This window comes from Frigoribacterium sp. PhB24 (assembly GCF_003755185.1).
Classification (GTDB): Bacteria; Actinomycetota; Actinomycetes; order Actinomycetales; family Microbacteriaceae; genus Frigoribacterium.
Genome location: NZ_RKIC01000015.1, coordinates 34,957 through 92,627, shown reverse-complemented (window position 1 = coordinate 92,627; position 57,671 = coordinate 34,957). Strand labels below are relative to the sequence as shown.

At 70.4% G+C, this 57,671-nt stretch carries 49 protein-coding genes and 3 tRNA genes (1 of these 52 running past the window's edge); 24 read left to right on the top strand and 28 right to left on the bottom strand.

All coding sequences use genetic code 11. The features are described 5' to 3' along the window. The 6 genes in view from EDF50_RS14680 to EDF50_RS14655 are tightly spaced (each overlapping or abutting the next) and all read left to right on the top strand, a layout consistent with a single transcriptional unit that may run on beyond the window. Positions 1-262, top strand: partial view of an ABC transporter ATP-binding protein gene (locus EDF50_RS14680; RefSeq protein WP_233570662.1) — the final stretch only. The gene continues 587 nt to the left of window position 1, outside the view; the window shows 262 of its 849 coding nt (coding positions 588-849); the start codon falls outside the window, past its left edge; it ends in the stop codon at positions 260-262. Further along, positions 255-1,169 carry an ABC transporter permease gene (locus EDF50_RS14675; RefSeq protein ID WP_123520250.1) on the top strand — a complete coding sequence of 305 codons (915 nt, stop codon included), beginning with the start codon at positions 255-257 and terminating at the stop codon, positions 1,167-1,169. Before EDF50_RS14680 ends, EDF50_RS14675 begins: the two co-directional genes overlap by 8 nt. Continuing rightward, positions 1,169-2,065, top strand: a complete 897-nt coding sequence (locus EDF50_RS14670; RefSeq protein WP_123520249.1) for an ABC transporter permease — start codon at positions 1,169-1,171, stop codon at positions 2,063-2,065. The genes EDF50_RS14675 and EDF50_RS14670 overlap by 1 nt, the downstream gene beginning before the upstream one ends. Then, positions 2,062-3,066, top strand: a complete 1,005-nt coding sequence (locus tag EDF50_RS14665; RefSeq protein ID WP_158612740.1) for a nucleoside hydrolase — start codon at positions 2,062-2,064, stop codon at positions 3,064-3,066. Before EDF50_RS14670 ends, EDF50_RS14665 begins: the two co-directional genes overlap by 4 nt. After that, positions 3,063-4,112, top strand: coding sequence for an adenosine deaminase (add, locus tag EDF50_RS14660; RefSeq protein WP_199738818.1), 1,050 nt, complete (start codon positions 3,063-3,065; stop codon positions 4,110-4,112). Before EDF50_RS14665 ends, add begins: the two co-directional genes overlap by 4 nt. Then, positions 4,109-5,557: an 8-oxoguanine deaminase gene (locus tag EDF50_RS14655; protein WP_123520366.1), complete on the top strand. Its 1,449-nt coding sequence runs from the start codon at positions 4,109-4,111 to the stop codon at positions 5,555-5,557. The genes add and EDF50_RS14655 overlap by 4 nt, the downstream gene beginning before the upstream one ends. 158 nt (positions 5,558-5,715) lie before the next feature. Here the strand turns inward: EDF50_RS14655 and EDF50_RS14650 are convergent. From EDF50_RS14650 to rplU, 10 genes are all read right to left on the bottom strand, one after another. Beyond that, positions 5,716-5,791 (bottom strand) — tRNA-Ala (locus EDF50_RS14650). Between the two features lie 213 nt (positions 5,792-6,004). Beyond that, a complete protein-coding gene (gene rsfS / locus EDF50_RS14645) occupies positions 6,005-6,418 on the bottom strand; it encodes a ribosome silencing factor (RefSeq protein WP_123520247.1) in 414 nt (137 codons plus the stop codon). 62 nt (positions 6,419-6,480) lie between these two features. Then, the gene (locus EDF50_RS14640) at positions 6,481-7,698 is read right to left on the bottom strand and encodes a hypothetical protein (RefSeq protein WP_123520246.1); all 1,218 of its coding nucleotides are present in this window, start codon (positions 7,696-7,698) and stop codon (positions 6,481-6,483) included. After that, on the bottom strand, positions 7,695-8,321 hold the full coding sequence (gene nadD / locus EDF50_RS14635) for a nicotinate-nucleotide adenylyltransferase (RefSeq protein ID WP_082060195.1): 627 nt from the start codon (positions 8,319-8,321) through the stop codon (positions 7,695-7,697). The genes EDF50_RS14640 and nadD overlap by 4 nt, the downstream gene beginning before the upstream one ends. A 17-nt stretch (positions 8,322-8,338) precedes the next feature. Then, on the bottom strand, positions 8,339-8,560 hold the full coding sequence (locus EDF50_RS14630) for a hypothetical protein (protein ID WP_123520245.1): 222 nt from the start codon (positions 8,558-8,560) through the stop codon (positions 8,339-8,341). Between the two features lie 38 nt (positions 8,561-8,598). Then, positions 8,599-9,867: a glutamate-5-semialdehyde dehydrogenase gene (locus EDF50_RS14625; RefSeq protein WP_123520244.1), complete on the bottom strand. Its 1,269-nt coding sequence runs from the start codon at positions 9,865-9,867 to the stop codon at positions 8,599-8,601. 93 nt (positions 9,868-9,960) lie between these two features. Then, positions 9,961-10,806: a glutamate 5-kinase gene (proB, locus tag EDF50_RS14620; RefSeq protein ID WP_123520243.1), complete on the bottom strand. Its 846-nt coding sequence runs from the start codon at positions 10,804-10,806 to the stop codon at positions 9,961-9,963. Then, on the bottom strand, positions 10,803-12,353 hold the full coding sequence (gene obgE, locus EDF50_RS14615) for a GTPase ObgE (RefSeq protein ID WP_123520242.1): 1,551 nt from the start codon (positions 12,351-12,353) through the stop codon (positions 10,803-10,805). The genes proB and obgE overlap by 4 nt, the downstream gene beginning before the upstream one ends. 144 nt (positions 12,354-12,497) lie before the next feature. After that, entirely contained in the window at positions 12,498-12,764 is a 267-nt protein-coding gene (gene rpmA / locus EDF50_RS14610; RefSeq protein ID WP_123520241.1) for a 50S ribosomal protein L27, read from the bottom strand. A gap of 18 nt (positions 12,765-12,782) precedes the next feature. Then, positions 12,783-13,091 (bottom strand): 50S ribosomal protein L21, encoded by a 309-nt coding sequence (rplU, locus tag EDF50_RS14605; RefSeq protein ID WP_123520240.1) that lies wholly within the window; start codon positions 13,089-13,091, stop codon positions 12,783-12,785. 133 nt (positions 13,092-13,224) lie between these two features. On the opposite strand from rplU, the gene EDF50_RS14600 reads away from it, so the two are divergent. Further along, on the top strand, positions 13,225-13,500 hold the full coding sequence (locus EDF50_RS14600; RefSeq protein WP_369794401.1) for a DUF4031 domain-containing protein: 276 nt from the start codon (positions 13,225-13,227) through the stop codon (positions 13,498-13,500). A 36-nt stretch (positions 13,501-13,536) separates the two neighbouring features. On the opposite strand, the gene EDF50_RS14595 is transcribed toward EDF50_RS14600, so the two are convergent. The 5 genes from EDF50_RS14595 to EDF50_RS14575 form a co-directional block, all read right to left on the bottom strand. Next, the gene (locus tag EDF50_RS14595) at positions 13,537-14,916 is read right to left on the bottom strand and encodes a hypothetical protein (protein WP_148076847.1); all 1,380 of its coding nucleotides are present in this window, start codon (positions 14,914-14,916) and stop codon (positions 13,537-13,539) included. A 61-nt stretch (positions 14,917-14,977) separates the two neighbouring features. After that, positions 14,978-15,874 (bottom strand): TIGR03943 family protein, encoded by an 897-nt coding sequence (locus tag EDF50_RS14590; protein ID WP_123520238.1) that lies wholly within the window; start codon positions 15,872-15,874, stop codon positions 14,978-14,980. Continuing rightward, positions 15,864-16,916: a permease gene (locus tag EDF50_RS14585; protein WP_123520237.1), complete on the bottom strand. Its 1,053-nt coding sequence runs from the start codon at positions 16,914-16,916 to the stop codon at positions 15,864-15,866. The genes EDF50_RS14590 and EDF50_RS14585 overlap by 11 nt, the downstream gene beginning before the upstream one ends. Then, complete coding sequence (locus EDF50_RS14580) at positions 16,913-17,668, bottom strand: hypothetical protein (RefSeq protein ID WP_123520236.1); 756 nt, start codon at positions 17,666-17,668, stop codon at positions 16,913-16,915. Before EDF50_RS14580 ends, EDF50_RS14585 begins: the two co-directional genes overlap by 4 nt. Before the next feature lie 69 nt (positions 17,669-17,737). Further along, positions 17,738-20,542 carry an Rne/Rng family ribonuclease gene (locus EDF50_RS14575; protein ID WP_370454002.1) on the bottom strand — a complete coding sequence of 935 codons (2,805 nt, stop codon included), beginning with the start codon at positions 20,540-20,542 and terminating at the stop codon, positions 17,738-17,740. Positions 20,543-21,026: 484 nt separating this feature from the next. On the opposite strand from EDF50_RS14575, the gene EDF50_RS14565 reads away from it, so the two are divergent. Then, positions 21,027-21,656 (top strand): vitamin K epoxide reductase family protein, encoded by a 630-nt coding sequence (locus EDF50_RS14565; RefSeq protein WP_233570661.1) that lies wholly within the window; start codon positions 21,027-21,029, stop codon positions 21,654-21,656. Between the two features lie 124 nt (positions 21,657-21,780). Then, positions 21,781-22,704 carry a thioredoxin domain-containing protein gene (locus EDF50_RS14560; RefSeq protein WP_123520233.1) on the top strand — a complete coding sequence of 308 codons (924 nt, stop codon included), beginning with the start codon at positions 21,781-21,783 and terminating at the stop codon, positions 22,702-22,704. A gap of 94 nt (positions 22,705-22,798) precedes the next feature. Here the strand turns inward: EDF50_RS14560 and ndk are convergent, their stop codons facing one another. From ndk to ileS, 4 genes are all read right to left on the bottom strand, one after another. Next, positions 22,799-23,215 carry a nucleoside-diphosphate kinase gene (gene ndk, locus EDF50_RS14555; RefSeq protein ID WP_123520232.1) on the bottom strand — a complete coding sequence of 139 codons (417 nt, stop codon included), beginning with the start codon at positions 23,213-23,215 and terminating at the stop codon, positions 22,799-22,801. A 70-nt stretch (positions 23,216-23,285) separates the two neighbouring features. Further along, complete coding sequence (locus EDF50_RS14550) at positions 23,286-23,702, bottom strand: DUF4233 domain-containing protein (RefSeq protein ID WP_123520231.1); 417 nt, start codon at positions 23,700-23,702, stop codon at positions 23,286-23,288. Continuing rightward, positions 23,699-25,105: a folylpolyglutamate synthase/dihydrofolate synthase family protein gene (locus EDF50_RS14545; protein WP_123520230.1), complete on the bottom strand. Its 1,407-nt coding sequence runs from the start codon at positions 25,103-25,105 to the stop codon at positions 23,699-23,701. The genes EDF50_RS14550 and EDF50_RS14545 overlap by 4 nt, the downstream gene beginning before the upstream one ends. Further along, positions 25,102-28,395, bottom strand: coding sequence for an isoleucine--tRNA ligase (gene ileS, locus EDF50_RS14540; protein ID WP_123520229.1), 3,294 nt, complete (start codon positions 28,393-28,395; stop codon positions 25,102-25,104). The genes EDF50_RS14545 and ileS overlap by 4 nt, the downstream gene beginning before the upstream one ends. Positions 28,396-28,721: 326 nt before the next feature. Between ileS and EDF50_RS14535 the strand changes: the two genes are divergently transcribed. Beyond that, complete coding sequence (locus EDF50_RS14535) at positions 28,722-29,702, top strand: cation diffusion facilitator family transporter (protein ID WP_123520228.1); 981 nt, start codon at positions 28,722-28,724, stop codon at positions 29,700-29,702. 18 nt (positions 29,703-29,720) lie between these two features. Here EDF50_RS14535 and EDF50_RS14530 read toward each other — a convergent pair whose 3' ends face one another. Further along, positions 29,721-30,896 carry a hypothetical protein gene (locus tag EDF50_RS14530; protein ID WP_123520227.1) on the bottom strand — a complete coding sequence of 392 codons (1,176 nt, stop codon included), beginning with the start codon at positions 30,894-30,896 and terminating at the stop codon, positions 29,721-29,723. Positions 30,897-31,181: 285 nt separating this feature from the next. On the opposite strand from EDF50_RS14530, the gene EDF50_RS14525 reads away from it, so the two are divergent. After that, positions 31,182-31,691: a GtrA family protein gene (locus EDF50_RS14525; RefSeq protein ID WP_199738816.1), complete on the top strand. Its 510-nt coding sequence runs from the start codon at positions 31,182-31,184 to the stop codon at positions 31,689-31,691. Here EDF50_RS14525 and EDF50_RS14520 read toward each other — a convergent pair. Next, on the bottom strand, positions 31,688-32,320 hold the full coding sequence (locus EDF50_RS14520) for a TetR/AcrR family transcriptional regulator (protein WP_158612739.1): 633 nt from the start codon (positions 32,318-32,320) through the stop codon (positions 31,688-31,690). The two genes, EDF50_RS14525 and EDF50_RS14520, sit on opposite strands and share 4 nt — an antisense overlap. Before the next feature lie 124 nt (positions 32,321-32,444). On the opposite strand from EDF50_RS14520, the gene EDF50_RS14515 reads away from it, so the two are divergent. The 9 genes from EDF50_RS14515 (at position 32,445) to EDF50_RS14475 (ending at position 44,864) form a co-directional block, all read left to right on the top strand. Continuing rightward, on the top strand, positions 32,445-34,082 hold the full coding sequence (locus EDF50_RS14515) for an ABC transporter substrate-binding protein (RefSeq protein ID WP_123520225.1): 1,638 nt from the start codon (positions 32,445-32,447) through the stop codon (positions 34,080-34,082). Between the two features lie 4 nt (positions 34,083-34,086). Then, complete coding sequence (locus EDF50_RS14510) at positions 34,087-35,037, top strand: ABC transporter permease (RefSeq protein WP_233570660.1); 951 nt, start codon at positions 34,087-34,089, stop codon at positions 35,035-35,037. After that, positions 35,034-35,930, top strand: coding sequence for an ABC transporter permease (locus tag EDF50_RS14505; protein ID WP_123520223.1), 897 nt, complete (start codon positions 35,034-35,036; stop codon positions 35,928-35,930). The genes EDF50_RS14510 and EDF50_RS14505 overlap by 4 nt, the downstream gene beginning before the upstream one ends. Continuing rightward, positions 35,927-37,657, top strand: a complete 1,731-nt coding sequence (locus tag EDF50_RS14500; RefSeq protein ID WP_123520222.1) for an ABC transporter ATP-binding protein — start codon at positions 35,927-35,929, stop codon at positions 37,655-37,657. Before EDF50_RS14505 ends, EDF50_RS14500 begins: the two co-directional genes overlap by 4 nt. Positions 37,658-38,190: 533 nt before the next feature. Next, a complete protein-coding gene (locus EDF50_RS14495) occupies positions 38,191-38,931 on the top strand; it encodes a DUF5819 family protein (RefSeq protein ID WP_233570659.1) in 741 nt (246 codons plus the stop codon). Continuing rightward, positions 38,928-40,091: an HTTM domain-containing protein gene (locus EDF50_RS14490; protein ID WP_123520221.1), complete on the top strand. Its 1,164-nt coding sequence runs from the start codon at positions 38,928-38,930 to the stop codon at positions 40,089-40,091. Before EDF50_RS14495 ends, EDF50_RS14490 begins: the two co-directional genes overlap by 4 nt. Positions 40,092-40,122: 31 nt before the next feature. Then, positions 40,123-42,696: a DUF11 domain-containing protein gene (locus EDF50_RS14485; RefSeq protein ID WP_123520220.1), complete on the top strand. Its 2,574-nt coding sequence runs from the start codon at positions 40,123-40,125 to the stop codon at positions 42,694-42,696. After that, positions 42,689-43,336 carry a class F sortase gene (locus EDF50_RS14480; RefSeq protein WP_123520219.1) on the top strand — a complete coding sequence of 216 codons (648 nt, stop codon included), beginning with the start codon at positions 42,689-42,691 and terminating at the stop codon, positions 43,334-43,336. Before EDF50_RS14485 ends, EDF50_RS14480 begins: the two co-directional genes overlap by 8 nt. A gap of 85 nt (positions 43,337-43,421) precedes the next feature. After that, the gene (locus EDF50_RS14475; RefSeq protein WP_370454001.1) at positions 43,422-44,864 is read left to right on the top strand and encodes a phytoene desaturase family protein; all 1,443 of its coding nucleotides are present in this window, start codon (positions 43,422-43,424) and stop codon (positions 44,862-44,864) included. A gap of 249 nt (positions 44,865-45,113) precedes the next feature. Here the strand turns inward: EDF50_RS14475 and proP are convergent, their stop codons facing one another. Next, positions 45,114-46,652: a glycine betaine/L-proline transporter ProP gene (gene proP / locus EDF50_RS14470; RefSeq protein ID WP_123520217.1), complete on the bottom strand. Its 1,539-nt coding sequence runs from the start codon at positions 46,650-46,652 to the stop codon at positions 45,114-45,116. A gap of 258 nt (positions 46,653-46,910) precedes the next feature. Between proP and valS the strand changes: the two genes are divergently transcribed. Next, entirely contained in the window at positions 46,911-49,529 is a 2,619-nt protein-coding gene (gene valS, locus EDF50_RS14465; protein WP_123520216.1) for a valine--tRNA ligase, read from the top strand. Next, complete coding sequence (locus tag EDF50_RS14460) at positions 49,529-49,786, top strand: hypothetical protein (RefSeq protein ID WP_123520215.1); 258 nt, start codon at positions 49,529-49,531, stop codon at positions 49,784-49,786. Before valS ends, EDF50_RS14460 begins: the two co-directional genes overlap by 1 nt. Positions 49,787-49,792: 6 nt before the next feature. Here the strand turns inward: EDF50_RS14460 and EDF50_RS14455 are convergent, their stop codons facing one another. Then, a complete protein-coding gene (locus EDF50_RS14455; RefSeq protein ID WP_123520214.1) occupies positions 49,793-50,611 on the bottom strand; it encodes a methyltransferase domain-containing protein in 819 nt (272 codons plus the stop codon). Positions 50,612-50,645: 34 nt separating this feature from the next. Here EDF50_RS14455 and EDF50_RS14450 point away from each other — a divergent pair, with 34 nt between their 5' ends. Then, positions 50,646-52,673 (top strand): M3 family metallopeptidase, encoded by a 2,028-nt coding sequence (locus EDF50_RS14450; protein WP_123520213.1) that lies wholly within the window; start codon positions 50,646-50,648, stop codon positions 52,671-52,673. 147 nt (positions 52,674-52,820) lie between these two features. Here EDF50_RS14450 and clpX read toward each other — a convergent pair whose 3' ends face one another. From clpX to EDF50_RS14425, 5 genes are all read right to left on the bottom strand, one after another. Further along, positions 52,821-54,101 (bottom strand): ATP-dependent Clp protease ATP-binding subunit ClpX, encoded by a 1,281-nt coding sequence (clpX, locus tag EDF50_RS14445; protein WP_123520212.1) that lies wholly within the window; start codon positions 54,099-54,101, stop codon positions 52,821-52,823. 209 nt (positions 54,102-54,310) lie between these two features. After that, positions 54,311-54,976 (bottom strand): ATP-dependent Clp protease proteolytic subunit, encoded by a 666-nt coding sequence (locus EDF50_RS14440; RefSeq protein ID WP_123520211.1) that lies wholly within the window; start codon positions 54,974-54,976, stop codon positions 54,311-54,313. Positions 54,977-55,016: 40 nt separating this feature from the next. Continuing rightward, positions 55,017-55,604, bottom strand: a complete 588-nt coding sequence (locus tag EDF50_RS14435; RefSeq protein WP_043597035.1) for an ATP-dependent Clp protease proteolytic subunit — start codon at positions 55,602-55,604, stop codon at positions 55,017-55,019. A gap of 215 nt (positions 55,605-55,819) precedes the next feature. Then, the gene (tig, locus tag EDF50_RS14430) at positions 55,820-57,142 is read right to left on the bottom strand and encodes a trigger factor (RefSeq protein ID WP_123520210.1); all 1,323 of its coding nucleotides are present in this window, start codon (positions 57,140-57,142) and stop codon (positions 55,820-55,822) included. Positions 57,143-57,204: 62 nt separating this feature from the next. Beyond that, a tRNA-Pro gene (locus EDF50_RS14425) sits at positions 57,205-57,277 on the bottom strand. 152 nt (positions 57,278-57,429) lie between these two features. On the opposite strand from EDF50_RS14425, the gene EDF50_RS14420 reads away from it, so the two are divergent. After that, positions 57,430-57,500: transfer RNA gene (locus tag EDF50_RS14420), tRNA-Gly, on the top strand. The last annotated feature ends 171 nt before the right edge of the window (positions 57,501-57,671 follow it).

Below are 57,671 nucleotides of genomic sequence, written 5' to 3'. Positions count from 1 at the left end.
CATGAACGTCGAGCTGCTGCGCATCTGGGGCGAGAAACCCGCCACGACGCTGATGGTGACGCACGGCATCAGCGAGGCCGTGTTCCTGTCCGACGTCGTCGCCGTGATGAGCGCTCGACCCGGCCGCATCGCCGAGGTGGTCGAGATCGACCTGCCCCGACCACGCCTGCCCGAGTTGACCCGCACCCCCGAGTTCCACGCCTACGTCGACCGCATCTCCGAGATCCTGTTCGGCTCGCACGGGGCGGCCGCCGATGACTGACCTGCACACGTCGCCGCGCGAGACGGCCGAGCGCGAGGTCGAGGCCGAGCTGGGCCAGAGCGTGGCGCTGCAGGTCGAGACCGCCCGGGGTCGCGAGCGACGGTCGGTGCTGGGCTCGCTGGCGGCGGCCCCGCCGTGGGTCGGCGCCCTCGTCGGCATCGTGCTGATCGTGGCGATCTGGCAGGTCGTGGCCGTCACGCTCTTCTCGGTCACCGGGTCGGTGCCCCCACCCGGCCAGGTGCTCGTCCAGCTCGTCACCGACCTCAGCGACCTCGTCTACTGGCGCGCCATCGGCGCGACCGCGGGCAGCGCGGCGTGGGGGTTCCTCTGGGGCAACCTCATCGCGTTCGCGCTGGCCTTCGCCGTGCTGCTCGTGCCGTGGTTCGAGGGCCTCTCGACCCAGCTCGCCGTGGTCTGCTCGTGCATCCCGCTGACCGCGATCGCGCCGATCGTCACGCTCATGTCGCCTGCGGGCGGCCGGACGACGTCGATCTTCCTCGCTGCGCTCAGCGTGATCTTCACCACCGTGATCGGCACGCTGCTCGGGCTGCGGGCCGCGAGCGAGACCCAGCTCGACGTGATCACGGCCTATGGCGGCTCGCGCTGGACGCAGCTGGTCAAGGTCCGCTTCATCGCCGCGCTGCCCAGCATCCTCGCGGCGCTCAAGCTGGCGGCACCCGCCGCGTTCCTCGGCGCGGTCCTCGGCGAGTACTTCCTCATCGGCGTCGACCAGGGCCTCGGCATCCTGCTGCTCGCGGCGCAGGCCACGGCGGCGTCGGTCAAGCTGTGGGCCCTGGCCCTGATCTCGGGCGGCATCGCGGGGATCGCCTACTACGTCATCGGGCGGATCAGCCGACTGGTCACGCCCTGGTCGGCCGGCGACAGCCGTGCCGGAGAGGGATTCTGATGGCCACGATCCTGCCCGCGGGCACCGGCGACCGCGTCACCGCCCCCGCGCTCTCGACCAGCGCCTCCTCGACGGCCCGGTTCGTCCTGCGGCGCATCGGCCGCACCGTGCTGACCATCGCGATCTCGGCGGTCGTCCTCGGCATCCTCTGGAACCTCGCCATCGTCGTGCTGCAGGCCAACGCGTTCATCGCGAAGACCCCGGCCGACGTGTTCCGCTGGTTCTTCGTCGACTCCGAGCTCAGCCGGACCACGGCGGCCGAGAACCGCGCGCACATCGCCGGTCTGCTCGGGGTGACTCTCTGGCACGCCGCGATCGGCTTCGTCTTCGGCGTCGGCGGGTCCCTCGTCGTGGCGGTCGTCTTCACCCTGATCCGGCCGGTCGAGTTCATGTTCATGCCGATCGCCATGCTGCTGCGCACCGTGCCGCTGCTCGCGATGGCCCCCGTGATCTACCTCGTGCTGGGCAACGGCCTGGTCACCGCCGGCTTCATCGGCGGCGTCGTCGTCTTCTTCCCGTTGCTCGTCAACCTGACCCTCGGCTTCCGATCGGTCAGCGCCCAGTCGGTCGACCTCGTCCGGGTCTACGGCGGCAGCCGCTGGACGATCATGCGCAAGGTCGCGTTCCCCACGGCCTTGCCGTACTTCTTCGCCTCGATGCGCATCGCCGTGCCGGGTGCCATCACCGGAGCGATGCTCTACGAGTGGCTGTTCACCTACGAGGGCCTCGGCGCCGCCATCACGGCGGCGAAGTCGCAGTCGCAGTACGGCGAGATCTGGGCGATCGTCGTCCTGATCACGCTCGTGTCGATCGTGCTCTACACGATCACGACGTTCGTCGAGACGGCGGTGCTCGCGAAGTGGGGCCCCAACGCCGGCAAGGCGACCGCCTCGTGACGGGCCACCGCGGGACGCGCCGTGTGCTGGTCGACACCGACACGGGCATCGACGACGCGCTGGCCCTCCTCTGGCTGGCCGCTCAGCCCGACGTCGAGCTCGTGGGCATCACGGCCGTCTACGGCAACTGCGCCGTCGACGACGCCCTGCGCAACGTCGGGCACGTGCTCGGGCTCGTCGGACTCGACGACGTGCCGGTCGCCCGAGGCGCCGAAGGGCCGCTCGAGACGGAGGCGCACATCGCCCACTACGTGCACGGTCACGACGGTCTCGGTGACGTCGTCGGCGACCGGCCGCTCCCCCACGTGCTGCTCGACACCCCGGCGGCAGAACGGCTCGTCGAGGTCGCCCGGGCGTCCCCGGGTGAGGTCGACCTGCTCACCCTGGGGCCGCTCACGAACGTGGCCCTGGCGGTGAGGGCCGAGCCGCGCCTCCTGACCCTCTTCCGGTCGGTGACGATCATGGGCGGCAGCGGGCCCTTCCCGGCCCTCGGCCGCACGGACATGGTCGACGCGAACGTGCAGAACGACGGAGTCGCCGCCCGGGAGGTCTTCGCCGCACCGGCGACCTCGCGCCTCATGGTCGGCGTGAACGCGACGTCCCAGGTGATCACCGACGAGTCGCACGTCGCGGCGCTCCGCGACTCGGGCACCCCGACGGGCACCTTCGCCGCCGACGTCCTGGCGACCTACCTCGACTTCTACCGCAACGCCTGGGGCCGCCGGGTCAGCCCGGTGCACGACGGACTCGCCGCCGCGCTCATGGTGCGCCCCGAGTGGATCGCCGACAGCGTCACCGGCCCCGTCGGCATCACCCACGACGGCTTCGCGACCCGCGGCCGGGTGATGCTCACGGCCGACGGCGCGGCGGCCGACTGGCATCCGGACGGTCCCGTGCCGGCCGACGTCCCGTCCACCGCCACCACGGCGGTCACCGCCGTCCACACCGACCTGTTCCTGCCGTCGTTCGTCGACGCCCTCATCCACGGAGCCCGCACGTGACCACCACCTCCCCCGCCGACGCCACCCGCGCCTCCTCGTCGGCCGCCTCGTCGCCCGCCGACGCCGTGGTGCGCGACCTCCGCACGCTGCCCAAGGGCCACCTGCACCTGCACATGGAGGCCGCGATCCGACCCGACTCGCTGGCCGACATGGCGTCGGCGTCGGGCGTCGTCGTGCCGATGCCGACCAGCTTCGGCGACTTCAGCGAGTTCAGCGCGACCTACCAGGGCATGCTCGTCGTCCTGGCCGAGCGGGAGAACCTCTTCCGCCTGATCGACGAGGCCGTCGAGGACTGCGCGCTCGACGGCGTGGCCTACGTCGAGTTCGGGGCCAGCCCACAGTTCTACGTCGCCACCTTCGGATCGCTCGACGCGTCGCTGCGCGCGATGCTCGCGGCCTGCGCCGAGAGCGGCGAGCGATGGGGGGTCGAGGTCGGCCTCATGATCACGGTCGACCGCACCGAGAACGTCGAGGCCGCGAACGAGCTGGCCCACCTGGCCGCCGCCTACGCCGACCGCGGCGTCGTCTCGCTCGGGCTCGCCAACGACGAGCGCGGCAACCCCGCGGCACGCTACGAGGAGGCGTTCCGCATCGCCAAGCACGCGGGCCTGCTCTCGACGCCGCACGCCGGCGAGCTCGCCGGGCCGGACCAGATCGAGGAGGCGCTGGACGTCCTGGGCGCCGACCGCGTCCTCCACGGCGTGACGGCCGTGCACAGCGAGACGCTCATGGCCCGCCTCGCCGCCGAGGGCGTCTGCCTCGACGTGTGCCTCACCTCGAACGTGCTGCTCTCGGTGATCCCGACGATCGAGGACCACCCGCTCAAGCGGCTCCTCGAGGCCGGCGTGCGGTGTTCGATCAACGCCGACGACCCGATCCTCTTCGGGCCCGGCGTGCTCGCCGAGTACGAGCTGGCCCGGACGACCCTCGGGCTGTCCGACGAGCAGCTCGCCGCGTGCGCGCTCAGCTCGATCGAGTGCTCGGGGGCGTCGGAGGAGCTGAAGGGTCGGGTCGCCGACGAGATCGCGGCGTGGCTGGCGGCGTGACCGCACCCCGCTTCGCTTCGGCCGCGCCCGTCCGGCGGTTCGTCGTCGAGGGCGCCCACGTCGCGACGGTCGACGCCCACGACACCGAACACTCCGGCGGGCACGTCGTCGTCGACGGATCGCGCATCGTCGCCGTCGGCCCCGGGCCCGCCCCGGCGTGGTGCACCGCCGGGCTGACCCCACCCGGGCCGGCCCGTGGTTCGGCGGCGCCGGATGCCGCGCCCATCCCGGTCGAGCGCGTCGACGGCCGGGGCCACCTGCTGACCCCCGGCCTGGTCAACACGCACCACCACCTCTACCAGTGGCTGACCCGCGGCATCGCGCAGGACTCCATCCTGTTCGACTGGCTCGTCGCGCTCTACCCGACCTGGGCGCGCATCGACGAGCCGCTCGTCGAGGCCGGGGCCGCCGCCGCGATCGCCGTGCTCGCCCGGTCGGGTTGCACGACCGTCGGCGACCACCACTACGTGTTCCCTGCCGGAGCCGGCGACCTACTGGGCGGCATCGTCCGGGCCGCCGACACGGTCGGCGTCCGCCTGCACGCCACCCGGGGCTCGATGGACCTCGGTCGGTCGCAGGGCGGCCTGCCCCCGGACTTCGCCGTCGAGACGACGGACGCCGCCTTGCGGGCCGGTCAGGAGGCGGTGGCCCGGTTCCACGACCCGTCCGACGACGCGAGGGTCCAGATCGCGATCGCGCCCTGCTCGCCGTTCTCGGTGACGTCCGACCTGCTGCGCGAGTCCGCCGTGCTCGGACGACAGCTCGGGGTGCGGCTGCACACCCACGGCTCCGAGACCGTCGAGGAGGACGCGTTCTGCCTCGAGCGCTTCGGACGCACGCCGACCCAGTACCTCGAGGACCTCGGCTGGCTCGGAGACGATGTCTGGATGGCGCACTGCGTCCACCTGGACGACCACGCGATCGGACGGTTCGCGGCGACGGGGACGGGTGTGGCGCACTGCCCCTCGTCGAACGGTCGCCTCGCCGCGGGCATCGCCCCGATCGCGTCGCTGCTGAGCGCAGGTGCACCCGTCGGGCTCGGGGTCGACGGTGCCGCGTCGAACGAGTCCGGTCAGCTCGGCACCGAGATCCGGCAGGCGGTGCTGTTCGGACGCCTGCGCTCGGGCGCGGACGCGTTCTCGGTCCGGCAGGGTCTGCGCCTGGCGACGATCGGCGGCGCCCGCGTGCTCGGTCGGGACGCCGACCTCGGCTCGATCGAGGTCGGCAAGCTCGCCGACCTCGCCCTCTGGCGCGTGGACGGCGTCGAGTTCGCGGGAATGGCCGACCCTGTGGCCACGCTCGGGCTTGCCTCGATGCCGCCGCTGGCCCGGCTCTGGGTCGGAGGCGACGCGGTCGTGGCGCACGGCGAACTCGTCCACGCCGATCAGGGTCTGCTCGCCGAGGGCGCGGCCCGCGCGTCCGCCGAACTCCGCTCGCGCGTCTGAGGCGACCCGCGCCTCCTCTGCCCGTCAGCGCGGGTACAGGTCGGGGCATGCGCCCGTCGGCGTGAGGGCACGGCCAGCCATCGCCTTCACCAGACGGCCCACCAAAGACGAAGGCCCCTCTCGAGGAGGGGCCTTCGGTAGTTCTGACGAACCTGTTCTGGTGGATCTGAGGGGACTCGAACCCCTGACCCCCTGCATGCCATGCAGGTGCGCTACCAGCTGCGCCACAGACCCAGAACTGCCACCCCGTGAGGTTTTCACCCCGTCGGAAGCAACTCGTCTACATTACTACATTTTTCGAGGGCGCAAGTTCACCCCGACTCGGGCCCCCGTCGCGGGCCCTCGCCGCGGGCCCTCGAGAAGACGCGACATGCCGCTCACCTGAAGAGGTCAGCGGCATGTCGTGACGACTCGCCGGCGCGGCGGAGCCGAGGAGGCGCGGGGCGACTAGGCCTCGGCCGGTGCGTCGGCTGCGACCTCGGCCGGTGCGGTGTCCGACTCGGACAGCACGTCGAGCGGGATCGTCGGGCAGTCGCTCCAGAGGCGCTCGAGCGCGTAGTACTGGCGGTCCTCGTCATGGAAGACGTGGGCCACGACGTCGCCGAAGTCGAGCAGGACCCATCGGCCCTCGGCACGGCCCTCGCGGCGGAGGGTCTTGACACCCGCCTCGAGCATCTTGTCCTCGATCTCGCCGGCGATGGCGACCACGTTGCGTTCGCTGCGGCCGGTGGCCAGCAGGAACACGTCGGTCAGGGGCAGTGGGCCGGACACGTCGAGGGCGACGAGGTCGTCGGCCTGCTTGTCGTCGGCCGCGCGTGCGGCGATCTGCAGCAGCTCGATGGCACGAGGGGTGGCTGTCACGTGTTCCTTAGGGGGTAGGTGGTGATGCGGGCCGACCGGGGTCGGTTCGGGTGGGTGGGGCCTCAGCCCAACACCCCGGTGGCGAAGCCACCGATGATCAGGCCGATGATACCGAGGCCCACGACTCCGCCCGAGATGCCGAGGATCAGCGGCAGGTGGTTGCCCTTGGGCTGCGATGCGGCGAGCACCACCGCCCGCGTGGACGTGTGCGTGCTGATGGCACGGCTGGCGCGCACGGGTTCGGCGTCGCTCGGCGCCTGCTCGGCGTCGCCCTGCTCGAGGATGCGGTCCATGTCGGAGTTGTCGATGCGGGCCTGCGAGCCGGTCGACGCGAGGCTGCGCGGCAGGTCGATCGAGCCGGTGATGATGATCTCGCCGGTGGCGTTCAACGCCCCGGTCACGTCGGCGACCTGGGCGTCGGTGAGGATGAGCGCATTCTGCTGACCCGTGCTGGTGCCGAGCTGACGACCCGGGACGGACTGCGCGTCGGGCTCGTCGGACTGGGTCGACCAGTGCCCGGACGGCAGGACGGGAACCGCGTCGGACGACTCGCCACGCTGCTCGGGCGACGGACCGACGCCCGAGGGGCGGGGCGACGACACCACCGGACGGGACGGGGCAGGAGGCGCGCTCGGCGAGCCCTGCCCGCCGCGGCCCTGCTCGTCCGACAACGCGAACGGGAAGACCGTGGGCGTCGACGTCGGCGTGGGAGTCGAGGACACCGGAGGGACCGTGGGCGCCGCACCAGTTCGGCGGGGCCCGGGGGCATCGTCCGACGCGTCGTCGTCATGGTCCGGTGCAGCGGACGGCACAGGGGCCGAGGCCGGGCGGACGGCCGCGGGAGCCGGGGCGGACGCGCCGGGCGCCGAGGCAGGACGGTCGGCGGCGGCGGCGGGAGCGATCTCGTCGACGGTGTTGAGCGCGTCGGCCAGCGGACGACGAGGTTCGGGGGCCGGGGCCTGAAGGGGAACGGGCGAGGCGTCGCGGGTCTGGCTGGCGTCGCGCAGGGCACGCATCTGGCGACGGGTGAGGCCCGTCCCCGGGTCGACGACCGAGCCCGGTGCGGGAGGCGGGACGTCGCGTAGCGCGGCCGACGAGGGCACCGGCGTCGGCAGGGGCACGCCGCCGGTCGAGGCTGCCGCGGGGCGCGGTGCGGGGGTGGAGATCGAGGCGGGCACCACCGGCACGGCGCCGGTGATGGCCTGGCCGGCCTCGCGGGCTCGCTCGAGGTCGCGGACCTGTCGCCGGGTGAGGGGCGGCTGACCGTCGGACGTGCTCATGAAACGCTCCGATACAGATGGTGCTTGGAGATGTACTGGACGACGCCGTCGGGGACCAAGTACCACACCGGAAAGTCTCGACCCACCCGGGCGCGGCAATCGGTCGACGAGATGGCCAGTGCGGGGACTTCGAGCAAGCTTACGTCGCTCTCGGGCAAACCGCTAACGCTGAGGTCGTGCCCCGGCCGCGAGACGGCGACGAAGTGGGCGAGGTCCCAGAGCTCTTGGACGTCCTTCCAGTCGAGGATCTGGGCGACGGCGTCGGCGCCGGTGATGAAGAAGAGCTCGGCCGTCGGGCGTAGGCGCCGGATGTCGCGGAGGGTGTCGATCGTGTAGGTCGGCCCCTCGCGGTCGACGTCGACGCGGCTGACCGTGAAGGTCGGGTTCGACGCCGTGGCGATGACCGTCATGAGGTAGCGGTGCTCGGCCTCGCTGACCTCGGGTTTCATCCACGGCTGGCCGGTCGGCACGAAGACGACCTCGTCCAGGTGGAACGACTGCGCGACCTCGCTGGCGGCGACCAGGTGCCCATGATGGATCGGGTCGAACGTGCCACCCATGATGCCGACGCGGGGTCGCCTGACCCCCTCGCCGTCGGGCACGGTCGCGCCCGCAACGACCATCTCGCTGGCCTCGACGGTCAGTGCTTCTCGGGGTGACCGAACTCGTCGATCGGGCCGTCGTGGTGGTCGAGCTTGCTCGCCTTGCGCACCGAGCGGTTGGCGACGTCCCGGTAGCTGAAGACCACGTAGCCGAGGAAGAGGAACACGACGGCGAAGACGCCGGCGATGACCGGGGCCGGCGCGATCAGCGGTGCGAGTTCTTCGTGGGCTTCGGCGAGCAGCAGCGAGGCGTCGAGCATGGGTTCTCCCGTTCAGGCGGTGACGATCGTCGGCCAGTCTACCCGCGCACCTGGCCCTGGCCCCGCATGACCCATTTGGTGCTGGTGAGCTCGGCGAGCCCCATCGGCCCCCGGGCATGGAGTTTCTGGGTCGAGATGCCGACCTCGGCCCCGAAGCCGAACTCGCCGCCGTCGGTGAACCGCGTCGAGGCGTTGACCATGACGACGGCGCTGTCGACCTCGGCGAGGAACCGCTCCGCGGTCGCCAGGTCGTTGGTCACGATCGACTCGGTGTGGTGGGTCGACCACCGCGCGATGTGCGCCATCGCCTCGTCGACGCCCGCCACGACGCGGACGGCGAGGTCGAGCCCCATGTACTCGGCGGCCCAGTCGTCGTCCGTCGCCGGCACCCCGTCGGGGAAGACCTCGAGCGTGCGCTCGTCGCCGTGGATCGTCACCCCGGAGGCGCGCAGGGCACCCAGCACCGGTGGCAGCAGGCGGTCCGCCGCGTCTCGATGTACGAGCAGCGTCTCGAGCGCGTTGCACACGCTCGGTCGCTGCACCTTGGCGTTCCGGACGATGTCGACGGCCCAGCCCTCGTCGGCGCTGGCGTCGAGGAAGACGTGCACGACCCCTGCACCCGTCTCGATGACGGGCACCGTCGACTCCCGCACGACGGTGTCGATCAGCTCGGCGCTGCCCCGGGGGACGAGCACGTCGACCAGCCCGCGGGCCCGCATGAGCTCGCCGGCCCCGTCCCGTCCGAACTCGTCGATCGTCACGACGGCGTCGGCGGGCAGGCCCACCTCGTCCAGGGCCTCGCGCATGACCTCGACGAGCACGCGGTTGGTCTGCTGCGCCGCGGTGCCACCCCGCAGGACGGCCGCGTTGCCGCTCTTCAGCGCGAGCGCGGCGATGTCGACCGTCACGTTGGGACGGGCCTCGTAGATCGCGCCCACCACCCCGAACGGCACACGGATCTGGTCGAGTCGCAGCCCGTTGGGCAACACCTTGCCCTGCACCGACTCGCCGACCGGGTCGACGAGCGAGGCGACCAGCTCGGTGGCCGCCGCGAGACCGGCCAGTCGTCCGGAATCCAAGCGCAGGCGGTCTTGTAACGAGGCGCCGACGCCGTTCTCCCGCGCGGCGGCCAGGTCGAGCTCGTTGGCCACGACGATGCGGTCGACGTTCGCGACGAGGGCGGTGGCGATCGCCCGCAGCCCCTCGTCCTTGCGATCGGCCGTCGCCGTCGCGAGCACACGGGCGGCGGCCTTCGCGGCGGTCAGCTTGTCGGTGAGCGACGGGGCCGGAGCATCGATGAGCGACATGCACGAAGCCTATGCGCCGTTCCCCCGTCCCGCGAGGGCGGGCGGCGGCCGACGCCCGCCCTCGCGGACGGACGAGAACGCGGGAGGCGCGGGTCAGGCCGGTCGCTCGCCCGCGGACCCGGCGCCCGCCGTCGCAGATCCCGACCCCGCGGCTCCCGCCGCCTCGAAGAAGGTGCCGACGTGCTCGCCGGCGAGGGCACGGGCGACGTTGCCGGTGCTCGTCACGAGGACGGGGGTGCCGGCCTCGGCCGCGAACCGGGCGGCCGCGACCTTCGTCCCCGCGCCTCCGGTGCCGACGCCGGCCGCACCGGCGGCACCGAACGTGACCCCGGCGAGGTCGTCGCCGAACGGCACGTCGACGATGGCGACGGCTCCCGGCTCGTGTGGCGGCCGGGTGTAGAGGGCGTCGACGTCACTGAGCAGCACGAGGGCGTCGGCACCGATCAGCTGCGACACCAGCGCCGCGAGCCGGTCGTTGTCACCGAACCGGATCTCGTGGGTGGCGACGGTGTCGTTCTCGTTGACGATCGGCAGGATGCGCAGCTCGAGCAGGCGCTCCATGGCGCGCTGGGCGTTGCTGCGGTGGGTCGGGTTCTGCATGTCGCCGGCGGTCAACAGCACCTGCCCGGCCACGATGCCGTAGCGGCGCAGGCTCTGCTGGTACCGGTAGATCAGGACGTTCTGCCCGACGGCGGCGGCCGCCTGCTGCGTCGCGAGGTCGGTCGGTCGGGAGTCGACCCGCAGGTGCGGCAGGCCCGTGGCGATGGCCCCGGACGACACGAGGACGACCTGGGCGCCTCGACCGTACGTCGCGGCGAGGGCGTCGACCAACGCGTCGATCTGGCCCGCGTTCTCGCCACTGATCGACGACGAGCCGACCTTGACCACGATGCGACGGGCCGTGCCGAGGCCGGCGCGGTCGACGACGCCCCCGGTCACGCCCGCTCGTCGCCGTCGGCGTCGTCGCCCTCTTTCACGAGGAACCCCTCGTCGTCGGTCCACAGACCGGCGGCGCGCTCGCGCTGCAGCTCGGCGCGGGCCTCGGCCTTGGCGTCCATGCGCTCGAAGTACTCCTCACGACGCTGGTTGCGGGTCGGCCGGTCGTTCTGGATCAGACGCGGATCGGTGCCGCGGGCGCTCGTCATGAGCTCGGCCGTCGAGGTCAGGGTGGGCTCCCAGTCGAAGACGATGCCGCCCTCGGGGCCGATGACGACCGTCGAACCGGCCTGCGCGCCGGCCTTGAACAGGGCGTCCTCGACGCCGATCGCGTTGAGTCGGTCGGCCAGGTAGCCCACGGCCTCTTCGTTGTTGAAGTCGGTCTGGACGACCCAGCGCTCGGGCTTCTGACCGAGGATGCGGTACACGTTGCCGTAAGTGCCGCCTTCGACCCGGATGACGAAGGGCTTCTCGTTGACGGCGCGGGGACGCATGACGATGCGAGGAGGCGCGGGGCGCGCGGCGATCTCGGCCCGGCTGGCCTCGACGACCTCGGCCAGCGCGAAGGACAGGTTGCGCAGGCCCTCGTGGCTCACCGCCGAGATCTCGAAGACGCGGTAGCCGCGGGCCTCGAGCTCGGGGGTGACGAAGTCGGCCAGTTCGCGGCCGTCGGGCACGTCGACCTTGTTCAACGCGATCATCTGCGGGCGCTCGAGCAACGGCTTCTGACCGTCGGGGACGGGGTAGGCCTCGAGCTCGCGCAGGATGACGTCGAGGTCGGTCAGTGGGTCTCGGCCCGGATCGAGGGTCGCACAGTCGAGCACGTGCAGCAGGGCCGAGCAGCGCTCGACGTGGCGGAGGAACTCGAGTCCGAGCCCTTTGCCCTCGCTGGCGCCCTCGATGAGGCCGGGGACGTCGGCGACCGTGTACCGCGTGTCACCCGACTCGACGACGCCGAGGTTGGGGTGCAGCGTCGTGAAGGGGTAGTCGGCGATCTTCGGCTTCGCGGCCGAGAGGGCGGCGACGAGGCTCGACTTGCCGGCCGACGGGTAGCCCACCAGCGCGACGTCGGCGACGACCTTGAGCTCGAGCAGCACGTCCCCGGCCCAGCCGGGGGTGCCGAGGAGGGCGAACCCGGGCGCCTTGCGCTTGGTCGACGACAGGGCAGCGTTGCCGAGGCCCCCGATGCCGCCCTCGGCGGCGACGTAGCGCATGCCCGGCTCGACCATGTCGATCAGCTCGACGCCGTCTGCGGACTTGACGACGGTGCCGACGGGTACGACGAGTTCGAGGGTCTCGCCGTTGGTGCCGGCGCGGTGGTCGCCCATGCCGAAGCCGCCGTTGTCACTGGACCGATGCGGGGCGCGGTGGAAGCCGAGCAGGGTCGTGACGCCGGTGTCGCTGACGATGACGACGTCCCCGCCGTGGCCGCCGTTGCCGCCGTCGGGACCTGCCAGGGGCTTGAACTTCTCGCGCTTGACGGACACGCAGCCGTTGCCACCGTTGCCGGCGCGGAGGTGGAGGGTCACTTGGTCGACGAATGTGGCCATGAGGTGCTTGATCTCTTTGTCTGTGCGTGCCGGTGCGAGCTGCCCGGGTCAAACACGTCTGGGGCGAGCAGGATGCTCGCCCCAGACGGTGCGACCCTCGAGGGGCCGCCGATGCGGGTCGTGTGCCGACGCCGCGTGGTCTCTCTAGACCGTCGCCGTCGCGGAGGCGACGATGTTGACGACCTTGCGGCCGCCCTTGTTACCGAACTCGACCGAGCCGGGGGCGAGGGCGAAGAGGGTGTCGTCGCCGCCGCGGCCGACGTTGACGCCGGGGTGGAAGTGGGTACCGCGCTGGCGGACGATGATCTCGCCGGCGAGGACGACCTGGCCGCCGAAGCGCTTCACGCCGAGGCGCTGCGCGTTCGAGTCACGACCGTTGCGGGTGGACGATGCGCCTTTTTTGTGTGCCATGTGTTCTCAGCCCCTAGCTCAGTTGATCGAGGTGATCTTGACGCGGGTCAGGTCGGCACGGAAGCCCATGCGACGCTTGTAACCGGTCTTGTTCTTGTAGTTCTGGATGACGATCTTCGGGCCGCGCAGGTCGTTCAACACCTCGGCGGTCACCGTGATCTTCGCCAGGGCGTCGGCGGCCGAGGTGACGGTGTCACCGTCGACGTGCAGCACGGCGGGGAGGGTGATGGCGTCGCCTTCGGCGGCCTTGAGGCGATCGAGGGTGACGATCGTGCCGACCTCGACCTTCTCCTGCCGACCACCGGCGCGCACGACTGCGTAGACCATGTCTGTTCCTTAAGAGTTGGGGGTGTCCGGCACGACGCGACCTCGAGCCGGCGCGCACCAACCGCCCATCGTACAGGGGGCTGCTGGGGTCGTCAACGCGCCCGGAGCCGGGCCGACGACTAGCATCCAGGGCGTGATCCTGATCGACGAGGCCGTCTGGCCTGCCCACGACACGTTGTGGGCCCACCTGGTGAGCGATGACTCCTACGACGAGCTGCACGCGTTCGCCGCCCGTCACGGCATCCCCCGCCGCGGGTTCGACCACGACCACTACGACGTGCCCGAGTCGCGACGGGCCGAGTTGATCGCCGGGGGCGCCGTCGCCGTCACGGGGCTCGATCTCGCCCGCCGCCTCGAACGCAGCGGACTGCGGGTGTCCCAGCGGGTCAAGCGCGGGCTCACGGCCTAGCGATCCGTCCGTCCGGGGCGACCCCGCCCCGGGCGGTCACCAGGTCGTGTCGAAGCCCTCGTAGCTGGCCACGACCGAGCCCGACGCGATGTCGACGATCGTGGTCGTGACCCCGTCGGCGACGGGATCGATCGTGTACGAGTAGTCCGTCGGCGTGGTCGCGTCCCCGACCGACTGCACCGCCAGGTACTGCCCGTTCGGAGAGACGTCGAAGCCCTCGATGACGCCGGAGGCGCTCGGAGGCTGCCAGAGCGTCCGCGAGGTGGCACCGTCGTCCGCGACGACCAGCGTGCGGTAGGTCGCTCCGTCGTCGGACGGAACCGACACCTGCTGCACCACATGGGACGCGTCGAGGGCCACGAGGGGCCCGGCGAAGGGCAGGACCCCGTCGACCGGGGCGGGTGCCCGAGGGCGTTCGTCGCCGGTGGCGAGGTCCACGACCATCGACGCGATGCTCGACGCGGCGACCAGGGTCGTCCCGTCGAGCGAGACGCCCTGCAGCAGGGAGTACGTGCCCACGGGTCGCACGGGGTCGACGCCCGAGAGGTCGATGACGCTCACCGAGTCGTCGAGGGCCTGCACGACGACGTCGTCCTCGCCGGGGACGAACGCCCAGTCGGCCGGTTCGACGGGCTGCCCCGAGAGGGCGAGGACCGGGGCCACCGCCCGCTCCCCCTGCAGGGGCAACGTGTAGAGCGTCTCGACGTCCGAGCCCGTCGGCCGGAACGAGAACGCCAGCGTCGTGGTGGCGCGGTCGGCCGCGAAGCGCGTGATCAGGCCGGGCTGGTCGGGGACGGGCAGGGTCTCGACGGCGGCCCCGTCGAGCGACACGAGGCTGAGGCTGCTCTGTGTCCCGTCGTCCGTGACGACGGCGACCGCCGAGTCGAACACCTCGTAGGCCTGAATCCTCGGAGCCGACCAGACGATCGCGCGGTCGGAGTCCCGGAGCCCGGCCCGTTCGATGCGGTCGTCGGCCCCGCCCGTGCCCCGCACGAGCCGGTACAGCGTGGCCGCGGGCGTGCTGAACCGGGCCTCCAGGGTCGAGGTCTGCCGTTGGTAGACGCTCGAGACGCCGTCGACGCGCACGTGGTAGTCGGTCGCGTAGTCGAGCCGGTCGGTGAACGTCACCGCGACCACGTCGCCGGAGGTCTGGACCGTGAACGCCGTCGCGGGGGTCACGACCACCTGCGAGGCGTCGACGTGCGCGAGCGCCTGGTTGGCGAACACCCTCAGCTGCTGGCCCGGACGCTCGACCGCGGCGGTGGCGTCGACCTGCGTGTCCGACGTCCTCGGCCCCTGGAAGTACGTCAGCCCGACGAAGGCGGCACAGACCACCGCGAGGACGGTCACGACGGCGACCCACCGGGTGCGCCAGCGGGCCTGGGCGTCGCGGGCGTCGTCCTCGGTGAGGAACACGGGGTCCGAGGCGAACGGGTCCGGGGTGCTCCCTCGCATCGCGCCCCGGTTCCGCCCGTCCTCAGTAGAGGTACGGGTCACTGGGCTGTCCCACGGTGGTGACGTCGTCCGGCACGAGGGCGACGGGGTCCTGGCTCGAGCTGCTGCGGTTCGTGTCGAAACCCCCGGTCACCTCGACCCAGTCGTCCGCGGCGACCTGGTCCTGCCAACCCGGCAGGTAGACGGGGACGCCGACGGGCTGGGCGTCGACGGCGCAGCACGTGATGACGAAGCGCGAGACGTAGAACACGTCGTCGGGATCGGTGTCGGACGGTGTGACGAACCCGACGATGTCGGCGGTCTTGCCCTCGTAGAAGGCGAGGTCGGTGGTCTGTCGCAGCAGTCCCGCCCAGTCGAGGACGCTGAACGACCGGTAGGCGTCCGAGGAGGCGCTGGTCGCGTCGGCCACGGACGTGCGGTCGAGCGCCGCGGTCGACGAGTTGACGTCGCGCTGGCCGGCGGTGGCACTGGTGAGCGTGGCCGGCGGCACGGCGACGACGGCGATCGCGATCGCAGCCGTGACGACGACGCCGGCCGAGAAGGCCAGACGGCGGGCGCCCGTGGCCAGCGGCCGACGTCGACGGGGGCGGAGGCCGTCCTCGACCGCGGGCACGTCGGACGCGTCGAGCCGCCCGTCGTGGTCCAGGCCCGCGTGGTCGTGGCCCGCGTGGTCGTGGCCCGCGTGGTCACCCTCGTCGTCGCCCCGGACGGGCGAGAACGCGAGCGTGGCGAGCGAAAGCAGCATGCCGATGCCGATCATCACGACCGTGAAGACGTCGTACCGGGGGTGGATGTACAGCACGAGTTGACCGGTCGCGGCGAGCCAGAGGGTGGCGACGCCGACGACGAGCGTCAGCAGCACCCCCTGCCACCGGTCGAGCAGTCGGCGCCAGGGGCCGGGAGCAGGGCTAGGCGACATAGTTGACCACCAGTCCGATCGCGGCGCTCGTCAGGGCCACCACGAGGGTGACCTGCCCGAGCACCTTGGGCGTGTAGGTCGTCCGCAGCAGGGCGAGCATCTTGACGTCGATGATCGGACCGAAGACGAGGAAGGCGGCGATGCCGCCGGGCATGAAGGTCGAGGCGAACGGCAACACGAAGAACGCGTCGACGTTCGAGCAGATCGAGATGACGAAGGCCAACACCATCATCGCCAGCACCGACCAGACGGGATTGCTGCCGAGCGTCACGAGCACCGACCGGGGCACGATCGTCTGGATCGCGCCGGCGACGGCCGCGCCGATGAAGAGCGCCGGCATCATCGTCGACATCTCGCGACGGAACAGGTCGACGCTCTTCGCCGTGCGGCCCCGCCCGTGCCCGTGCCCGTCGTCGACGCGGCATTCGGCCGCGAACGAGGACGTGAGCAGGCTCTGCTGGTTCGGGTGCTTGCTGAACAGCCAGCCGATCAGGTTCGCGATCACGAACCCGCCGATCAGCCGGGCGACGAGAATGCCGTTGTCCCACCCGAACGCCTGGTGCGTGGTGATGATCGTGATCGGGTTGAGGATCGGCGCCGCGAGCAGGAACGTCATGGATTCCGACACCGTGAAGCCTTTGAGCACGAGCCCCCGCGCCAGCGGCACGTTGCCGCACTCGCACACGGGGAGGAACATGCCGAGGAACGAGATCACGGCCCGACGGGGCAGCCCCCGCCTCGGCAGCCACGACGAGAAGAACGCCTGGGGCAGCCACTCCTGCACGATGATCGACAGCACGATGCCGAGCAGGACGAACGGCATCGACTCGACGATGACGCTGATGGTCAGCGTGACGAAGTCCTGGAGGGCGTTCGGCAGCAGACCGGGGCCGAGCAGGGGCGAGGCGACGCGGACGGCCACGAGCACGGCGAGCACGAGCCCGCCGGCGACGAGCAGTGGGACGCGCGACGGCGCGCGGCGCGCACGACGGCCGGCGTCGTGCCCGGCGAGGTCTGAGCGCTCCCGGACGGGAGCGCTCACCGCTCGTCCTCGCTCGGGCCGTCCGGGGGCGCGAAACGCGACCAGTCGTCCGGGGCGGGTGCCGGGTGCGCCGGCACGACGGGACGCTCGGGCGGGACGGCGGGTGCCGACGGCCCGCCGGCGACGCCCGTCGGGACACGGCCGGCGCGCGCGCCACCGGGGGCAGGAGGCGCGGCGTCGTCGACGAGGTCCGTCGCGTCGTCCGCCGGCTCGGCCTCGACGACCCGAGGCGCGGGTTCGACCGCCCAGACCTCGTCGCCGTCTCCGCCACCCAGCCACAGTCGGGCGAGCACCGCCCCGGCGACGAGCAGGGCCGTGTCGACGATGCCGGCCGACAGGGGGATGGTCGTCAGGTAGAGCGCCAGGTTCACCCAGGTGCCGCCACTGATCGAGAGCACGATGCCGGGGACGATGCCGACGACCGCCAACGCGACGGTGCCGACGATGCCCGCGACCACCGCGTTGCGGACCACCGTGCGGAGGTCGGACCGCGGCGTGAGCGGCCGCACGGCGGCGAGCACGACGAACGCGGCGACGTAGAACGGGAAGGGATAGAAGACGAAGCTGCCGAGGAACTGTCCGACGGGCGTCGCGACGAAGCCGCTCGGGAACGCCGTCACCGAGAACCCGACGGCGGAGCCGACGAGCGCCACGAGCCCGAGGACGAAGCGGGCGACCAGCACGACCACGAGGGCCGTGGCCGCGACGAGCAGACGCTCGCGCCCCTCGGGCCCCGAGACCGAGACGGACACAGCCCGGAACCTCGACCTGACGGTCGGGGTTCCGGGCTGGGTCAGAGGCACGAAGTCACCCTAGACGACTCACAGATCGTCGGAGCTGACCCCCACGCCGAGGATGAACGGACCGGACTCGCCGGCCGTCGCCGGCTCGGCAGGAGCCGCCGCGGTCGTGCCCTGGCTGGAGGCGCGGCGCGAGCGCGAGCGTCCCTGTCCGGGCTGCTTCGGTTCGGGCAACGCGCCCAGCACCGAGTCGAGGAGCTGCTCGGCGTCCTGGCTGCTGATCCGACGCGGCTCGCGCTGCGTGGTCGCCACCGGGATGTCGAGGATCGCGACCGTGGCGTCCGGGGTCGAGACCGTGGCCGACGAACGGCGACGCTCCGTGGTCTTCTCGACCCGCGCCTCCGTGGGTTCGTCGACGGACGCGCTCGCGGTGGCGGCCGGTCGCTCGGCCGGTGCCGCCGCCGGGACCTCGATCACGCCGACGGTCGCATCAGGCGTCGCCGGTTCGGCGGGTGCCGCCTCGTCGGTCGACTCGCCGGCTTCGCGCTGCGCGCGTGACGAGCCACGACGACCCTTGCGACCGGAGCGGCCGCGACGGCCCTCGTCGCCCGCGTCGGTCGACGCGTCGGTGGCCGGCTCGGCCTTCGTGGCGCTCGCTGCCGCGGCGTCGATGGCGGCCTCGACCGCCGCCGCGGCCTGGCTGGCCGCGTCGTCGTCTTTGGGGCCGCCTTCTTCGGCGTGGGCGATGGTGCTCGCCGCGATGCGCGAGAGGGCGTTCTTCACGTCGTCGGTGATGGCGTGGGTGCCCGTCGTGGGGTGCGCTCCACCGGTCGGCGACGAGGGGCCGCCACGACCGGACTGCGGAGCGGTGCCGGCGCCGGCGCCGGTGTTGTGGCCGTTGCCACCCGACTTGCCCGGACCGCCGGCCTGGCCGCCGCGTCGGCGGTCACCCTGTTGGCCGCCCTTGCGGGGCTGCTGCTCTTGCACGCGGGCGGCGCTGCCGGCCTCGGAGAACGACTCGGCCAGGCCGAGGCCGAGCTTCTTGCGCGTCATCTGGACCAGCCCGAGCGAGGTGACCTCGGCCACCTGGTGCTTGGTGCGGTCACGGCTCAGGCACTCGACCAGGCGACGCAACACGAGGTCGCGGTTGGATTCGAGCACCATGTCGATGAAGTCGACGACGATGATGCCGCCGATGTCTCGCAGACGGAGCTGACGGACGATCTCTTCGGCGGCCTCGAGGTTGTTCTTGGTGACGGTCTCCTCGAGGTTTCCCCCCGAGCCGACGAACTTGCCGGTGTTGACGTCGACGACGGTCATCGCCTCGGTGCGGTCGATGACGAGCGAGCCGCCCGAGGGCAGCCAGACCTTGCGGTCGAGCGCCTTCTCGATCTGCTCGTTGAGGCGGTACTCGTCGAACGCGTCCTTGTCGCCCTCGTAGCGCTTGACGCGGTCCATGAGGTCGGGAGCAACGGCCGAGAGGTACGACTGCAGCGTCTCGAAGGCCTCGTCGCCGTCGATGACCATCTCGTGGAAGTCCTCGTTGAAGACGTCGCGCACGATCTTGATCAGCAGGTCGGGCTCGGAGTGCAGCTGGTTCGGGGCGTTGCCCGCCGCGACCTTCTTCTCGATGTCGGCCCACTGGTTCGTGAGGCGCTTGACGTCGAGGGTCAGCTGCTCTTCGGTCGCCCCCTCGGCCGCCGTGCGCACGATCACGCCGGTGTTCTCGGGCAGGGCCTCTTTCAGGATCTTCTTGAGGCGCGCGCGCTCGGTGTCGGGCAGCTTGCGGCTGATGCCGTTCATCGAACCGTTCGGGACGTACACGAGGTAGCGGCCCGGCAGCGAGATCTGGCTGGTGAGACGGGCGCCCTTGTGGCCGACCGGGTCCTTCGTGACCTGGACGAGCACGCGGTCGCCGGGCTTGAGGGCCAGTTCGATGCGGCGGGGCTGGTTGCCCGTCGACAGCGAGTCCCAGTCGACCTCGCCCGAGTACAGGACGGCGTTGCGACCGCGACCGATGTCGACGAAGGCGGCTTCCATGCTGGGCAGGACGTTCTGCACGCGCCCCAGGTACACGTTGCCGATGAGCGAGACGTTCTGGGCCTTGGCGACGTAGTGCTCGGCCAGGGTGCCGTCTTCCATCACGCCGATCTCGATGCGGTCGCCCGACGAACGGACGATCATCTTCCGGTCGACGCTCTCGCGGCGAGCGAGGAACTCGGCCTCGGTGATGACGGTGCGTCGGCGACCCGCGTCGCGGCCGTCACGACGGCGTTGCTTCTTCGCCTCGAGACGCGTCGAGCCCTTGATGCGCTGGGGCTCGGTGATGAGCTCGGCCTGACGCGGGGCGCGTTCGCGACCACGGGTCTCGGAGTCGCGCTCCTCGCGGTCCTGCGAGCGGCCACGCTGGCGGCGACGCGAGGCCGGCTGCTGCTCGCGGTCGTCACGGTCGTCGTCTCCGTCGCGGTCGTCGTCCCACGAGTCGTCGGCGTCGTACCGGTCGTCGCGGTCGTCGCGCTGCCGACGACCGGGGCGTGCCGGGAGGACGCTGATCTCGGGGGCGTGGAAGATGAGCGTCGTGGTCGTCAGGTTCGCCGGGATCGGCGACGAGGACGTCTCGTCGGACGTCGGCTGGTCGCTCGGGGCCTGCTCGGTCGCCGCGGCGACGAACGCCTCGGCGACGGCGTCGGTGGTGCCCGGGTCGGAGGTCGGGGCCTGGGCCGCGACCTGATCGTCGGTGGTCTCGGTCTCGTGGGTCACGGGTGATGCCTCCTGGGCGTCGTCTGTCGTCCGGACGGGTGAAGGGAGCGCTCTCTGCTGCGCGTCGGGGCTCGTCGCCTGGGCGGCGTCGAGCGCTGCCTGGCGAGCCCTGAGGCCTGCGAACAATCCCCTTCTCTTCTTCGGACGTCCGTCGTTGTCTGTGTTGTCGTTCACCACTTGCGGTGCGCTCCTCGCCCCGCCGAGGCCATGCCGTCGGCAGGAATTCTCGTGTCGTGGTCGGGCGGTGACGTGGCACCTGTCCCTGACCACCGCGCCCTGTCACGGCGCGCCTTGTCGGACACGTCACGTTCGGTCACCCGGGGTGTCGACCGACCTGCGGTCGTCGCCCTCGGTGTCGTTCGTCGACGTGCTGTTCTTCGTGTCGCCTTGCTGGTTCGGAACTGGCCATCCGACGATGAGCGCCTGCGCTCTGGCCCGGTTTCCGCTCGACCTGGTCGACCACGCGATCTCTCGCATGACGACGACGGCCGGCACTGCCCGGTAAGCCTGGATCTCGGGGCCTGGGCCCCACGACTGGCTCGATTATCGCACGCCTCGGCCCGAGCGGGGTCAAGCGGACGCCGGGACGGCCCGTGCGATACTGCTGACCGTGACCGTCGAGACGCCTCGGGCCGTGACCCTGCCCACCGGCCGCACCCCGTTCGTCGCGGCCGTGCTGCTCGTCGTCGCCGGTCTCGGCGGTCTGGTCGGGTCCTTCGCCCTCACCCTCGACAAGTTCCGGTTGCTCGAGAACCCGGGCGCGGCGCTCGGCTGCGACGTCAACCCGTTCGTGGGCTGTTCCCCGGTCATCAACAGCTGGCAGGCGTCGCTCTTCGGCTTCCCCAACCCGATCCTCGGCCTGATCGGCTTCGCCGCTCCGGTGGCCGTGGGGCTCGGGTTGCTCGCCGGAGCCCGCTTCGCGCGGTGGTTCTGGGTGGTGTTCGACCTCGGACTCCTGCTCGCCTGGGTCTTCGTCACCTGGCTCTTCACGCAGACGGTGTTCGTCATCGGTGCCCTCTGCCCGTGGTGCATGCTCGTCTGGCTCCTCACGATCCCGCTGTTCTGGGTCTTCACCGTCTGGGGACTCGCCCGCGGCGTGACCGTGCCCGAGGGGCCGTTGCAGCGGGCGGCGGCACGGTTCCTGCCCTACTCGTGGGTGCTGCCGGTGCTCAACTACATCGTGGTCGCGACCACGATCGTGGTGGTGTTCCCGCTGCTGCTGCCGACGTTGTTCGGCTGACCCGCGCCTCCTCTCGTCGCCCTGCGCCCCCTCGAACGGACACGGCACCCAGGCGACTCCCAGCGGAATCAAGGGCGATCTCGCCACCCTGTCCTGACGACCCCCCGGACCACGACGAGGACTGATGACTCCACCCACCGACTCCCCCGCCACCAAGAAAGAGCGCCGCGAGGCGGCCCGCGAGAAGGCACGCGTCACCCGCGAGGCCGAGGCCCGACGGCGACGCCGCAACAAGTGGCTCCTGCAGGGCGGACTGGTCGTCGGCGTCGTCGCCGTCCTCGCGGTCGTCGCGCTCGTCATCACGCAGTCGATCAGACCGGCCGGGCCCGGCCCGGCGAACATGGCCAGCGACGGCCTGGTGCTCGAGGGCTCGAACGGGGCGGTCACCCCTGTCCCGAGCGGTGCCCTCGCCGCCGACGCGACCCCGACCCCGGCCCCGAGCGCCTCGGGCGCCGTGCCGTCGATCGTGGTCTACCTCGACTACATGTGCCCGTTCTGCGGCCAGTTCGACACGACGAACGCCCAGCAGCTCACCGAGGCCGTCTCGAGTGGTGCCGCCACCCTGGCACTGCATCCCATCGGGTTCCTCGACAACGCCTCGCAGGGCAGCCGGTACTCGACCCGGGCCGCCAACGCCTTCGCCTGTGTCGCGAACCACGAGCCCGACAAGGCCCTCGACGTCAACACGGCCCTCTTCGCACAACAGCCCGAGGAGAACACCCGGGGCCTGACGAACGACGAGCTCGTCACGCTGGTGCAGGGCGCCGGGGCGACCGACGATCAGATCCCCTCGTGCATCAAGGGTGGCGACTTCGAGGACTGGGTCGCCTCGGCCACCCAGCGGGCACTGAACGACCCGATCCCGAACTCGGCGCTCGACAAGCTCGGCAGCACCCCGCTCGTCCTGGTCAACGGCCAGCAGTACCAGGGCTCGCTGACCGACGCGAGCGCCTTCGCGCAGTTCGTCGCCGAGGTGCAGAACGGCGCTCCGACGGGCGACGCCGGCACGGGCGAGCCCGAGGGCTCGACGGCGACGCCGACCCCCTGACGACGCGACCCGTCGACGCGACCGAGCCCGCGCCTCCTGAGTCGATCAGGAGGCGCGGGCTCGGTCGCACTCCGGCGTCACGCCGGTCGGTGGCTCAGAACCAGAGGGCCAGCTCGCGCGCGGCGCTCTCGGGGCTGTCGCTGCCGTGCACCAGGTTCTGCTGCACCTTGAGCCCCCAGTCGCGACCGAGGTCGCCCCGGATCGTGCCGGGCGCGGCGGTCGTCGGGTCGGTCGTGCCGGCCAGCGAGCGGAAGCCCGTGATGACGGCGTCGCCCGCGATGCGGAGGGCCACGGTCGGGCCGCTCTGCATGAACTCGACGAGGGGTTCGTAGAAGGGCTTGCCCACGTGCTCCTCGTAGTGCTTCGCGAGCAGGTCGCGGTCGGCCTGGACGAGGCGGACGTCGACGAGCGAGTACCCCTTGGCCTCGATGCGGCGCAGGATCTCGCCGGTCAGGCCGCGGGCGACGCCGTCGGGCTTGACGAGGACGAGGGTTTCTTCGAGATCGGACATTGCTCCTCTTTCGGTGGGTGGTGGGTGGCTCACGGGCGGAGGCCCGACGAACGGATGGAGGGTGCTCGGCTCAGGCGGCGTCGCGCGGGACGTCGCGCGAGCGTGCGGCGTTCATACGGTCGAGCTGCGTGCCCTTGACGAGGCAGTAGGTCCAGATGGCGACGAACAGCGCGGCCACGACGAACATGACCGGGTCGAGGAAGCCGCATGCCACCAGGCCGAGCTGGACGAGCCAGCCGAGGGCCACGCCCCACCGCCAGCGCAGGGTCTGCGAGATCAGCAGCGTCAGCACGATCGCGCCGAGGCCGCCGCCCCAGGCGACTCCCGCGGGCAGCAGCTGCCGCCCGAAGACGACGAGGGTGACGAAGAACAGCGTCATGGCCTCGAGCACGAGGACGATCGAGAGGAGGCTCTCCGCCGCGCCGCGACGACGACGGGCCCGAGGGGCCCGTCCGGCCGGTCCGGACGGAGGCGCGGCCGCGGTCACGAGAGCCCCTCGGGCTGCTGCGAGAGGGCGATGACGTCGCCGACCAGCGTGATGGAGCCCGTGACCACGACGCCGCCGGGCTCGTCGCCCTCGACCTCGTCGGCCAGGTCGCGGGCCGTGCGCAGGGCCGCGACGAGATCGGTCTCGACGACGACGCGGTCGGCACCGACGACGCCCACCGCGATGGCCGCGAGCTCGTCGGCGTCGATGGCGCGGTCGGACTGGGAGCTGGTCACGACGAACTGGGTGACCGTGGGGGCCAGGGCGCGGACGATGCCCGCCGCGTCCTTGTCGGCCAGCACGCTGAGCACGGCGACGACGCCGCCGAACTGGAAGTAGTCGTCGAGCGCCTTGGCGAGGGCGCGGGCGCCGTGCGGGTTGTGCGCGGCGTCGACCAGGATCGTCGGCTCGTTGGCCACGATCTGCAGGCGACCGGGCGAGGTCGCGCTCGCCAGGCCCTCGGCGAGCACCTCGTGGTCGAGTGGCTGCGACCCACCTCCCAGGAAGGACTCGACCGCGGCGACCGCCACGGCCGCGTTCTGGGCCTGGTGGTCGCCGAACTGGGGCAGCAGCAGGTCGTCGTAGCGGCCCGCGAGCCCGCGGATCGTCACGACCTGGCCGCCGACGGCGACGGTGGTCGACTCCACGCCGAAGGCGGTGCCCTCGACCGCGAGCGAGCCTTCGCTCAGCTCGACGGCCCGTTCGAGTTCGGCCAGGGCCTCGGGGGTCTGCGATGCCGAGACGACGGCCGCCGTGGGCTTGACGATGCCGGCCTTGGTGCGGGCGATCTCGGCCACGGTCGAGCCGAGCCGGTTCTGGTGGTCGAGGGCGATCGGGGTGAAGACCGCGACCTGGCCGTCCGCGACGTTCGTGCTGTCCCACTCGCCTCCCATGCCGACCTCGAGCACGACCACGTCGGCCGGCGCGTCCGCGAAGCAGGCGAACGCGAGCACCGTCAGAGCCTCGAAGAAGGTCAGGGCAGGCTCGCCCGAGGCCTCGAGGTCGGTGTCGATCATGGTGAGGTAGGGCTGGATGTCGTCCCAGTTCGCGACCAGTCGCTCGTCGCTGATCGGTTCGCCGTCGACGACGATGCGCTCGTTGAGGCGCACGAGGTGCGGGCTCGTCATGAGCCCGGTACGCAGGCCGTGCGCCCGCAGGATGCTCTCGATCATGCGACTGGTCGACGTCTTGCCGTTGGTACCGGTGAGGTGGATCACCGGGTAGGCCCGCTGCGGGTCCCCGAGCAGCTCGACGGCACGTCGCGTGGGCTCGAGCCGGGGCTGCGGGGCCTGTTCGCCGATGCGCGCGAGCAGCTCGTCGTAGACGCGCTGGGCGGCGGCCGCGAACTCACCTCCGCGGTCGTCGGAACCCTCGCCCGTTCGGTCGTTCTTCTTCGGCGTCATGCGCGTCGCACCTCCACGACGACGGCCGAGCCGGGGCCCGATCCGACGACGGTCTTCTCGGGCCTGTCGCCGACGCCCTCGTGGACGTCGACGAGCAGCTCGGTGGTCAAGGTCTCTCGGGAGATCAGCTCGCGGTGGGCCTCGACGGCGGCGGCCGCGGCGGCATCGGTCGTGAGCGTGGTGGTGATGCGGTCGGACACATCGAGGTCGGCGACCTTGCGGGCCTGCTGGACGGCGCGCACGACGTCACGGGCCAGGCCCTCGGCCTCGAGCTCGGGCGTGGTCGCGGTGTCGAGCAGCACGAAGCCGCCGTCCCCGACGAAGGCGAGGGCGCTCGACGCGTCGGCGACGGCCAGCTCGAGGGTGAACTCGCCCGGCAGCAGCTCGACGCCGCCGACGACGACGTTCTCGCCCGCGGGCTGCCAGTCGCCCTTCTTCGCCGCGGGGATGACCTGCTGCACCTGTTTGCCGATGCGCGGACCGGCGGCCCGGGCGTTCACGGTGAGCTTGCGGGTGACGCCGTACTCGCCGAGGCTCTCTTCCGTCAGGCGGGTCACGACGACCTGCTTGACGTTGAGCTCGTCGCGCACGATGTCGGCGAACGCCTCGAGTCCCTCGGGGTCGGGCGTGACGACCGTCAGACGGGCCAGCGGCAGGCGGACGCGCAGCCCCTGCGCCTTGCGCAACGCGAGACCGCTCGACGCGACCGCACGCACGGCGTCCATCGCGTCCACGAGGGCGTCGTCGGCCGGGAAGGCCGAGGCGTCGGGCCAGTCGGTCAGGTGCACCGAGCGCCCGCCGGTGAGGCCCTTGTAGATCTCGTCCGCGACGAGCGGGGCGAGCGGCGCCGCGACCCGGGTGAGGGTCTCGAGCACCGTGTAGAGCGTGTCGAAGGCGTCGACGTCGTCGCCCGACCAGAACCGGTCGCGCGAGCGACGGACGTACCAGTTGGTCAACACGTCGGCGAAGTCGCGCAGCGTCGCGGTGGCGAGCGGCGTGTCGAGGGCGTCGAGGGCCGCCGCCACGTCGGTGACCAGGAGGCGCGTCTTCGCGAGCAGGTAGCGGTCGAGGACGTCGCTCGAGTCGGTCCGCCACTGCGCGTCGTACCCGGCGGCCGCGTGCCGACCCGCGCCTCCTGGTGCCGCGTTGGCATAGAGCGAGAAGAAGTACCAGGTGCTCCAGAGCGGCAACAGGAACTGTCGCACGCCCTCGCGGATGCCCTCTTCGGTGACGACGAGGTTGCCGCCGCGGATCACCGAGCTCGACATGAGGAACCAACGCATGGCGTCGGCGCCGTCGCGGTCGAAGACCTCGCTGACGTCGGGGTAGTTGCGCAGGCTCTTCGACATCTTCTGGCCGTCGGAGCCGAGCACGATGCCGTGGCTGACGACGTTCGAGAAGGCCGGCCGGTCGAACAGGGCGGTGGACAGCGTGTGGAGCGTGTAGAACCAGCCGCGGGTCTGACCGATGTACTCGACGATGAAGTCGGCGGGGCTGTGCTCGTCGAACCACTGCTGGTTCTCGAACGGGTAGTGCACCTGGGCGAAGGGCATCGACCCGCTGTCGAACCACACGTCGAGGACGTCCTCGATGCGGCGCATCGTGCTCTGACCGGTCGGGTCGTCGGGGTTCGGGCGGGTGAGCTCGTCGATGTAGGGCCGGTGCAGGTCGGGTTCGCCGTCGGCGTTCAGCGGCAGACGGCCGAAGTCGGCCTCCATCTCGGCCAGGGAGCCGTAGACGTCGACGCGGGGGTAGGCGGGGTCGTCGCTCTTCCACACCGGGATCGGCGAACCCCAGTAGCGGTTGCGCGAGATCGACCAGTCGCGGGCGTTGCCCACCCACTTGCCGAACTGCCCGTCCTTGACGTTGTCGGGAACCCAGGTGATCTGCTGGTTCAGCTCGCCCATGCGGTCGCGGAACTCGGTGACGCGCACGAACCAGCTCGACACAGCCTTGTAGATGAGGGGGTTGCGGCAGCGCCAGCAGTGCGGGTAGCTGTGCTCGTAGCTGGCGAGGCGCACCAGACGGCCGTCGGCGCGCAGGCGCTGCACGAGCGGCTTGTTGGCGTCGAAGACCTGCAGGCCGGCCACGCCCAACTCGTCGAACATCGGCAGGAAGCGTCCGCCGTCGTCGACGCTGACGATCACCGGGATGCCGGCGGCGGCGCAGACCAGCTGGTCGTCCTCGCCGTAGGCCGGGGCCTGGTGCACGATGCCGGTCCCCTCGCCCGTCGCGACGTAGTCGGCGACCAGGAGGCGCCAGGCGTTCTCGGTGCCCCAGGCCTCGGTGTCGGCGTAGACGTCCCAGATGCGGTCGTACTCGACGCCCTCGAGCTCGGCACCGGTGAAGGTCGCGGTGACGGCGGCCTCGGCGGCCTCGGCGGACTCGTAGCCGAGGTCGCGGGCGTAGGCGCCGAGCGTGTCGGCGGCGAGCAGGAACACGCTGCCGGTCAGCAGCTCTTGGTCGCCGGTCCGCTCACCGGGCAGCAGCGCGTGGGGCACGGCCACGTACTCGATGCCCGGGCCCACGGCGAGAGCCATGTTGGTCGGGAGGGTCCACGGGGTGGTCGTCCAGGCCAGGGCCTCCACGCCCGTCAGGCCGATCGCCTCGGCCTTGGCGCCGACGAGCGGGAAGGCGACGGTGACCGTCTGGTCCTGACGGTTCTTGTAGACGTCGTCGTCCATGCGCAGCTCGTGGTTCGACAGGGGGGTCTGGTCGTGCCAGCAGTAGGGCAGCACGCGGAAGCCCTCGTAGGCGAGGCCCTTCTCGTGCAGCTGCTTGAAGGCCCAGACGACGCTCTCCATGTAGTCGACGTCGAGGGTCTTGTAGTCGTGGTCGAAGTCGACCCAACGTGCCTGGCGGGTGACGTATCGCTGCCACTCGTCGGTGTACTGCAGCACCGACCGTCGGGCGGCGGCGTTGAAGACGTCGATGCCCATGTCGTCGATCTCGTGCTTCTCGGTCAGGCCGAGCTGGCGCATGGCCTCGAGCTCGGCGGGCAGACCGTGGGTGTCCCAGCCGAAGCGTCGGTGCACCTGCTTGCCGCGCATGGTCTGGTACCGCGGGAACACGTCCTTCGCGTAGCCGGTCAGCAGGTGGCCGTAGTGCGGCAGGCCGTTGGCGAACGGCGGGCCGTCGTAGAAGACCCACTCGTCGCAGCCCTCGCGTGCCCGGATCGACTCGGCGAAGGTGTCGTCGCGCTTCCAGAAGGCGAGGACGCCGGTCTCGATCTCGGGGAATCGCGGCGAGGCGGGGACGCCGGTGGCGTCGGAACCCTTGGGGTAGGTCATCGGTTCTCCAGGTCGTGCGGTGGGTCGCCCCCGCTGCACTGGCCGAGGGACCTTCTGACCACGAGGACGCCGTCCGGGTGCCTGACCCGGGTGGCGCGGTACCACCCCGCTTGCCGCCGCCCTCGCCCTCTCGGACGGTGACCGCGACCGCTCTGCTGCGGCTGTGACGGGCCTGCCCCGCCCGGTTCTACCGACGACCATCGGGCCTGGGCCCGCGGGTCGCTTTCTTCCGGGTGCTCCCCGGTGATGGCCGGATCGATGCGTTGTCGATCCTACCGTCAGAGCCGAGGAGGCGCGAGGTCGTCCCGAGGAGCAGGATCGAGGCCATGTCCTCCACCCCGTCCGACCCACCGGCGAAGCCCGAGAGCACGGTCACCGTCATCGTGGCGTTCCTCGCCAACCTGTTGATCGCCGTCGCCAAGACGGTGGCCGCCTTCCTGACGGGCTCGGCCTCGATGGTCGCGGAGTCCGCGCACTCGTGGGCGGACACGGGCAACGAGGTCTTCCTCTTCATCGCCGACAAACGCGGCGTCAAGCGACGGGACGACGCCCACCCGCTCGGCTACGGCAAGGAGACCTACGTCTGGTCGATGTTCGCGGCCTTCGGTCTGTTCACCGTGGGGGCGGTCGTCTCGATCCAGCACGGCATCTCGCAGCTGAGCGCCGAGGAGGAGGCGGAGAACTACCTCATCAACTACGTCGTGCTCGCGATCGCCTTCGTGCTCGAGGGCACGTCGTTCCTGCAGGCCTTCCGGCAGGCGCGCGGCTCGGCGGCCGAGCGGCAGGTTCCGACCCTGCGGCACGTGCTGCGCAGCTCGAACTCGACGTTGCGGGCGGTCTTCGCCGAGGACGCGGCGGCCCTGATCGGGCTGCTGATCGCGTTCCTCGGCATCTTCCTGCACCAGGTCACCGGGTCGGCCGTCTTCGACGCGATCGGCTCGATCGCGGTCGGCGTGCTGCTCGGCGTGGTGGCCCTGGTACTGATCGACCGCAACCGGCGGTTCCTCGTCGGCGAGAGCCCGTCGGACGAGCTCGAGTCGACCGTGCTCGAGCGTCTGCTCGCCCGGCCCGAGATCGAGCGGGTCACCTACCTGCACACCGAGTTCGTCGGCCCGGGCCGTCTCTACCTGGTCGCCGCCGTCGACATGACGGGCGACGACAGCGAGGAGCACGTGGCGGTCGCCTTGCGCCGCGTCGAACGTCAGCTCGAGGACCACGACGCCGTGGAGGAAGCGGTGCTCACCCTCTCGACGCCCGACGAGCCGAGCCTGACGCCTCGGGAGGCGTCCGACCCGGCTCGTCGCTGACGACCGACCGTCGAGGCGTCAGCCCCGGGAGGCGCGGGGCCGGGCGAGCAGGACGGTCACCGCCCCGACACCCACCAGCACCATGCCGACGAGGCCCGTCCACGGCGTCGACTCGGACGAGCCCGTCGAGGCGAGGGCGGCACGCTGCGCGACGGGGACGATGCGGACGGCGGTCGGCACCGCCGTCCGCGCCGCGACGGGCACGACCGCGGGTGCGTCCGGAGCGGCCCCGGACACGGGCGGCGCCAGCGTGAAGTCGACGGTCACGGGTGCCGACAGGCGGCTCAGTGCCGGCTGCGGCATGCCCCCGGACGCCGGATCTCCGACCCCGACGTACTGCCGCACCGTGGCCCGCCACGACCCGTAGGGCAGCCCGTCATCGATCGCCCAGGTGCCGTCCGAGGGGACGACGGGTGCGTCGTAGTCGCTGCCCCATCCGGCCTGCCCGGACAGCGCCTCGTACGAGTAGTGCAGCCATGAGCCGGCGACCCCGGTGCCCTCGAGGACGAACGAGCCGCTACCAGCCCACGTCGTCGACGGAGTCCGTAGGACCTCGCCCTGACGGGGCGAGCTGATGGTGACGGCGGGCGAGGTCGGCACCTCCACCAAGAACGACCGCGTCTCCGAGCCGAGGACGACCCCGTCCGCACTCGTCACGACCACGGTCACCGACTGCTCGGCGGGCGCGTCGTCCGACAGGTGCACGGGCCGGGTGGCACGGGGACCCGGCACACCCGATTCCCTTTGGACCGACCGGCCGACCGAATCGAAGACCTCGTACGAGAACGACGCCTCGGTCGTGGCGATCGACAGCGGGTAGCCCAGGGTCGGGTAGACGGCCCCCTCCACGGGGCTCGCCACGGAGAACGTCGCCGCCCGGGTGACGACCTCCTGGGGCACGGGAGGGACGACCGTGGTCGGTCCCGTCGGTCCCGTCGGTTCCGTCGGTTCCGTCGCGTCGTCCTCGGTCGGGGCAGTCGGCACCGGCGCGTCGACGACGATCGCCTGCTCCGCCATCCCCTCGACCGCGGGTCCGACGTCGGACGGAGGCGCTGACGCCGCAGGATCGAGCGGTGCCGGTGCCGGTGCCGGGGCCGGTGCCGCGGACGCGGCCTGTCCGCCGAGCGCGATTCCCCCCAGGGCGATGACGATGGCCGTCGACAGCGCGGTGACGGTCGACACGGTCTTCTTCATGAGTGCTGTCCTCTTCAGTGAGTCCGGGTGGACCGGTCGCCCTGACCCACCCCGGGGCGACCGGTCGTCGTCCCGGCGATCCGGTCCGACGAGCACGACGCTAGCGACGAGTCACGACGATTCCTCACGCCGTGACCGGTCCGTGACCGAAGGTCATCCCGGGGGGTGAGACCACCTCGTCCTTCCGACAGGGACCGCACGGCCCGTCTCCTCCCCGAGGCGCGTCATGACACGCGAATCGGCCCCTGTCAGCCGTTTCCGGGCGCATCCGGCTATCGTGATGCAGTGCATGCAGTCATCAAGCTCGTGAGAGAGCATCCCTCCGCGGCGAGGTTCCTCGTCGTCGGGGGCATCGGCTTCGTGATCACCATGGTGATCAACTACGGGCTCAAGCTGTTCGTCATCCCCCAGCACCCCGTCACCGCCCTCGCGCTGGGCATCATCGTCGCGACGGTCTTCTCCTACTGGATGAACAAGAAGTGGTCGTTCGACGACCGAGGTGAGCGTCACACCGCCCACGAGATGCTGCTCTTCGTGATCGTCAGCATCGTCGGCGTCGCCATCAACTCGGCACCCGCCTATCTGTCCCGTTACGGTCTCGGCCTCGAGGTGCCCAACGTCTCGCGCGCCACGCAAGAGATCGCCGACTTCGTCAGCGGGCCGATCATCGGCACCATGCTCGCCATGGTCTTCCGCTACTGGGCCATGAACAAGTGGGTCTTCCCGAAGCGCGCCGAGCTCGTCGACGTCCTCTCGCCCACGTCCCCGTCGACGTCGTCGACGCCGACCGTCTAGGCCGAGCGCGCCTCCCAGGCGTCGAGTCCGTCCGCGACGGGGCCCACGGCCGCCGCGACGATCGGCCCCAGGGGCCCCCGCGACACCCCGGCACGTGCCCAGGTCGAGATCGCGGCCGCCGCGGCGGCGATCAAGGTCGAACCGACCACCTGGGCCGAGAGGTCCGAGCGATCCCGGCCCGACCGCTCGGCGACGTACGACGCGACCGCCCCCTGCTGCCGGACGAACCGGACCGCGGCCGACGCGACGAGGTCGTCGCCGAGGGCCATCGCCTCGGACTGCGTCAGCGCCCACGGCACGCGCTCGGGGTCGTGGGCCTCGGCGAGCGCGACGAGCGCCGCCTCGACGGCCCGGACCGGAGAGAGACCCGAGGAGGCGCGCAGCAGGTCTCCGAGGTCGGCGAGGCTCTGGTCGAGATCGAGCCAGAAGAGGTCCGACTTGGCCTCGAAGTAGTTGAAGAAGGTGCCGCGGCTGACTCCGGCCCGGCGCGCGATGTCGTCGACGGTCGTGCCGGCGTAGCCGTTCTCGAGGAACAGCTCGGCGGCCGCGTCGGCCAGCATCTCGGCGGACGAGCGGCGAGGTCGACCGACCGGCCGTCGGGGTCGGGTCGGGCCTGGTCCATCTGACATGGCCACCATCATGCCGCTAGACTCGACGGCGCACTTGTTGCACCCGGTCCACCAATGCCGCCCCCTCGGCGGTGCCCCCCGCATCACACCCGACGTCCCGTCACTCCCTCACGCCCGGAGCCCCATGCGCAGCCGCCTGCCCGCCCTGATCGCCGCCACCGCCGTCGCGAGCCTCGTGCTCGCCGGCTGCACGAGCGGGGGCGAACCCGACACCTCGTCCACGCCGGTCTCGGGGGGCACGCTGACCTACGCCTCGGGCGATGCCGAACCGACCTGCCTCGACCCCCACGTGGGCGGCAACTACCCGCAGGCGCTCGTGTCGACGCAGTACCTCGAATCGCTCGTCTCGAAAGACGCCAACGGCGACGTCGTCCCGTGGCTGGCCGACTCGTGGCAAGAGGCCCCCGACGGTCTCAGCTGGACCTTCACGCTGAAGGACGGCGTCGCCTTCACCGACGGCACCCCGTTCGACGCCGCCGCCGTGGCCGCCAACGTCGCCCACCTGCAAGACCCCACGACCCTGTCGTCGACCGGTTACCTCGCCCTCGGCAAGGTCACGGGCGTCGAGGCGGTCGACGCCCGCACGGCACGCTTCGACCTCAGCGAACCCGACAGCGCACTGCTCGAGTCGCTGTCGCAGCCGTGGCTCGCCATGGAGTCCCCCGAGGCGCTGACCCGCAGCCAAGAGGTCAACTGCGAGTCGCCGGTCGGCACCGGCCCGTTCGTGGTCGAGTCGTGGACGAAGCAGCAGCAGGTCGTCCTCACCCGCAACGACGACTACAGCTCGCCGCCGGCCGATGCCGGGCACCAGGGGCCCGCCTACCTCGACGAGATCGTCTGGCGGTTCATCCCCGACTCGGCGTCGCGCTACTCCGCGCTCCAGGCCGGCCAGGTCGACGTGATCGACAACGCCCAGCCCGACACCCTCGTCGCCGCGGCGAAGGGCGACTCGCTCGACGAGATCGACGCCCCGCGCCCGGGCGCCTCGAACCGCATCGAACTCAACGCCGGCAAGGCGCCCTTCGACGACCCGAGCGTCCGCGAAGCGTTCATCCGCGGCGTCGACGTCGACTCGGGCATCGACTCGCTGTTCTTCGGCACGGCGAAGCGGTCGTACAGCCCGCTCTCGAGCGTCGAGCCGCTGGCGTTCTCCGACGAGTCGCTCTTCGACGTCGACGCCGACGTGGCGAACGACCTGCTCGACCAGGCCGGGTGGACCTCCCGCGACGCCGACGGCTTCCGCACGAAGGACGGCGTACGCCTCGCCGCGACGTTCCCGGTCAGCACGAACCAGTCGATCCCGGCCGAACAGTCGCTGTTCGAGCAGGTCCAGGCGGGCGCGAAGGGCCTGGGCTTCGACGTCACCCTCGAACCCCTCGACCTGTCGAGCTGGTACGGCGCCCTCGCGGCGAACGAGTACGACCTGGTCAGCGCGCCGTACACGAAGGTCGGTCCCGACGTGCTGCGCATCCTCTACGACAGCGACGGCATCACCCCGGCCCCGAGCGGCTACTTCGCCAACCTGTCGCAGACGAGCGACCCGGCACTCGACGACCTGCTGACCCGCGCCTCCGAGACCAGCGACGCCGACGAGCGCGCCGACCTCTACCAGCAGGCGCAGCAGATCATCCTCGAGGGCTGGCACGTCCTGCCGCTGTATGACCAGCAGAACCACTACCTGGTGCGCTCGGCCGTCCAGGGCGTCCGCGCCCTGCCGACGGTCCAGGCCCCGACGATGTACGACGCGTACAAGGCGAGCTGACCGGGTGCGTCCCGGGCGGTGGCGACGGGCCGGGCGGTGGCTCGTCGGCCGCCTGCTCGGGGCTGTCTTCGTGCTCTGGGCCGTCGCGACGCTCATCTTCTTCGCGATCCGGCTCGTGCCGGGCGACCCGGCCGAGGCGATCCTCGGCGGCCCGGGCTCCCAGGCGTCGGCCGAGGCCCTCGACACGATCCGTCGGCAGTACGGTCTCGACCAGCCGCTGCTCGTGCAGTACCTCGCGCAGCTCGGGCGGCTCGCCACGGGCGACCTCGGCACCTCGTACTCGCTGCGCACCGACGTCGGTCGGCTCCTGCTCGACCAGCTGCCCGGCACGATCGGGTTGGCGCTGCTGGCCCTCCTCGTGGCCTGGCTGCTCGCGATCGCGACGGCCTGGTGGGCGACCCTCGGCGGCCGAGCCGCCTCGGCGGTGTCGTCCGCGCTCGAGGTGGTCGCCTCGGCCGTGCCGCACTTCTGGTTGGCCAGCCTGCTGATCCTCGTCTTCAGCACCGAGCTCGGGCTGCTGCCCCCGGTGAGCACGGGCACCCCCGCGGGGCTCGTCCTGCCGGTCGTCACCCTCGCGATCCCCGTCGCGGGGTTCCTCGGCCAGGTCACCCGCGATTCGTTGCTGGACGCGGCGGCGACCCCGTTCGCCGTCTCGGCCCGGGCCCGGGGCGAGAGCCCGTCGGGCCTGTTCGGTCGTCACCTGCTGCGGCACGCGGCCCTGCCCGGGCTGGCCCTGTCGGGGTGGGCGTTCGGCTCACTGCTCAGTGGCGCCGTCGTCGTCGAGTCGGTCTTCGCCCGCCCGGGCCTCGGCCGCACCCTGCTCGGGGCGGTCACGCTGCGCGACATCCCGCTCGTGACCGGCGTCGCCCTCGTCTCGGCCCTCGCCTACGTCGTCGTGGTCGCCCTCGGCGATCTGGCCGAGCGAACGATCGACCCGAGAGGACGTGCGGCATGACCGCGCTGCCCGACCTGCCCCGGGGCGCCGGGACGACCCGCGCCTCCTCGTCCCGCGCCGCCCGCCGGCGGCTGCCGCTCGGCCCGGCCGAACTCGCCGCCGCGGCACTGCTGCTGCTCGTTCTCGTCATGGCAGTCGCCCCGCGCCTGCTGGCGCCCGCCGACCCGCTCGCCGTGTCGCCGACCGACGCGTTCGCCGGCCCGTCGCTCGTTCACCCGTTCGGCACCGACGAGTCGGGGCGCGGCGTGTGGACCCGCGTCGTGCACGGCGCCGGTGCCTCGCTCACCATCGGGCTGGTCGCCACCCTGATCGGGACGGGACTCGGGGTCGTCCTCGGCGTCCTGGCCGGTCTCGGCGGTCGAGGCCTCGTCGGTCGCGTCTCGGACGCGGGTGTGAGCCGCCTGCTCGAGGTGCTCTTCGCCCTGCCCGGCCTGTTGCTGGCGCTCGTCGTCATCGCGTTCACCGGGCCCGGGGCCGTGCCGGCCACGATCGCCGTGGGGCTCGCGACCGCCCCCGGGTACGCCCGCATCGTCCGCAGCCAGGTGGCGGCCGTCCGTCGGTCGCCGATGGTCGAGTCCGCGATCGTGCTCGGACGCCGCCCTGGGGTCGTGCTGCTGCGTCACGTCCTGCCGAACGCGCTCGCGCCCGTCGTCGTGCTCGCCACGCTGGGCCTCGGCCAGGCCGTGGTCTGGGCTTCGTCGTTGAGCTATCTCGGGTTGGGGTCGCCGCCCCCCGCGCCCGAGTGGGGGGCGATGCTCTCGGCCGGGCGCACGTACCTCACGGTCGCCTGGTGGATGACCGTGTTCCCCGGTCTGGCCGTCGTCGTGACCGCCGCGTCCGCCACCGTGTTGGGCCGCGGGCTGGCCCGCCGTGAGCGGAGAGGGCCTCGATGACGGCGACACCGCGGCCGACCGGCGCCGCTCCCGACGACCGGCACCGCCCCTCCTCGGACGACCTCGTCGTCGAGCGCCTGCACGTCGCCTTCGGCCGGGTGACCGCCGTCGACGACGTCTCGTTCTCGCTGCGGCCGGGCGAGTGCGTGGCCCTGGTCGGCGAGTCCGGCTCGGGCAAGAGCGTGACCGCCCGGGCCCTGCTGGGGCTCACCGGCGGCACCGTGACGGCCGACGCGCTGCGACTCGGCGGCGACGATCTGCTGACACTGACCGAGCGTCGATGGCGTGGGGTGCGCGGTCCACGCGTCGGTCTCGTGCTGCAGGACGCCCTGGTCTCGCTCGACCCCCTGCGTCCGGTCGGCCGCGAGATCGACGACGCCCTCAGGCTGCACACGCGGCTCACGCCGACGGCCCGCCGGGCCCGCGTGCTCGAGGCGCTCACCGAGGTCGGCATGCCCGACCCCGAGGTGCGCCGCGGCCTGCGCTCGGGCGAGTTGTCGGGTGGTCTGCGACAGCGGGCGCTCATCGCCGCCGCCCTCGCCTTGAGGCCCGGTGTGATCGTCGCCGACGAGCCCACCACCGCCCTGGACGCCGAGGTGCAGCGCCTGGTCGTCGACCGGCTCGCAGCCCTGCGCGACGGGGGCACGGCCGTCCTCGCGATCAGCCACGACCTCGGGGTCGTGCGCCGCCTGGCCGACCGAGTCGTCGTGATGCGTGACGGACGCGTGGTCGAGCAGGGCCCCACGGCGACCGTGCTCGACGCGCCACAGGCCGACTACACGCGCATGCTCATCGCGGCCCTGCCCGGCGGGGCGCCGCGAGGGCGGCGGCTCTCCTCACCCGGGACGCCCGACGGACCGCCCACAGGAGGCGCGCTCGGCTCGACGACGCGGGTCGCGTCCGACGCACCCCCGTCAGGAGGCGCGAGCGGCTCGACGGCCCAGGTGACGTCCGATGCTCCCCCGGCCGGCCCCGTCCTCGTCGCGAACGGCCTGCGACGGGTCTTCACGGGTCGCCGCGGCCCCGACCGGGTCGCCGTCGACGACGTCTCCCTCAGCCTGCGAGCCGGAGAGACGCTGGGCCTCGTCGGCGCGTCGGGTTCGGGAAAGACCACGACGGCACGCCTGCTGCTCGGTCTCGACGAGCCCGATGCCGGCACGGTCGAGCTGCTCGGGGCACCCTGGTCCCCGGCACGCGAGCACGATCGTCGCTCCCGACGGGGCGACCTCGGGGCGGTCTACCAGGACCCGACGAGCTCGTTCGACCCGCGTTTCACGGTCGGGCGCCTGCTGGCGGACGCGCTGACCTCGGGCCGCAGCACACGCCTGGGCGCCGTCGAACCCGAGGTCGTCGCCCTGCTGTCACGGGTGGGGCTCGGCACCGACACGGTCGGGCGACGCCCTGACACGCTGTCGGGCGGGCAGCGCCAACGGGTGGCGATCGCCCGCGCCCTGGCACCACGGCCCCGGGTGATCATCTGCGACGAGCCGGTCTCGGCGCTCGACGTCTCGGTGCAGGCCCAGGTGCTCGACCTGCTCGACGAGCTGCAACGACAGGACGGGCTCGCGTACCTCTTCATCTCGCACGACCTCGACGTCGTCGAGCACATGTCCGACCACGTCGCCGTGATGCACGAGGGCCGGGTGGTCGAGCAGGGCCGCACGGCGGACGTCTTCGACGCCCCGCAGCACGCCCACACCCGCGCCCTGATCGCCGCCCGCGTCTAGCCGTCCCCAGCCGGTTCGTGACACTCGGACCGCGGGATTCGTTCCGTGGCCGGCGCGGTTGCGGAACGGACTGGGGCCGCGTCGGACCTGGTCACAGCCGGGGGCATGACGAACTCATGCTGCCCGACCTCTGGCCGAACTGAACTTCGCCGTCCACGGTGTCGGCTTCGGACGACGAGAGGCGCTGAACGGCCCGCGAGGGAGATGGGCGCGTGATCGGGATCGAAGAGAGAGACCGAGTCCGTCGAGGGTGCACCCGCAGCCTGAGCGATGTCGTCCTGCGCTCGGATCACGGTCTGCAGCTCGTGGCTTGCTCACGCTGCAAAAACGCTCGATCTCGGTTTGCACGCCGCCGGAAAACTGATATGTTTTTATCGACTCGGTAGAAGGTGAAACTTCAGTTTAACCTCCTGCACCACGTCCGCTCGCGTCCTAAACCCGACCAGGAGAATTCCGTGCTTTCACGTTCGCGTGCTCCTCGAAGCACTCCGACAAGCCAGCTGCCGCGATGGCGCCTGACGGCCTTCCGGGCCGTGGCCGTCGTGCTGTGCCTCCTCACGGCATGGCACGTGTTCGCGTCGTTCCTGTGGATCTCCCCACCGACTGCAATGCGACAGGTGGTCCCCGGAAACGCCCTCGAGTCGTACATGATCCCGTGGTTCGGACAGAGCTGGAGCGTCTTCGCACCAGAACCGATCAACGGCGACTACCGGTTCGAAGTCCGGGCTTTGGTGTCCTCGACAGACGGGAAAGATGCCGCCGTGACGAAGTGGGTATCGGCCACGGATGTCGAGCAGTCGATGGCGCAGCATCACCTCTTCCCGCCTCGCGCCGCCGGCCTCGGTGTGCATGCGGCAAGTGCATTGAAGGGCGCCTGGGACGGACTGAGTGCCGAACAGCAGGACACCGCCCGACTGAACTACTTCGACGGCGACGCATGGCTGGGGCGGATGCGGACAGCGATGCTGCAGCAGCAGGCCGACTCCACCGCCGAGGTGAACGAATACATCGTGCGGGAGCGCTATGCCGACGCGTATGCCACCCAGATCGCGGAAGCCACCTGGGGCCCCGACGTGATCCGGGTGCAGTACCGCGCATCGCGTCAGAACGTCATCCCGTACGAGGACCGCAACGACGCCGATGCAGAACGTCCCGCGCCGCAGATCGCCGCAACCGGGTGGCGTGGCCTGATCACGCTACCGAGACAAGACCAGGACGAATTCGCGCAGACCTTCAACCGTGTCCACCACGCCCTCGAAAGCCGCTCCCGATGACCGCGACACCCCTCACGCACGATGCGCCCAGCGCTCACACCGACCCGGTGAACACGCCGACGATCGACGATCCCGGCCGAGAGACCGGCGGCACTCCACGGCTGCGTGCCCTGATCCGTCGGCGCATCACCGGCCCCCTCTCCGTCGCAGAAGCCTGGCTGACCGACCGGAAGCACGCCCAGTACGGCCTTGCCATGGCTCGAATGCTGATCGGGGTCGCCATCATCGGTTTCTGCCTCACGAACTTCGCCACGCGCAACTACACGTTCGGCGCCGGGGCCGCGTGGAGCGGTCAGCTCCAGTTCTCAGACAGTGACTTCGCCGGCATCTGGCCGTTCTCGCTCGTGAACGCCACCGCCGACAACTCCATCGCCCTCGGCGCAGTGTTCTGCATCTTGATCGCAAGCGGAATCGCGATCGCGATCGGGTGGCGCACTCGTATCGCCATGACCATCGCGTTCGTGTTCTGGGTCGGATTGCTCTCGATCAACGTCGACGTACAGGACCAGAGCGACAACCTCTCTCGAATGGCGATGATCTACCTCTTCTTCACATCGCCCGCACACGTCTGGTCACTCGACGCACGACGCCGTGCCCGCAGCGCGGACACCGGAAACATCCTGCGCCGTTGGTGGAACTTCCAACCGGCCCTACCGGCGCGGTTCACGACGCTGCTACACAATCTGGCCGTCATCGTGCTCGGCGCACAGCTCTGCATGCTGTATGCGGCCGGCGGGTTGTACAAAGCGCAGGGCGCCCCCTGGTATCGGGGCTACGCCATCTACAACCCCCTCCAGACCGCACAGTTCGGCACCTGGCCAGAACTCAGCCACCTCATCACCGTATGGGCACCCTTGGTGGCGTTGGGCACCATCATGACCGTTCTCGTCCAGGTCGGATTCCCACTTCTGCTCATGCGTCGCCCCACTCGCGTGTTCGCCCTCCTCGTCATCCTCGGCTTCCACTCCGCCATCGGCCTCCTCATGGGCCTGCCCTGGTTCTCGCTCTGGATGCTCGCCCTGGACTCCCTCTTCGTCCGAGACGCCACATACCGCACCATGGCGCACTACGCGAAGGGGCCCAGCGTGTCACTCGCCAAAAAACTGCGACACAACACGACGACGACCACCACGACACCATCCCTGTCTCCGCAGCAGTAACTCCCCCAAAATCAATGTCAAGGAAAACCCAATGATCATCTTGCAATCGTGCCGCCCAGGGCTCGCCCGCCGCTCGCGAGCACTGCTCGGAGCAACCGGAGTCCTCCTCCTCGCGAGCATCGGCGCCGGCCTCCCCGCGCTGCCCGCCACCGCCGCCAGCACCGAGCCGGTCACGTTCGACCTATCCCACCCGAATGCATATGTCTCGCTCTCCACCGGCACCAATGCGGACGGTCGACAGAATATGCAGCTGTTCGAGGCGGTGAGAACTAAGCAGGGTGGCATCGATTACCGTGAAGTCGGAGTTCCCTGGGACTACTACAATGCATTGTCGTATCGCGAAAAGGATCGACTGGCATATGCATTCGCACAGGAGGACCATGGGTACGGCCTGCTCCGAGTAGATGCTCATGGTCGCGTCACCGAACTCGGTCACATTCCAGGAACTCCCGACCGTCGGCTGACGGCAGCAACGTTCGGATCCGGGCCGTTCTCGGACACGATGTTTGCATCCTCGCACTCCGATCCGAACGTGTACGCGCTCGACTTTTCGAAGGGCATCCCGACGCATGCCAGGACCATCGTTCCGGATGCGTCCATCGCAGGAGTTTCCGATTGGGCCGAGAAGGACGGTTACTTGTGGGGGGTCGACCTGGATTCCAACTGGGTCCGTCTGAATACCGCAACGGGTCATGTGGATACAGGTCCAGTCGAGGGGAATCCGAGTAGTAGTTCCGGTTACGTCGTGCTCGCCTGGGCATACCCCAACGGAGACTTTGTGTTCGGCAACAGGTCTACCCTGTTCCAATATCGTGCTGATAACGGCCTTCAAAAAGGTCAAACATTAAAGCTGGTCGCACGGCAAGCTGCGCCGATCACATCCAAAGATGCCGATGGTATGTACGTCGGCGCCGCGACAAACCCAGCGATCGACCTCGCCGTCGAGATAACGGCGGTCAAGCGGGTCTTTGCCGGTGAGCCAATCACCTACACGCTTGCGGTGACGAATGCGTCGACCGGGGTAACGTCCAGTGGTGCCGTCGTTACAGACGACATCCCGGCGGGCCTGGGGAGCGTCACCATTCACGACCAGGCGTGCCAGCTGACCGGACGACACCTCGCCTGTTCAACCGGGGCGCTGAAACCTGGTGCAAGCCAACAATTCAGTTTCACTGTCGATACCGCCGCAGACAGTCCGTCCGAGGTGGAGAACTTCGCGACGGTCAGCGGCAATGAAACCGACCCGAATCTGTCGAACAACACCTCGAGCGTGAGCACTCGCATCGTGCCAGCTGCCGACGAGAACACCAACGCGAACGCATCAGCATCAGCCGGCGCCGACGCGAACGCGAACCCGGCAGCTGTCGCCGCCGCGATGACCGATGGTGATGACGACACCCGGGCCTCGGCCGCGGCCGACAGCAAAGCCAACGCCGCCGCGCAGAAAGCCGCAAAAGCAGACGCGTCCAAAGACGCCTCCGCTGAGGCCAAGGGCTCCGCCCAGGCCGCAGCGCAAACCGCCGCGATGGCCGACGCGTCCGACAACACCCAAGCCGCAGCAACCGCCGCGACGACCGCAGACGCCTCCTCGGCCGCGAAAGCCGCCGCGATCGCGGACGCGTCCAAGGACGCCTCGGTCGACATGAACACCAACGCGAACGCATCAGCATCAGCCGGCGCCGACGCGAACGCGAACCCGGCAGCTGTCGCCGCCGCGATGACCGATGGTGATGACGACACCCGGGCCTCGGCCGCGGCCGACAGCAAAGCCAACGCCGCCGCGCAGAAAGCCGCGAAAGCAGACGCGTCCAAAGACGCCTCCGCTGAGGCCAAGGGCTCCGCCCAGGCCGCAGCGCAAACCGCCGCGATGGCCGACGCGTCCGACAACACCCAAGCCGCAGCAACCGCCGCGACGAACGCAGACGCCTCCTCGGCCGCGAAAGCCGCCGCGATCGCGGACGCGTCCAAGGACGCCTCGGTCGACATGAACACCAACGCGAACGCGTCAGCATCAGCCGGCGCCGACGCGAACGCGAACCCGGCAGCTGTCGCCGCCGCGATGACCGATGGTGATGACGACACCCGGGCCTCGGCCGCGGCCGACAGCAAAGCCAACGCCGCCGCGCAGAAAGCCGCGAAAGCAGACGCGTCCAAAGACGCCTCCGCTGAGGCCAAGGGCTCCGCCCAGGCCGCAGCGCAAACCGCCGCGATGGCCGACGCGTCCGACAACACCCAAGCCGCAGCAACCGCCGCGACGAACGCAGACGCCTCCTCGGCCGCGAAAGCCGCCGCGATCGCGGACGCGTCCAAGGACGCCTCGGTCGACATGAACACCAACGCGAACGCATCAGCATCAGCATCAGCCGGCGCCGACACGAACAGCGGCAAAGCCGCCTCCGCAGCGGAATCTGCTGCCGCGGCCAGCGGTCAGAACGCTCTCGAGGGTGGCAGCAACGGCGGTCCGCGGGTCGCTACCGGCGGGACGATCCAGAACGAACGGATCGTGTGGCCATGGGTTGGCGCCGGTGCTGCGGCGCTGGCCGCCGCGGCGGGGATCGGCGCGATGTTCCGCCGGCGCCGTGATGTCTCCTCGCAGGATGACTGAGACCGCTCACAGGCGGGGGCGGCGGCGGTGGGAACTCCTCACCGCGGCCGCCGGCGTTTCGGCGACGTTCGCATTCGTCATCGCCGGCATCACGCATCCCGGACTCGGAGCTGACCAGCCTGGCCGAGCACACGACCTGGCCGGCAACATCGTCGTCCCCGAGGCAACGGGCTTCTCCGACGTCGTCCCCGTTCCCGCAGGAGCGGGTGAACTCGTGATCCCGAAGACAGGGTTACGGGTCGAGATCGCTGCGCTCCGTGAAACGGATCGGGTGATCAATCCGCCTGGGTTCGACAAGGCGTACTGGGTGCAGAACCGAGGTGTGGGGCTAGCCCAGGCCAGCGCCGGCACCGTCTTCATCGCGATGCATTCCCTCCGCGGCGGAGGGGTGGGACCCGGAAACTACCTCATCGACGTAGAGCACCGCCGGTCTAAATTGCAGGTCGGTGACGACGTGTTCGTCGGCTCGGCGAAGTACCGGGTGAAGGCTACCGACGCGATCGAAAAGACTCGGCTCGGGCAGGCGGAGTCGGTCTGGGACGAGACGCCTGGGAAGCTGGTGCTGATCACCTGCCTGCAACGCCCCGAGGGGGGCGAATCCCTGCAGAACATCGTCATCGAGGCGCAACTGCAACCGTGACGCCATCGATCGATACCAGGCTCGTAGGTGGTCTGCGTGCTGTACGTGACTGGAGAGTCAGCGACAAGAACGGGATAGCGATCTCGTGGACGTAGCAGTGGTGGGTTCTGGGCCGAACGGGTTGGCGGCTGCCGTGACGCTAGCCCGGGCCGGCTTGGAGGTCGTCGTGTACGAACGTGCGGCGCGCCCCGGCGGTGCGTGCCGCTCCGACGAGCTGACACTGCCGGGGTTCGTGCATGATCTCGGTGCCGCGGTGCACCCGCTCGCATTGCATTCGCCGTTCTTCCGCGCGTTCGGACTCGCGGATCGTGTTCGATTCGCTTCCCCGATCGCCGCGTATGCGCATCCCTTGGACGGCGGCCGTGCCGGGATCGGCTACAACGAACTGGACCGCACACTCGAAGGACTGGGTGCCGACTCTTCCGCATACGAGCGGATCTTCTCCCAGCTCGCGCCGGTCGCGGACCACGTGGCGGACATCACCACCCACACGACGTTGGGCGGTCGTGAGCATCTTCGGGCAGCGGTAGCGATCGCGGCGGCAGTGGGGAAGATCGCGCTCCGCCGGTTCCGGTCCCGGAGCGATCCCGCCGAAGCAATGCTCGCGGGTCTCGCCGCACACGCCATCCAGCCGCTTCCGAGCCCATCTGCCAGTGCCGTGGCCGTTGCACTCGGAGCGTACGCCCATGGTCGGGGATGGCCGATCCCGATCGGCGGTAGTCAAGCGATCGTCGACGCCCTCGTCGAGGATCTCACCGCACACGGTGGACGCATCGTCTGCTCGCAGGAGATCCAGTCCCTCGCAGAGTTGGGTGGCGTCGCCGCAGTGCTCCTGGACACCAGCGTCCCCGCCGCGCTGCGCATCGCCGGCGACGAGGTGCCCTCTCGGACGAGGAGCAGCCTCCGTCGGTTCCGGTTCGGGCCCGGCGTCGCGAAAGTGGACTTCGCGCTCACCGAGGCGGTCCCCTGGCAGCATGATGACATCCGTCACGCCGGGACAGTGCACCTGGGAGGCTGCGCCGACGAGATCCGCGCCGGCGAGCACGCCGTCGCGAACGGACGCCATGCCGCGTCCCCGTACGTGATGGTGTCCCAGCCCTCCCTGTTCGACACCACGCGAGCACCGGCAGGGCACACGTTGTGGGCGTACGCCCACGTGCCGAACGGATCTCGGCAAGACCAAGCGGAGAACATCACCGCACAGATCGAACGGTTCGCTCCGGGTCTCCGCGACACGATCATCGCCACTGCCAGCACCCCGGCCGACCGGATGGAGACCTGGAACCCGAATCTGGTCGGCGGCGACATCAATGCCGGCGCGACGAACATCAGCCAGATCATCGGCCGCCCGCGACTGTCTCGTACCCCCTGGCGCATCGCCCCGAACGTCTACATCTGCTCCCAAGCTGCAGCCCCCGGACCCGGAGTCCACGGGATGAGCGGCTACCGTGCAGCCAAGCAACTCGTCCACGACCTCCGTGGGGGTAGTCACGGGCGCGAACCCGACACGGCGGCTCAGTCCCGGTAGTTGCGCGGCGGTCGACGTGCTCTCAGCCGTGAGCGGAGCCGGACTCGGTCGTGTTCGGCGGCGATCGCGCCGAGCACCAGGTACGACGGGATCTTCCCGTTACGACGACGGTGACCGGGTGAGTCCAGTGACCGCGCCGGCGTCATCCGGATTCACCAGGGCGTTGTCAGCGGGACCCACTTCGGCCGTTCCGGAAGGTCCGAGGCGAACGAGGCCGACCCCGGACGGACCGCCCCCGGCGGCGCGATCTCAGCCGCGCCGGCGGGCGGCGTCGGCCTCGGCGGCCTTCGGGTCGACCACGTCGATCAGCCCGGACTGCGCCCATTCGAGCGCCCAGTCCGACTTCGCGACCTCGCTCGACTCGTCGGCGTAGGCCTCGACCAGTTCGCGCGCCTCGTCGTCGGTGGCGACGGACGGGCCCGACCCGAGCAGCGGCTCGTTGGCCGTCTCTTTGGTGAACCACACGGCGACGAGCCCGATCACGGCCGCGGCCATCAGGTAGAACGCCGGGATGTCGTGGGCCCACGAGAAGCCCTGCCCCTCGGCCCAGACGACCAGGGCCTCGGTCGCGAGAGGCGTGGTGCCGCCGAACAGCGACACCGACACGTTGAACGCGATGGCCAGGGCGCCGTAGCGGATGATCGTCGGGAACAGCGCGGGCAGCGTCGACGGCATGGTCGACGTGAACGTGACGAGCACGAGGCCGAGCACCAAGAGGCCGACGAAGACGAGGGGCGTGCTCTCGGACTGCACGAGCTTGAGTGCCGGCCAGGACAGCACGAGGAACCCGACGCAGCCGGCGAACAGCACCGGACGGCGACCGAAGCGGTCGCTCAGGCGCCCGCTGAACGTGATGACGATCATCATCAGGACCATGACGACGATCACGAGCAGCAGCCCGGAGGTCGCGCTGCGACCGAGCGTGTTGGTGAGGTAGGTCGGCATGTACGACAGCAGCATGTAGTCGGTCACGTTGAACACCAGCACGAGGCCGATGCAGACGATCAGCGCGCGCCAGTTCTCGGCGAAGAGCTTCACGAACGGCACCTTGACGTGCTCGCGTCCGGCGGCCTCTTCCTGCTGCTTCTGGAACGCGGGCGTCTCCTCGAGTTTCAGGCGCAGGTAGAGCCCGATCAGGCCGAGCGGCCCGGCGATCAGGAACGGGATGCGCCAGCCCCAGGCGAGCAGCGCCTCCTCGCTCATGCCGAGCTGCAGTCCGGTGACCAGCGAGGCGCCGAGCACGTAGCCGGCGAGCGTGCCGAACTCGAGCCACGAGCCCATGAAGCCGCGGCGCTTGTCGGGCGAGTACTCGGCGATGAAGGTGGCCGCGCCTCCGTACTCGCCGCCCGTGGAGAACCCCTGCAGCAGACGCGCGAGCAGCAACAGGACGGGCGCCCAGAGGCCGATGGTCGCGTACGAGGGGATCAGACCGATGGCGAGCGTGCCCGCCGCCATGAGGATCATCGTCAGAGCGAGGACCTTCTGCCGGCCGATGCGGTCACCGAGGGGCCCGAAGAACGCACCACCGATCGGACGCACGATGAACGCGGCGGTGAACGTGCCGAAGGTGAACAGGATGTTCAGCGCGTCGTTGCCCGGCGGGAAGAACACCTGGGCGATGGTCGTCGTGATGTACGCGTAGACGCCGAAGTCGAACCACTCCATGGCGTTGCCGAGCGCGGCCGCGCTGACCGCGCGCTTGAGCAGGCCCTCTTCGACGACGGTGACGTCGTCGGTGGTGAGCGTTCGGCGGGCGGACTTCTTGCTGTCGTTCTTCTTGGCTGACATCAGGTGAGGCCTCCAGGTCGTCGGGCGGTTGCAGTCGACCCCAGCGTCGGCAAAAAACCGGTCGAGCCTAACAGAACTGCCATGTCAGTACCAGTGCAGCGTGCGCAGGTGTGCAGTGGCCGCATCGCGCAGGAGGCGCGGTGGACGTTCCCGAGGAGGCCTCGCCCGGGTGCGTACACTGGTCGCAGTCCCACATCCAGGCACCTCCCCACCGACACGGTGCCGTCCACAGAACCGGAGAAGACCATGCCGTCAGCGATGCCCGAGAAGCCCGCCCTCGAAGGACTCGAGGCCCGCTGGGGTCAGGTCTGGGAGGCGAGCGGCACCTACCGCTTCGACCGCACCGACGCGACCCGCGCCTCCGTGTTCTCGGTCGACACCCCTCCGCCGACCGCGTCGGGCAGCCTGCACATCGGCCACGTGTTCAGCTACACGCACACCGACGTCAAGGCCCGCTTCGAGCGCATGCGGGGCAAGCGCGTGTTCTACCCGATGGGTTGGGACGACAACGGCCTGCCGACCGAGCGTCGTGTGCAGAACTTCTACGGCGTCCGCTGCGACCCGTCGCTTCCCTACGACGCCGACTTCACGCCCCCCTTCGAGGGCGGCGACGACAAGTCCTCGAAGGCCGCCGACCAGGTGCCGATCTCGCGGCGCAACTTCATCGAGTTGTGCGAACGTCTGACCGTCGAGGACGAGAAGCAGTTCGAGGACGTGTGGCGCAAGCTCGGCCTCTCGGTCGACTGGACGCAGAGCTACCGCACCATCGACGACGACTCGCAGGCGATCGCTCAGAAGGCGTTCCTCCGCAACCTGGCCCGCGGCGAGGCGTACCAGGCCGACGCCCCCACCCTGTGGGACGTGACGTTCCGGACGGCTGTGGCACAGGCCGAGCTCGAGGACAAAGAGATGCCCGGGGCGTACCACAAGCTCGCCTTCCACCGCACCGACGGTCAGGGCGACGTGTTGATCGACACGACGCGGCCCGAGCTGCTGCCGGCCTGCGTCGCCCTCGTCGCGCACCCCGACGACGAGCGCTACCAGGCACTGTTCGGCACGACCGTGCGGTCGCCGCTGTTCGACGTCGAGGTGCCCGTGGTGGCGCACCACCTGGCGCAGCCCGACAAGGGCTCGGGCATCGCCATGGTCTGCACCTTCGGCGACACCAACGACGTCGTCTGGTGGCGCGAACTGCAGCTGCCGAACCGTGCCGTGATCGGCTTCGACGGCCGCTTCGTCAGCGAGGCGCCCGAGGCGATCACCTCCGAGGCGGGGCGCGCGTCCTACGCCCAGATGGCCGGCAAGACCGTGTTCAGCGCCAAGCAGTCCGTGGTCGAGCAGCTGACCGCGTCGGGCGAGCTGGTGGGCGAGATCCGCAAGATCTCGCACCCGGTCAAGTTCTTCGAGAAGGGCGACAAGCCCCTCGAGATCGTGTCGACGCGCCAGTGGTACATCGTCAACGGTGCCCGCGACGAGCAGCTCAAGGGGTCCTTGCTCGAACGAGGCGGCGAGGTGGCCTTCCACCCCGACTTCATGCGTGTGCGCTACGACAACTGGGTCAACGGCCTGAACGGCGACTGGCTGATCTCGCGCCAGCGGTTCTTCGGCGTGCCGATCCCGGTCTGGTACCCGCTCGACGGTGACGGCAACCCGGTCTTCGACCAGGTGATCGTGCCCACCGAGGCGCAGCTGCCGATCGACCCGGCGTCACAGGCGGCCCCCGGCTACGACGAGTCGCAGCGCGGCGTCCCCGGCGGCTTCGTCGGCGAGGTCGACGTGATGGACACCTGGGCGACGTCGTCGTTGACCCCGCAGCTGGCCGGCGGATGGGAGCGCGACCCCGAGCTCTTCGACCTCGTGTTCCCCTACGACGTGCGCCCCCAGGGGCAGGACATCATCCGCACCTGGCTGTTCTCGACGATGCTGCGATCGCAGCTCGAGTCGGGCGTCGTCCCGTGGCGCAACGCCTCGATCTCGGGCTTCATCGTCGACCCCGACCGTAAGAAGATGTCGAAGTCGAAGGGCAACGTGGTCACCCCGGCCGCCATGCTCGACGACCACGGCTCGGACTCGGTGCGCTACTGGGCGGCGTCGAGCCGGCTCGGCACCGACGCCGCGTTCGACCCGCAGAACCCGAAGCAGATCAAGATCGGGCGTCGTCTGGCGATCAAGGTGCTGAACGCGGCCAAGTTCGTGTACTCGTTCGAGCTGCCCTCGGGCGAGTTCGAGATCACCCAGCCGCTCGACCGCGACCTGCTCGCGTCGTTCGCCGCGGTGGTCGAGACCGCCACCGAGGCGCTCGAGGGCTACGACCACGCCCGGGCGCTCGAGACGACCGAGAAGTTCTTCTGGACGTTCTGTGACGACTACCTCGAGCTCGTGAAGGAGCGCGCCTACGGTGCCACGACGCCGGCCGAGCAGGCCTCGGCCGTGCTCGCGCTGCGGACCGTGCTCGAGGGTCTGCTGCGCCTGCTCGCGCCGTACCTGCCGTTCGCGACGGAAGAGGTCTGGTCGTGGACGCACGACGACTCGGTGCACCGGGCCGCATGGCCGTCGGTCGCCGAGCTCGGCCTCGCCGACGGCGAGACCTCGACGGGCCTCGTCGGCCTGGTCGGGCAGGCGCTGATCTTCGTGCGACGGGCGAAGTCCGACGCGAAGGCCTCGCAGAAGACCCCGGTGGCCTCCGCGGTCATCTCGGGCCCCCCGGCCCAGCTCGAACTCGTGAAGCTCGCGGCGGGCGACCTCGCGGCGGTCGGCAAGATCGCCGAGCTGTCCTTCGCCGAGGGCGACGAGCTGGCGGTCGGCGACATCGTGTTCGCCGAGGTGCCGGCCGACGCCGGCGCGGGTGCCGCTCCGGCCCCGACGGCGGGTGCCTGATGCAGCTCGGCACGCGGTGGAGCGTGGGAGGCGCGGCTCCGGCCGAGCTCCCCGCTCCGGTCCTCGGGGCGGTCGCCCAGGTCGAGCGCGAGCTGGCCGACCAGGGCGTCGACGCGACGTCGTGGCGCTGGACGCTGACCTGGCTCGAACGTCGCCCCGTGGTCGAGCTCGACGACGGCACGGTCATCCGGGTGGACGCGGTCACCGGCGAAGCGCACGTGCACGAGCCCGTCGACGCCGAAGGTGACGACGACTAGCCCCGGTCAGGCCCGGGCGAGCAGCTCGCCGTGCGGCATGATCAGCCAGCCGTCCGGGGCGTCGCGCCAGGTGCGCCATGCATCGGCGATCGCGTGCAGCTCGTCCGGGGTCGCGACGCCCTTCTCGATCGCGTCGGCGTAGAAGGCCGACTCGGTCGCCCGGGCCGCCCAGCTGTCGCCCCACCAGGTGCGGTCCTCGTCGGACGCGAAGCACCACACGGAGGCGCTGCTCGCCACGTCGACGAAACCCACCTCGAGCGCCCAGCCCTTGAGGCGCCTCCCCGCGTCGGGTTCGCCGTCGTTACCACGGTGCACGGCCTGGTAGACGTCCATCCACCGGTCCAGACCGGGGTTCTCGGGAGCCCAGACGCAGCCGTGGTAGTCGACGTCGCGGACGGCCACGACTCCCCCGGGGCGGGTCACACGCCGCATCTCGCGGAGGGCCGCGACCGGGTCGCCGACGTGCTGCAGCACCTGGTGCGCGTGCACGACGTCGAACGCGTCGTCGTCGAACGGCAGGGCGAACAGATCGGCCGTCTCGAAGTGGACGTTGTGCAGCCCGGCCTCGACCGCGAACGACGTCGCCTGCTCGACGATGCCGGCGGCGACGTCGATTCCGATCACCCGGCCCGGGGCGACCCGTCCGGCGATGTCGACGGTGATTGTCCCCGGTCCTGACCCGACGTCCAGGACGCTGACCCCCGGCACGAGGTGCGGCTCGAGGTACGCGGCCGAGTTCTCGACCGTCCGCCACGAGTGGCTGCGCAGCACGCTCTCGTGATGACCATGGGTGTACCGGGCGGGCGTCTCGGGGCGTTCGCTCATGCGGCGACCCTAGCGCGCCTCCTAGTGTGGGCTGATGACGAACCCGTTCCTCTCCCCCAGTACGCTGCCGTACTCCCTGCCGCCGTTCGCGAGCATCACGGACGACGACTACGGTCCCGCCTTCGCCGCCGGGTTCGTCGAGCAGCTGGCCGAGGTCGAGGCGATCGCGACCGACCCGGCCGAACCGACCTTCGAGAACACGGTCGCCGCCCTCGAACGCAGCGGTGCCACGCTCACCCGCGTCGAGCACGTCTTCTTCAACAAGACATCGTCGGACTCGACGGAGGCCACCGACGCCCTCGAGCTCGAGCTCGCTCCGCAGCTCGCGGCCCATGCCGACGCCATCAGGCTCGATCCGCGCCTGTTCTCCCGGCTGCGCCGCGTGCACGAGCGCCGGGACGCGCTCGATCTGACCGCCGAGCAGCGTTACCTCGTCGAGCGCCTCGTCGACGAGGCGACCCGGTCGGGTGCCGCCCTCGGCGACGACGACAAGACCCGCCTGCGCGACCTCAACGGCAGGCTGTCGACCCTGACCACGCGCTTCGAGAAGAACCTGCTGGCCGACACGAACGACCTCGCCGTCGTGGTCGACGACGTGACCGAGCTCGACGGTCTCGACTCCGGGGCGATCGCCGCCGCCGCCGAGGCCGCCCGCGACCGCGGACTCGACGGCCGGTACGTCGTCACCCTCGTGCTGTTCAGCGGCCACCCCTACCTGGCGAGCCTGACGAACGAGGCCCTGCGCGAGCGGATCATGCAGGCGTCGCTCGCACGCGGACGTCGTGGGGGCGACCACGACAACCGCGAGCTCGTCCTCGAGATCGCCCGCCTGCGGGCCGAACGGGCCGAGCTGCTCGGGTTCGCGTCGCACGCCGCCTCCGTCACGGCGGGTGAGACCGCGGGCAGCCCCGAGGCGGTGGCCGACCTGCTCGGGCGACTCGCGCCTCCGGCCGCCCGCAACGCCCGCGCCGAACAGGCCGAGCTCGAGCGCGTCGCCGGTCGGCCTGTCCGGGCCTCGGACTGGTCCTTCTACACCGAGCTCGTCCGCGCCGAGAAGCACGACGTCGACACGGCGGCGATGCGGCCCTACTTCGAGGCAGAGCGCGTGTTGCACGACGGCGTCTTCTTCGCCGCGGCGCTGCTGTACGGCCTGCGGTTCACCGAGCGCTCCGACCTGATGGCCTACCACCCCGAGGCGCGGGTCTTCGAGGTCACGGACGCCGACGGCGGCGAGGTCGGGCTGTACGTGCTCGATCTGCACACGCGTGACAGCAAGCGCGGGGGTGCCTGGATGAACCCACTCGTGTCGCAGTCGGCGCTCACCGGCCTGCCCGCGGTCGTCGTCAACAACCTCAACGTGCCGAAACCACCCGCCGGCCGACCCACCCTGCTGACGCTCGACGAGGTGACGACTCTCTTCCACGAGTTCGGGCACGCTCTGCACGGGCTCCTCGCCCGGGTGACCTACCCCACCTTCTCGGGCACGAACGTGTTCCGCGACTTCGTGGAGTTCCCGAGCCAGGTGAACGAGATGTGGATGCTCTGGCCCGAGGTGCTCGCGAACTACGCCGTCCACCACGAGACCGGCGAGCGGCTGCCCCAGCGTCTGGTCGACGCCCTCATCGCGTCGCAGGGCTTCAACCAGGGCTTCGAGACGAGCGAGTACCTCGCGGCCGCTCTGCTCGACCAGGCCTGGCACGCCCTCTCGTCCGCCGAGGCGGCGGACGTCGCCGACGTCGAGGCGTTCGAGCAGGAGGCGCTGGCCGCGGTCGGTCTCGACCTCGCGTCGGTCCCCACCCGCTATTCGAGCACGTACTTCGCCCACACCTTCGCCGGCGGCTACGACGCCGGCTACTACTCGTACATCTGGAGCGAGGTCCTCGACGCCGACACCGTCCGGTGGTTCGAGGAGAACGGCGGGCCGACCCGTGAGAACGGCGACCGCTTCCGCTCACGCCTGCTCGGTGTCGGCGGGTCGAAGGACCCTCTCGAGGCCTACCGCGACTTCCGCGGTCGTGACGCTCGAGTCGAACCCCTGCTCGTCCGTCGCGGCCTCGCCTGAGCCGCCGCCGCCTCACCGCGTGAGGCGCATGACGCCGTGGCTTGTCCACGCGGGTGGCACGACACGCGGTGCGTTCTCGGCCGCATGGCAACGACACGACGAAGGCCCTCGCTCGTCGAGCGGGGGCCTTCGTCGTGCGTGTCGCTGCTAGGCGGACTTCTCGGCCCGCTGTTCGACGACGCGGGGGACGATGGTCGGCGCCGCGTTCTCGAGCACGGAGGCGCGGGTGACGACCACTCGCCCGACCGTGTCGTCCGAGGGCACGTCGAACATGATCGGCCCGAGCACTTCTTCGAGGATGGCGCGGAGCCCGCGGGCGCCGGTCTGACGCAGGACGGCCAGGTCGGCGATCGCTTCGAGGGCCCCGCGGTCGAACTCGAGCTCGACCCCGTCGATCTCGAACATGCGCTGGTACTGCCGCACGAGGGCGTTCTTGGGCTCGGTCAGGATCTGCATCAGGGCGGGCTGGTCGAGTTGCGTGACCGTGGTGACCACGGGCAGGCGACCGATGAACTCGGGGATGAGACCGAACTTGTGGAGGTCTTCGGGCAGCACCTCGCTGAACAGTGCCGCCTCGTCTTCTTTGCTGTGCAGCGGGGCGCCGAAGCCGATGCCGCGCTTGCCCGCACGGTTCGAGATGATGTCCTCGAGACCGGCGAACGCGCCTGCGACGATGAACAGCACGTTGGTCGTGTCGACCTGGATGAACTCTTGGTGAGGGTGCTTGCGACCGCCCTGCGGCGGTACCGAGGCGACCGTGCCCTCGAGGATCTTGAGCAGAGCCTGCTGCACACCTTCACCCGAGACGTCGCGGGTGATGGACGGGTTCTCGGCCTTGCGGGCGATCTTGTCGATCTCGTCGATGTAGATGATGCCGGTCTCGGCGCGCTTGACGTCGTAGTCGGCCGCCTGGATCAATTTGAGCAGGATGTTCTCGACGTCCTCACCGACGTAACCGGCCTCGGTGAGGGCCGTCGCGTCGGCGACCGCGAAGGGTACGTTCAGCCGCTTCGCGAGGGTCTGGGCCAGGTAGGTCTTGCCGCAGCCGGTGGGACCGATCAGCAGGATGTTCGACTTCGAGATCTCGACCTCGTCGGCGAGCGACTCGGCGGCGGTGAGCGTCGAGGCGGCGCGGATGCGCTTGTAGTGGTTGTAGACGGCCACCGACAGTGCGCGCTTCGCTGCGTCCTGCCCGATCACGTACTCTTCGAGGAACGAGTAGATCTCGCGTGGCTTGGGCAGGTCGAACTCGCTCGTGGGCTCGTCACCGGCCTCGGCGAGGCGCTCTTCGATGATCTCGTTGCAGAGCTCGACGCATTCGTCGCAGATGTACACGCCGGGACCGGCGATCAACTGCTGGACCTGCTTCTGGCTCTTGCCGCAGAACGAGCATTTGAGCAGATCGGCACTCTCACCTATGCGTGCCATGCTCGGCCTCCCTGATTGGCTGAGGTCATCGACCGGGACCGGTCGTCGTGTGAACCGAGCCTAACCCGATCCACCGACACTCACGGACCGACCCGGGGAGCTCGGGCACATTCGTCCGCGACACCGTCGGGTCGACCGACCCGTCGACGGATGATCGGCACGACGAAGGCCCCGGGCGGATGCCCGGGGCCTTCGTCGTCAGGCCGTGATCAGCGCGTGAGCGCGGCCGTCTGGTTCTTGCGCGAACCGAGCACCTGGTCGACCAGACCGTACTCGAGGGCCTCTTGGGCGCCCAGGATGTTGTCGCGTTCGATGTCGCGGTTCACCTGTTCGGGCGACTTGTTGGAGTGCTTCGACAGGGTCTCTTCGAGCCAGGTGCGCATGCGCAGGACTTCGGCGGCCTGGATCTCGATGTCGGACGCCTGCCCACCGCTGCTGCCACCGGTCGCGGGCTGGTGGATCAGCACACGGGCGTTCGGCAGGGCCAGACGCTTGCCGGGCTGACCGGCGGCGAGCAGGACGGCCGCGGCGGAGGCCGCCTGACCGAGGCAGACCGTCTGGATCTCGGGACGGATGTACTGCATCGTGTCGTAGATGGCGGTCATGGCGGTGAACGAGCCACCGGGCGAGTTGATGTAGAGCGTGATGTCGCGGTCGGGGTCCATGCTCTCGAGCACGAGCAACTGCGCCATGATGTCGTCGGCCGAGGCGTCGTCGACCTGGACGCCGAGGAAGACGATGCGGTCTTCGAACAGCTTGGCGTACGGGTCCTGGCGCTTGTAGCCGTAGGCCGTGCGCTCTTCGAAGCTGGGCAGGATGTACCGGGAGCCGGGGGTCTGCACTCGACCCGCGCCACCCATCATCGGGAGTTCCATGAGTTCTTCTCTTTCTCGTTCTGACGAAGGGGGCGGGGGCCTAGGCCTGGTCGGTGCCGGCGCCACCGACGACGTCGGTGGCCGAGCCGCGGATGTGGTCGACGAAGCCGTATTCGAGGGCCTCCTCGGCGGTGAACCAGCGGTCGCGGTCGCCGTCTTCGTTGATCTGCTCGACGGTCTTGCCCGTCTGTGCCGCCGTGATCTCGGCCAGACGACGCTTCATCGAGAGGATGAGTTGCGCCTGCGTCTGGATGTCCGACGAGGTGCCGCCGAACCCGCCGTGCGGCTGGTGCAACAGGACTCGCGCGTTCGGCGTGATGTAGCGCTTGCCCTTGGTGCCGGCGGTCAGCAGCAGCTGACCCATCGACGCGGCCATGCCGATGCCGACGGTGACGATGTCGTTCGGCACGAACTCCATGGCGTCGTAGATCGCCATGCCCGCCGTGATCGACCCGCCGGGCGAGTTGATGTAGAGGTAGATGTCCTTCTCGCTGTCTTCCGCAGCGAGCAGCAGCAGTTTCGCGGCGATCTCGTTGGCGTTCTCGTCGCGGACCTCAGAGCCGAGCCAGATGATCCGGTCTTTGAGCAGTCGGTCAAAAACACTGTTGGGCAGTGTCACGTCGGCCATGGTGGAGCTCCCATTCGTTGTCGCTTGTCGTCGAATCTATCGGAGCCAACGCACGGGTTCCGGGCTGTTCGCCCACGGCAGATACTGCGTCGCCACGGCCCGCGGGACCGTGCCGGAGAGCCCGGGAGGCGCGGCGCCGGGGACGACGGAGAGCCGGATGCGCACACGCATCCGGCCCTCTCGACGTGTCGGGTCAGCCGACCCGACCCTGCTGCTTACGCGTGGTCGTGACCCGCGTGGTCGTCGTCGTCGCCGACACCCGCGGTCGCGGTGAAGGCGGACAGGTCGACCGAGTCGCCCTTGCCGTCGACGACCTTCGCCTTGCTGAGCACGACCGCGAGGGCCTTGCTGCGGGCGACCTCGCCGACCATGGCAGGGATCTGGCCGTTCTGGTCGAGGACCTTGATGAACTCGCCGGGCTCCATGCCGTACTGGGCCGCACCCTGGATGAGGTACTGCGTCAGTTCGTCCTGCTCGACCTTCACGGCCTCTTTCTCGGCGATGGCGTCGAGGAGGATCTGGTTGCGGAAGGCCTTCTCGCTGCTCTCTTTCACCTCGGCGCGGTGCTCGTCGTCCTCGAGGCGGTTCTCCTGCTCGAGGTGACGGTGCACCTCGTCCTCGACGAGCTTCTCGGGAACGGGGATCTCGACGGCCTCGAGCAGCTTCTCGACGACCTGGTCGCGCGCCTGGGCACCCTGACCGAAGGTCTTGGACTTGGCGAGCTGCTCTTTCAGGTCACCCTTGAGCTCGTCGATCGTGTCGAACTGGCTGGCGATCTGGGCGAAGTCGTCGTCGGCCTCGGGCAGCTCGCGCTCTTTCACGGCCGTGACGTCGACGGCGATGAGGGCGGTCTCACCCTCACGGTCACCACCGAGCAGCTTCGACTCGAACGTGGTGCTCTCGCCCGCGGTGAGCGACTCGAGGGCCTCGTCGATGCCCTCGATCAGTTCGCCCGAGCCGAGCTCGTACGAGATGCCCTTGGCGGTGTCGACGACGTCGTCACCGATCGTGGCGGTCAGGTCGATCTGCGCGAAGTCACCGGTGGTGGCGGGGCGGTCGACGGTGACCAGCGTGCCGAAACGGGTACGCAGGTTCGTGAGCTCTTCGGCGATCTCGTCGTCGGTGATGTCGACCGTGTCGACCGTCAGCTCGAGGCCGTCGTACTCGGGCAGGTCGAAGTCGGGGCGCACGTCGACCTCGACGGCGATCTTCAGGTCGCCCGAGAAGTCCTTGACGTCGGGCCACTCGACCACGTCGGCCTCGGGACGCCCGAGGACGCGGATCTCGGTCTCGGTGACTGCCTCGCGGTAGAACTTGTCGAGGCTCTCGCTGACGGCGTGGTTGAGCACCTCTTCACGACCGACGCGCTGGTCGATGATGGGCGGCGGCACCTTGCCCTTGCGGAACCCGGGGATGTTGACCGACTCGGCGATGTGACCGTAGGCGTGCGTGACGCTGGGCTTGAGCTCGTCGGGGGTGACGACGATGTTGAGCTTGACGCGCGTGGGGCTGAGCTTCTCAACCGTGGTCTGGACCAATGTAGGGCTTCTCCTGTGTTGGTGGCGCTGAACTCACATCCGAGACAGCAGGTAGACGATCGTCGGGGCGACAGGACTCGAACCTGCGATCTTCCGCCCCCAAAACGGACGCGCTAGCCACTACGCTACGCCCCGTGTATCAGCCTGGAACCAGCCTGCACGCGTGAGCCCCGTTGAGGTCGGGTACGTGAAGGCCGCGTCGAGTCTAGCCGACACCGAGGGCCCGTGACGGAGCGACCTCGTCGGATGCCTTATGCTGGTCTCACCCGTGCGGCCAGGCCGCTCACGGGGATGTAGCTCAATGGTAGAGCCTCAGTCTTCCAAACTGATCACGCGGGTTCGATTCCCGTCATCCCCTCTGTGTTTGTTGGACGCCTCCGGCGTCGGCGCCGGTGGGCGCCCTGAATGAAATCTTCTCCGCGCCCTGCACGCAGGCGTCGGCGCCGGTGGGCGCCCTGAATGAAATCTTCTCCGCGCCCTGCACGCAGGCGTCGGCGCCGGTGGGCGCCCTGAATGAAATCTTCTCCGC

What these genes read in the sequence shown, in the direction of transcription:
- EDF50_RS14560 (WP_123520233.1), top strand. Translation starts at nt 21,781, where the DNA reads ATGACTCCACCCACCGACTCCCCCGCCACCAAGAAAGAGCGCCGCGAG.
- clpX (WP_123520212.1), bottom strand. Translation starts at nt 54,101, where the DNA reads ATGGCACGCATAGGTGAGAGTGCCGATCTGCTCAAATGCTCGTTCTGC.
- EDF50_RS14500 (WP_123520222.1), top strand. Translation starts at nt 35,927, where the DNA reads ATGACGGCGACACCGCGGCCGACCGGCGCCGCTCCCGACGACCGGCAC.
- EDF50_RS14520 (WP_158612739.1), bottom strand. Translation starts at nt 32,320, where the DNA reads ATGTCAGATGGACCAGGCCCGACCCGACCCCGACGGCCGGTCGGTCGA.
- EDF50_RS14640 (WP_123520246.1), bottom strand. Translation starts at nt 7,698, where the DNA reads ATGAGCACGTCCGACGGTCAGCCGCCCCTCACCCGGCGACAGGTCCGC.
- EDF50_RS14535 (WP_123520228.1), top strand. Translation starts at nt 28,722, where the DNA reads ATGTCCTCCACCCCGTCCGACCCACCGGCGAAGCCCGAGAGCACGGTC.
- obgE (WP_123520242.1), bottom strand. Translation starts at nt 12,353, where the DNA reads ATGGCCACATTCGTCGACCAAGTGACCCTCCACCTCCGCGCCGGCAAC.
- EDF50_RS14505 (WP_123520223.1), top strand. Translation starts at nt 35,034, where the DNA reads ATGACCGCGCTGCCCGACCTGCCCCGGGGCGCCGGGACGACCCGCGCC.
- EDF50_RS14490 (WP_123520221.1), top strand. Translation starts at nt 38,928, where the DNA reads ATGACCGCGACACCCCTCACGCACGATGCGCCCAGCGCTCACACCGAC.
- EDF50_RS14515 (WP_123520225.1), top strand. Translation starts at nt 32,445, where the DNA reads ATGCGCAGCCGCCTGCCCGCCCTGATCGCCGCCACCGCCGTCGCGAGC.
- EDF50_RS14530 (WP_123520227.1), bottom strand. Translation starts at nt 30,896, where the DNA reads ATGAAGAAGACCGTGTCGACCGTCACCGCGCTGTCGACGGCCATCGTC.
- EDF50_RS14480 (WP_123520219.1), top strand. Translation starts at nt 42,689, where the DNA reads ATGACTGAGACCGCTCACAGGCGGGGGCGGCGGCGGTGGGAACTCCTC.
- EDF50_RS14485 (WP_123520220.1), top strand. Translation starts at nt 40,123, where the DNA reads ATGATCATCTTGCAATCGTGCCGCCCAGGGCTCGCCCGCCGCTCGCGA.
- valS (WP_123520216.1), top strand. Translation starts at nt 46,911, where the DNA reads ATGCCCGAGAAGCCCGCCCTCGAAGGACTCGAGGCCCGCTGGGGTCAG.
- EDF50_RS14590 (WP_123520238.1), bottom strand. Translation starts at nt 15,874, where the DNA reads ATGTCGCCTAGCCCTGCTCCCGGCCCCTGGCGCCGACTGCTCGACCGG.
- EDF50_RS14625 (WP_123520244.1), bottom strand. Translation starts at nt 9,867, where the DNA reads ATGTCGCTCATCGATGCTCCGGCCCCGTCGCTCACCGACAAGCTGACC.
- EDF50_RS14460 (WP_123520215.1), top strand. Translation starts at nt 49,529, where the DNA reads ATGCAGCTCGGCACGCGGTGGAGCGTGGGAGGCGCGGCTCCGGCCGAG.
- EDF50_RS14435 (WP_043597035.1), bottom strand. Translation starts at nt 55,604, where the DNA reads ATGGCCGACGTGACACTGCCCAACAGTGTTTTTGACCGACTGCTCAAA.
- EDF50_RS14440 (WP_123520211.1), bottom strand. Translation starts at nt 54,976, where the DNA reads ATGGAACTCCCGATGATGGGTGGCGCGGGTCGAGTGCAGACCCCCGGC.
- EDF50_RS14630 (WP_123520245.1), bottom strand. Translation starts at nt 8,560, where the DNA reads ATGCTCGACGCCTCGCTGCTGCTCGCCGAAGCCCACGAAGAACTCGCA.
- EDF50_RS14675 (WP_123520250.1), top strand. Translation starts at nt 255, where the DNA reads ATGACTGACCTGCACACGTCGCCGCGCGAGACGGCCGAGCGCGAGGTC.
- rpmA (WP_123520241.1), bottom strand. Translation starts at nt 12,764, where the DNA reads ATGGCACACAAAAAAGGCGCATCGTCCACCCGCAACGGTCGTGACTCG.
- EDF50_RS14455 (WP_123520214.1), bottom strand. Translation starts at nt 50,611, where the DNA reads ATGAGCGAACGCCCCGAGACGCCCGCCCGGTACACCCATGGTCATCAC.
- ndk (WP_123520232.1), bottom strand. Translation starts at nt 23,215, where the DNA reads ATGTCCGATCTCGAAGAAACCCTCGTCCTCGTCAAGCCCGACGGCGTC.
- EDF50_RS14545 (WP_123520230.1), bottom strand. Translation starts at nt 25,105, where the DNA reads ATGACGCCGAAGAAGAACGACCGAACGGGCGAGGGTTCCGACGACCGC.
- EDF50_RS14670 (WP_123520249.1), top strand. Translation starts at nt 1,169, where the DNA reads ATGGCCACGATCCTGCCCGCGGGCACCGGCGACCGCGTCACCGCCCCC.
- proP (WP_123520217.1), bottom strand. Translation starts at nt 46,652, where the DNA reads ATGTCAGCCAAGAAGAACGACAGCAAGAAGTCCGCCCGCCGAACGCTC.
- nadD (WP_082060195.1), bottom strand. Translation starts at nt 8,321, where the DNA reads ATGGTCGTTGCGGGCGCGACCGTGCCCGACGGCGAGGGGGTCAGGCGA.
- ileS (WP_123520229.1), bottom strand. Translation starts at nt 28,395, where the DNA reads ATGACCTACCCCAAGGGTTCCGACGCCACCGGCGTCCCCGCCTCGCCG.
- rplU (WP_123520240.1), bottom strand. Translation starts at nt 13,091, where the DNA reads ATGGTCTACGCAGTCGTGCGCGCCGGTGGTCGGCAGGAGAAGGTCGAG.
- EDF50_RS14450 (WP_123520213.1), top strand. Translation starts at nt 50,646, where the DNA reads ATGACGAACCCGTTCCTCTCCCCCAGTACGCTGCCGTACTCCCTGCCG.